A 57,671-nucleotide genomic window follows, 5' to 3' on the forward strand; every position below is an offset into this window, starting at 1 on the left:
GCTTGTAGATGATGATGTAAGAGTAGTTGCAAGCAATAAAGATAATGAACTTATGGAATATGACAGAGAAACCGTAAAAGAAAAAAGAGGCGTATATCCAAATCAAATAATAGATTTACTTGCTCTAATGGGGGATGCTTCTGATAATATACCGGGGGTTAAAGGAGTAGGAGAAAAAACTGCTTTAAAACTTCTTGAAGAATATGAAAGTTTAGACGGCATATATAAAAATATTGATTCTATAAAAGGAAAAGTTCAGGAAAAATTATTAGAATCAAAATATATGGCATATATGAGTTATAAACTTGCTACTATTGAAAGAGATATAAAAGATTTTAATTTAGATTACAATGAGATAGCAAGCAATAAAATTAATATTGATGAAGTTAATAGAATATTAGATGAACTTGAATTAAAACAAATAAGAGATAAGATTAATTCTTATATATACGGAGCTTCATCCAAAAAAGAAGAAAAAGTAAAAATATCAAATAATGCTGATAATGCTGTAGAAGATAAAAAAGATGAAAGCCCTATACTAAGTGCTAAAAACAATAATGCAAGTTATTATTTAATAGAAAATGAAACAGAACTTAAAAACCTTTTAAATGACATCAATAATAAAAAACTTGTATGCATTGACTTTGAAACTACAGGACTTGATACTTTTAAAGATACTATAATAGGAATTTCATTTGCTATAAAATCAAATGAAGCATTTTATTTGGATGTAAGCGGAAGAACAAATATAGATAAAGAAAAATGCTTAAATCTTGTATTTGATACATTGTCCAAAGAAGATATAAAGGTTATAGGTCATAATCTTAAATATGAATATAAGATGATGAGAGCTATAAATAAAAGCTTTGGAAATTTATATTTTGATACTATGGTAGCGGCATATCTGCTAAATCCCACAAGAGGAAGATATAATATGGATGATTTAGCCATAGCTTATCTTTCATACAATACTATCAAATACAGTGATATAACAGATAATGCTAAAAAAACTTTATTGGATGTTCCTTTAAAAGATGTTGTTGAATATGCATGCGAAGATGCTGATATAACTTTCAGATTTTATGAATGCTTTGCCCCTCTTTTAAAAACATATAATCTTGAAGAATTGTTTTTTAATATAGAGATGCCTCTTATAAGTGTGCTTGCTGATATGGAATTTGACGGCGTATATATAAGCAGTGAAAAAATGAAAGCATTATCTGATGAATATTCTATTTTACTAGAAAAAACTAAATCAAAAATATATTCTGAAGCTGGAGAGGAATTTAATATACAGTCTCCTAAACAGTTGGAATATATATTGTTTGATAAGATGGGAATACCTCCAACAAAAAAAACTAAAACAGGATTTTCTACTGATGAGGAAGTTTTAACTGAATTATCACAAAAGTATAAAATTGCTGAGTATATGCTTACATACAGAAAATATGCAAAACTAAAAAATACTTATCTTGATGTATTTCCGACTTTAATAAATGAAAAAACAGGAAGAATACATGCATCATTCAATCAAACTGTAACAGCTACCGGACGTTTATCTTCATCAGAGCCTAATTTACAAAATATTCCTGTAAGAGGCGAAGAAGGACGAGATATAAGAAATACATTTATAGCAGAAAAAGGAAATTTATTAATAGCTGCTGACTATTCTCAAATAGAATTAAGATTATTAGCACATTTTAGTAATGATCCTGTATTAGTGGAAGCATTTAAAAACAATGATGATATTCACAGAAAAACAGCAATGAAAATATATTCTGTGAGTAAAGAGCATGTAACTGCTTCAATGAGAAATATTGCAAAAATAATAAACTTCTCTATTATTTACGGTAAAACAGCATTCGGACTTTCAAAAGAGCTCGGAATAAAAAGAAAAGAAGCTGAGGATTTTATAAAAGGATATTTTTCAACTTATTCAAGAGTAAAGCCTTTCTGCGAGGAAGTAGTAGAGGAAGTAAGAAATAAAGGTTATGTACGTACTATGTTAGGGCGTATAAGAGATTTATCAAAAACTATAAACTCCTCCAACGCTATGGCTAGAAATGAAGCTGAGAGAATGGCTTTAAATACTCTTATTCAGGGAAGTGCAGCCGACATGATAAAAGTTGCTATGATTGCTATACATAAAGAGTTCAAGAATCATTTCAAAACTGCCAAAATAGTTATGCAAGTTCATGACGAATTAGTAGTGGAAGTTTCAGAGGCAGAAGCAGACAAAGCCATGACTATAATGAAAGAGATAATGGAGCATTCTGTTAAAGCTAATGTACCTATTACTGTTGATATACATAAAGGAAATAGTTGGGGAGAGGTTCATTAATATTTGAATTTTTTCAAGAAAAAGAGTATTTTATTTTTATATAAAAACTCTTTTTCTTAAATAAAAACTAATAAATCATTGTTATAATTTTCTTTATATGTTATTAATATGAGTTTGAATTAATTATCAGTTTTGTAAAGCGTGTTCAAGTTTATATATACCTAAACAACTATATTTTGTCAACCGCGAGCTGCGGCACCTTCCCGCACGGTACAGTTTCATCTTATCAAATGCTAACTATACGTGCGGTTGATTACTTATTAATATACAAAAGTTAATAATTTTTATTACATATAAAACAAAATTAGTATGATTTAGTATTAATTTTACACTTGCACTTTCGCGTAGCGTATCCGAGTTTATTGAGGATATAGGTTCTTTGACGCTGTCCGCCTGCGACCATATGGAGTGCCTTTTAGGTATGGCGTGCGGCGAAAAAAGAACAATAAAAAATTGACAAAGTTAAAAATTTTTAGTTTATATTATAAAAAACAAATTGACAAATAAAATAATTTCTATATAGTTCAAAAGACTTTTAAAAATTTATTAATGAAAATAGATATTATGAAAAAATAAAATTTAATTATTTTATCTGCTATGATATAAAATATTATAATGAAAAGCCCATATACGATAATGGTACAGGGCTTTTAAAGATATATTAAAAATTTAGAAAATATAAATGATCATCTGACGTATCTTCTTCTTCAATCTCAGAAGTTAATACTAATTCTATAGTAACATCTTTCTCTCTGGCAGTTTTAGCATTCAAGTCTAAATTAGCTCTTCCTATTACTTTAGCAGGAGCATCAGTTATAACTATTATCAATTTTTTATCATAAATAAAATTAAACTTTTCTAATGCCTCTTGTATAGCTTCATACATAGGTTCTGCTTTATCTCCGCCTCCAGATGCAAAAAAGTAATTAACTTCTCTGTTTATAACATTTATATTATCGCTAAAATCTATCATTTTTGTAAAATAGGTGTCTTTAACATCTCTGTAAAGCATAAACCCCATTCTAGCTTTTTTATGATTGTCGAATAATTGTCTTGCTACTCCTCTGATTTCTTTTTTTATGCTTCTTATATACGGATGCATGCTTTCTGTTGTATCTAGTACAATGACTAAATCTAAAGTATCGAAATCTTTGTATCTATTAATAATATTTTTTAAATTATCAGGGAGTTTATTCTCATCATCAGCATAATTATTAGGTGTATGAAATGCTTTGCTTGCATTGTCCAAAGCATCCATAGCTTCTCCATTATAAAAATTATTTTTTTTTATATTATTAGCATTCTCTGTAATTTTTATTTCATTTATTTCAACATCATTTGATTTTACTGTTTCTTTAATCTCTTTTTTACCATTATTTTTTACAGGGTTATGTGAAAAAATAACAGGCTCATCTTTTTTTTCATTATCTGCACTGCTTACTATAATAGTGTTTGTAGATGTTTCTATAACTTTATCTATAGGTCTTCTAGGTACAGGTCCTTCTTCTCCTCCGCTAGGCATTTGAGGAGGTATAACTTCCGGCTTCACATTAGATGTTTCTATAACATAATCTATAGGATAAGTAAAACTTTCTCCTCTTGTATTAAATACATTAAATGATAAATATCTGTCTTCTGGAAGCTGTTTAAAATATGCTTTAATATATAATTTTTTTCCTAATACTCTGTTATAAGTATTTTCTAATATTATAGCACTGTTATCAACATTTATTGTACTTCCATAAGAAGTGTTTATTAGTTTATATGCTGTATTTGTTTTTCCTTCTCTTACATAGAAAGCGTATTCTCCGTTATCACCACCGGAATAATACAAATAAAATGCATATAAATCACCTTCTTTTTCAACATTTCTTAATGTTATAGTAGGTCTTGAAGTACTGTTATTATTTACTCTGAAAACAATTTCATTATCTAATAATTTGTTTCCATTAACATCATAAGATTCTAATACTATATTAATATTATCACTTAATCTAAAAACAGAATTATTATTTCTGCTGTCTAAATATAATGTTTCAGGAATGAATACTTCAAACACTTCTCCAAGGTTGTTATGGAAATCAACATTTTTTATATTAACTATGGAATTAGAATTTCCTGTATTGTTAATATAAAGATAAGAGTTATTTCCATTTGGCAGTTTTGAATACAATTTTAATCCGGCAGTATTGCCTTTTTTCTTTATGTAAATTTGATAACCATTAGCCAATTTATCTATCAAAATATCCTCTTGATTAATACGTATAGCATAAGTATTTAGATTATTTTGACCATATAAATTTCCTAAAGTAGTTATTAATACTACCGATAAAATAACAAGCAAATATTTATATCTTATGTTTCTCATAGTTTATACCCTCTGCAAATTATTATCGGTTTTGTATGTTATAAATCTGCATTGTTATGTTAATTGAGCTGTAATATTTTTTTCACTAATTACAATATTATCTCTGACTTTATTATTTCACTAGAGTTCATAAAATTATTTACTGTTACTAAATTTATATTTGTACCGTCATTGGCTATAAAATAATAATTAATTCCCTTTACAACTTGACTTGCAACATATAGCTCTCTACTATATTTTACATCTGTGACATTTTTAGCAGCATTATCAAATATTTTTATTATATCTTCTGCCTCTTTTGACTTAGAAGTATTTATTAAAGCTTCTTCATAGCTTGTGCATTTTATACCGCCGGCTGAATTCTGACTGCTTTCTATAATTTTTTCGATTTTTGATATGGATACTTTATTTTCATCTGATACATTGCATACTATAATTTCATAATAAGGAAGTGCAGATGGAGTAAGTATTTCACTTCTGCAAATAAAAGCATAATTTGTTCCATTATCAATTTGATTTCCTAAATAAAGCATTAGTTCTCTTTTTACTCCTAATAATTCTTTTGATGCATCAAGGAAAATTTTTTTTATATTATCATCCATAGAATTAATTTGCTGAGTATTTATATTCCAAGAGCCTTCTACTGCTGATTTTTCTTCTATTTCATCTTTTTTATTATTTGATTCTGATTTGCTGCTGCATGATATTAAAGATATTATCATAATAGAAATTACTGCGATTTTTTTTACCATATTTATTTCCCAAAATTTTTTATTATCAATAAATAATTATAACAAAAAATATAAATAAATGAAATATTAAAAGATGCATATTTTTTAAATTTTAAAAAAAAAATATTTTTAGATTTTTATTTTTTTGATTAATTATTAAAATATTTTAAGTTGTTATCAAATAAATTATTGTTTTAATAAAATTATTTTAAATTTATATTTTTATGAAAATCACTTTAAAATAGTCAAAATACATACTAAAATTATTTTAATTTATGTAATGATATTCAGGCATATATCCATTATCAAAAGATATAATTCTCATTGAAAAAGACAATAAAAACTCTATTATAGGCTCAACTCCGCCATAAGGATAACTAATGGGATTAAAATATAAAAACGCTGTACCATTTTCTATTTCTTTTATTTCTTTAAAATAATATTCTCCATTACCTATACAATCAAAAATATCTTCATAATCCCATCTATCATCAGATGAAAAAATATCAATCTCTTTATCTGTATAAAAATTTAAAATATTATTATCATTATAAAGTTCTGGTATTTGCAATTCTTCATCTTTAAGAGATTTAATATATAAAAATAAATCTTTCATTCTTGAAAAAGATTCTCTGTCATTAATAAAAAATTTAATAAAACAATATCTCATAATATTTATCAATTCTTTCTATAAAATTCTAATGCTGTTTGTTCAGTATCTTTTATAAATTTATCTTTATAATCGCAATATAATTCAATATCATTATTACAATTTTTTAAAGCTTCCAATTTTATTTTAGCATATTCCTCTGCAATATCTTTATTTGCCCTTAAAAAATCTCTAAAAGCTAAATGTCTTTCAATATCAAATTTATTATTAATATCAAATATATGTATATGAGAAAATCTTTTTTGGGTACCATTATTGTCAATATAATCCTTCATAAAAAATCTTCTCTTTGCTATTCCATTTTCTCCCATAAATTTATAACCAATATTAGCAAAATCATTATTATAACAATCAACTTTATTTATATCATCAACTACAGCCAATATATCTATAATAGGTTTTGCTTTTAAATTTTCTATTGATGTGCTTCCTATATGATGAATGCTTATGAGTATATCATTAATAATATTTTTTATTTTTGATTCTTCCTCTATATATAAATTCTTCCAATTAGGATCATAATCAACAATTTCAATTATTCTCATTCACAAACTCCAAATAATAAAATTATTATATATACTGAAAATTTTTAAGTTTTCCAAAAGTTAGTTGTTTGTGGTGGCTTTACCTCCACACCCAAAGTTCTTTTACTGACGCTCTGCATGCCGTAGGCAAGGTAACTTTCGGTATTAGTATAGGTGAAGCTCACCTGCAGTAAGAAGCAAAAGAACTGTATTTGAGAAGTCCGCCTACAAAAAGTTGCTAATATTTCTATAATGTACAGAAGGTGGTTAGGTATAGACAAAAAATTTGATGTTAATTATAATGAAAATAAATAATAATATTTTAGGACTATAAATGGATAATAATATATTAACATTGGAAGAAATAAATAATTTAGTAGAAAAAAACTATAATAAAAAATTTGATAAAACTACTTCATTTATAGATGATTCTATTATATCAAATGTGTTTACAAAAGATAAAAACACAGTAGTTTCAAGCAAAGTTATAAGATATATTTTAGGAGAATATTTAGATATAAAAGAGCCTTACAGACTTAGAAATTCCGATTTAATAGGATGCTCTTTAGATAATAAAAGTTTAAGTGAGGCTATGGAAAATGTATATAATAATTGGAATGAAGATAATAAAACTAAATCAATACTCTATCCGTACTGCATATTTGCAAATAATAATCAGCTTGATAAACTATATCAAAAGGCAAAAGAAATAGGAAGCAGCAGGGCTAAACTCTCATGCTTTATGCTTGAAGCTATTGCTTTAAGTGGAACAAAGAAAGGTTTAGGATTGGTATATGAAGCATCGAGAAAATTCAAGCAAAGCAGTGTAAGAAATACATGTTCAGAGATTTTATACAATATAACTAAAAAACTAAAAATAAGTAAAGAGGCATTTGCTGACAAGATTATACCTGATTTTAATTTTAATAAAGACGGTATTAGAATTGTAGAAAGCGATGATAAAAAATTTAAGATAACATTGAATTCAGATTTCAGCATATCAATATTTGATGAGTTAAAAAATAAAGAATTCAAAACATTCCCAAAAGATTTTCCAGAAGAAGCAAAAAAAGAATTATCAAAAATTAAAAGTGAAATAAACAAAGTGTTAAAAACACAAACAGAACGTCTGCTATTAGTATTTATGGATGCTAGAAAATGGACGCTTGCAGAATGGAAAGAAATATTTTTTGAAAATCCTCTTATGAAAGCATTTGCTGTTAAACTTATTTGGGGAATATATGATGAAAACAATAATTTATTAAATACATTCAGATACATGGAAGACGGTTCATTCAATAATATAGATGATGAGGAAATAAAAATAGATGATAATTCTTTAATAAGTTTGGTAAGTCCTGTAGAAATTGATAAAGAATTAATAGAAAAATGGAAAACCCAGCTTTCAGATTATGATATAATACAGCCTTTCAATCAATTATCAGAATATACAAAAGAAGAATTAATTTCAAAAATTCCCAAAAAAGTGACTGTAGGAAATATAAAAAATACAGTACAAAAACTAGGAATGGAAAAGGAAGAAGGAGACGGAGGATATATTGAAGGATACTTTATACATGATTCATATAATAATGCTTTAATATATATTTCTGTATCAAATTTGTATTATGGTTCTGCAAACAATGAAGAAACCAACATAAAAATTAATTTTAAAAATTCTGATAATAGATTTGAGTATGGGGCTTATTTAATATTATCTAATTATTTAAAATAAAAAATCATACCAATAAAAAAAGAGGGAAAGTTAATCCCTCTTTTTATTTCATTTTATAAAAATATTTTATTCTTTATATGAATAATAGAATTTATGTACTGATAGAGGATCATACATAACATCTTTTAATTTAGGTGAAACCAATAAAGGCTCAGAATAGAAATACATAGGTATTATAGCAAAATTCTCTATCAATATAGCCTCAGCCTTATGCATAGCCTCCATTCTTACAGCTTGATCTGATGTATTTAAAGCTGTTTTTATATACCCATCATATTGTGCATTACAAAAGATGAGAAGTTATAAGGAGAATAACTAGCAAACAATTCTAAGAAGTTTATAGGGTCGTTAAAATCAGCAAACCATCCGCCTCTTGCTATTGTGAAATCTCTTGAAAATCTTCTGCTTAAAAATACTGCTAGTTCCTCTTGAACTATTTTTGTATCTATACCTAAATTCTCTTTCCACATCTGCTGAACAGCTTCAAAAATAGCAACATTTATTCCAGGGTCAGAATTGAATTCAAATACAGGAAAACCCTCGCCGTTTGGATATCCTGCCTCAGCCATTAATTTTTTAGCTTCTTCTACATTTTGTTTATAACTTTGACTGCTTGCATCAAAATATTCTCCGCCATTTTCTCTGAAATCACCGCTTGCATCTTTTACTCCATAAGGTACAAATGCACTTGCAGGTTTTTCTCCGCCTTTTGTTATTTGTTTTACTATATATTCTCTATCAATAGCCAAAGCTAAAGCCTTACGAATTCTAACATCTTTTAACACTTCATTAGTTGTACTTAAACAATAAAAGAAAGAAGCCAATGAAGGTTTTATCTGAAGTAAACCCTCATCCTGTAAAGTAGGAATATCCTGTGTAGGAAGTATTTTAGAAAAATCTATAGAACCTTCTTTAATTCCTGCAACAGATGCTGTTTCATTTTGCATTATAATAAAGTTTAATTTCTCAGCTATAATAGAATCGCTGTTCCAATAATTAGTGTTTTTTACCATTACTATTTTATCATCAGCACTTACTTCAATAGTTGTATAAGGTCCGTTTCCTATATATGTTTTTGCATCCAAACTCCACTGATCTCCATATTGTTCTATAATCTCTTTTCTTACTGGAAAGAATACTGAGAATGTTGTTAAATCCAAGAAATATGCAGTAGGACGTTCAAGCATAACTTCAAGTGTATAATCATCTATAGCCTTAACACCTAAATTATCAGGAGTTAATTCTCCAGCCATAATTTTATCAGCATTTTTTACAGGAGACATTAAATAATTATAATCGCTTACAGTTACAGGATCAACAACTCTTCTCCATGTATAAACAAAATCATTAGCTGTAACTATTTGACCATCATTCCATTTAGCATTAGTTCTTAAATGAAATACATATCTAGTACCATTATCAAACTCTTCCCAACTCTCTGCAACTCCCCCTACTATATTTCCAGACTTATCAGTTCTAGTTAATCCTTCAAATGCATGAGAAATATAATATGAGCCTATTAATGTTGAACTTAAACTAGGATCCATAGTTTTTACTTGAGGACCTAAATTTATATTTATTGTATTTTTGTCATCAGACGTTTTTGAAGATGAACATGAAATAGATAATATTAATACAAATATTAATACAAAAATAGTCTTTAACTTATTATCCATTTTATTATACTCCTTAAATATTATGAAAGCTATTATATATTTCATATATACACTGTCAAGCTAAAATTTTTAATTGAAAACTTTTTAAGTTATATACTTCTAACAAATTTATAATAAAAAATTATAAAAATAAAAATTAATTTCATAATGCAGGAACTTTTTTAAATTCAATCCGTCTAATATTATATAAATAAAGTTACTTTGAACACTTAGAGGTTTATGATAATAGTTAAGTTATCTTAAAATGTTTTGGAGGTTCATTTTAAGATACTTTATAACAATATGTTTGAAGTAACTTTATCCCATATTTATTAAGGAGGTTTATGAATATGTTTAATAAGAAAATAATATTGATTGCAGCTATTATGGTTTTATCCTCAATATCATTATTTGCTAGAGGATACGAAAAGAAATTTGATTATTGCGAAAGAGGATTTTATGGCAAAAGATTTCCTAATGTTCAATTAACCGTTGAACAAATATCTCAAATACAAGATATAGAAAATAAATATTATAGCAAAATACAAGATCTAAGATTAGATATTCATAATCAAATTCAAACTATAAGATTAGAAATGGCTAAAGAAACACCAGATCAAAACATCATAAATAAAGCCATAGATAGTAAAACACAATCATCTGCCGAATTACAAAAAATTAGAATACAACGTTTTTTAGAAATAGACAAAGTATATAAAACAAAATAATTCTACTAACTTTTCAAACCGAGCCTATATATAATTATATATAGGCTTTTTTTAACATTAAAAAATCAAGGAACATTAATATTTGCAAGTAAATTTTCTATAATCATATCACTATTAACATTTTCAGCTTGTGCTTCATAGCTTATGCTTATTCTATGTCTTAATATCTCATAAGCAACAGCTCTTATATCCTCAGGCATAACAAATCCCCTACCCTGCATCATGGCATTAGCTTTAGCTGCCTTAGTTAAATATATGCCTGCTCTAGGAGAGGCACCATATTCTATATACTCTGATTGAAGTTTATATTCTTTTGGATTTCTAGTAGCATCTATAATATTTACTATATAATCTATAAGTCTTTCTTCTATATGTATTTGATTAGCTAATTTTCTTAATTTTTCTATAGTTTCTATAGTTGTTATAGATTTTAATTCTTCTGGTTTTGAAGATGACATGTTTTTTATGATAGTTTTTTCTTCGCTTTTTGTAGGATATTGAACTATTACTTTAAGCATAAATCTATCAACCTGCGCTTCCGGAAGAGGATATGTACCTTCCTGTTCTATAGGGTTTTGTGTAGCCAATACTAAAAATACATCTGGCAATTGATATGTAGTATCTCCTATTGTAACCTGATGTTCTCCCATAGCCTCAAGTAGTGCTGACTGAACTTTAGCAGGCGAACGGTTTATCTCATCTGCAAGTATTATATTAGAAAATATAGGACCCTGCTTAGGCACAAATACAGAATTCTTTATATCATAAATCTCTGTTCCTACTATATCTGCAGGAAGTAAATCTGGTGTAAACTGTATCCTTTTGTATGTAGCATCTATTGTACTAGCTAATGATTTTACAGTTAATGTTTTAGCCAGCCCTGGTACTCCTTCCAATAATACATGCCCATCACATATAATACCTAAAAGAAGTTTATCTATCATATTTTCCTGACCGATTATAACTTTCTTTATCTCACTTTTTATAGCCTGAACAACATCGAGTGCCATTTTTGACGCTTCTGAAATAACTTGTAAATCTTTTAAATTACTGTCTACCATGTATCAATTTCCTTTTTCTCCATTATTTCTATTTTATTATATGTTTTTTAAAGATTTTTTATTTTGTTTATGCTGGTCTATTATAAATTTATAAATCAAAAAAGCAATAAGCAATATTATAACCCATTGCCCTATCATAATAAGTATAAACCAAGAACTGAAAACTCTTATATCATACTCTTTTATAATCTCTTCTTCCGGAACTAAACTATTTCCGCGTTCTATATTATAATATCTAGCTTCTAATTCCGGTATCTTAAGTTTTCCTTTAGTAATTGGTTTTAATGTATATGTTATTTTATAATTCATAGTAGAAATTTCATTGTCTTTATGTATAGTTTCGCTTTCTATTTTTTTATTGACAACCTCGAAATCACTGATAGCATTTTCATTTAAACCTCCAACTTTGAATTTACCCGCATCACCAGTAAATGAAAGAGAATATTCTATAGTCTGCCATTCATATATACTCTTTTTATTTACTTTCTCTTCAACTATTACTATAGGATATAGTACATTTGTCATCATTATTATTAAAAAAATATAACATTTAATCATCAATGTAGATTATATAAAAACTCAAAAAAAGTCAATAACAAAAACTTATCTTATAAATCTATTAAAGTCAAAAGTATATGATAAATAAGCACCTATACCAAAATAGAATCCGCTTGCTAATTGCTCTAAATAAGGAGTAAAGTTAAGAGAAAGACTAGCATCGCTGTTCAATACTAAATATGCTCCCAAACCTAAATGATTTAAATAAAGAAATGCATTATTATAAAAATCATACCCTATATGATACTCTAAATATATGCCGGCAAGAGAAAATCCAAATAAAGCACCTGGATATACACCAAATGCAGTTTTCAATCTAACAGACTCAACTACTCCGCGCGGATCATTAAAATACATTGGAACTTCAAAATTTAAAAATATGGTAAAAAAGTCACCAAATCCTACCAAATAATGAAGCTGAGGATTAAGCCCGAATTTCTGTTTGGACGATCCTGGAAAAAGAACTTCTACAGCACCTATAAAACCATTAAAAAACTGGAATCTAGGCATTATAGAAAATTGAGGCTGACCTTCCACTCCGACACCAAGTTCTGGAATATATGTTATAGGTAAAACCCTTGCAAATATATCAAAATTTCTAAGTATACCAAAATTTATCATAATAGGACTTGATAAAGTATATTTTCCTTTAACACCTATCCTATCATTATTAACGTAAAGAGTACCGCCAAGACGCAAAGCTCCTGTCATTCCTGTATACATTTTATACGGAAAAGAATAAAGAAATGCTGATAGCAGCAACATAAAAATAAATGTAAAAACAATCTTTTTCATAGTATTACATCTTCTACATGTATAATAATATAATAATATGTATACTAATATAATATATTATCTAAAAAATATCAATAAATAAATATTGATTTCAAATTATAAATAATTGAATTATTGAATAGATTTTCATAATTTAAACAATTTTAGTCCAAAATTTGACTTATAAATAGTATATGATATAATACAAGCCAAGTTCATCGGAGGACTTATTGGAAATAAAAATACCAAAGGTTGGATAAGATGTCTAATTATTAGATTTCTTATCCAGCCTTTTTTGTTTTTAAACTTTTAATATTGGAGTATTATTTATGGATATGCTTAAAACAGACGTGAAAAAGATATTTTTTAAATATTTATCCGCTAGTTTTGGAAGTGCTTTGATAGCTGCTATTTATTCTATAGTTGATGTTGCTATGGTGGGACAATACGAAGGAGATAATGGGGCTGCTGCTTTGGCTGTGTTTGCTCCTATATGGAATGTTATATATGGCATAGGACTTCTTTTTGGTATAGGAGGTTCTGTACTTTTCAGTAAGGCAAAAGGTTCCGGAGAATATGATAAATCAAATACTTTCTTTACAGCTTCATTTATCACTTTATCTATAGTTATATTTATAATTTGGATATTATCATTAATATTTGAAGATAATATACTTTATTTTTTTGGTGCTGATGAAGTTTTATTAAATTTAGCTAAAAGATATTTTCTTCCTATAAAAATTATTCTTCCTTTATTTGCTTTCAGTCAGTTTTTTGCCGCATTCCTTAGAAATGATAATGCACCTATGAAAGCCACTTTAGGAGTTATGGCAGGAGGAGTTTTCAATGTATTCGGTGACTATTTCTTTGTATTTGTATGCGACATGGGTATATTTGGTGCTGGACTTGCAACTGCTATAGGACAAATTATTACTGCTTCTATATTGATATCGCATTTATTTAGTAAAAAAAATACTTTGAAATTTCAAAAGGTTAACAAATTATTTTCATTATCAAAAAATATTGTATCTATTGGTTTTTCTACATTTTTTATAGATATAGCAATGGGAATATTAGCTTTAATGTTTAATAGACAAATAATGAAGTATTTCGGTACTTCTGCTTTAGCTGTTTATTCTGTAATAATTAATATTAATATATTAGTTCAATCATCAGCTTATGCAATAGGACAAGCTGCTCAGCCTATAATATCTACTAATCTAGGGGCAGGAAAAATGGATAGAATAAAATCGGCTGTAAAATACAGTATATTTTCAGCTTTAGTTCTTAGTATAGTATATACATTATTTACATATTTTAATACAGACTTTTTAATGAAAGCATTTATGAAGCCCTCAGAAGAGGCATTATCGATATCAAAGAATATTATGAGAGCTTACTTTATATCATTTTTAATACTGCCTTTCAATATATTTGCAACATACTATTTTCAAGCGATAATGAAGCCATCATCTTCTTTTATAATTGCTGTATTAAGAGGACTTATAATAAGCGGTATTTTAATATTTATAATGCCTTTAATATTTGTTAAAGACAGTATATGGTATGTTATGCCTATTACAGAAGTTTTAACTTTTATTATTGTTATGGTGTTTTTTATTAAATACAGAACTATATATTCAAAATAGTTATATTAATTATAGAAATAATTATTAAATTTAATATAATTAAATAAAAATATAAAGGAGATATATGATAATGAAACTTTTAGATAAAAAAATAGCATTAGTAACTTCAGCGACAAGAGGCATAGGTTTAGCATGCTCAAAGAAACTTGCAGAAAATGGTGCGAAAGTTTATTTAGCTGTTAGAAGACTTGATGCAGGAAAAGAAGTAGCAAATGAAATAATAAAAAACGGAGGCGATGCTGATGTTGTATATTTTGATGCTACTAAAGAAGAAACATTTACTTCTATGGTGGAAGATGTTGTAAAAAAAGAAAATAAAATCGATATACTTGTAAATAATTTCGGTACTACCGATACCAATAAAGATTTTGATTTAGTTAATGGCGATACTGATGCATTCTTTAAAATAGTCAATGAGAATTTAAAAAGTGTTTATCTTCCTTCAAAAGCTGCTGTTAAAAGTATGATTAAAACAGGAGGCGGAAGCATAATCAATATATCATCTGTAGGCGGAATTTATCCTGATATGTCAAGACTTGCTTATGGTATATCAAAATCATCAATAAACTTCCTTACAAAAAATATTGCTGTTCAATATGCAAGACAAAATATAAGATGCAATGCCGTACTTCCAGGATTCGTTGCAACTGATGCGGCAATGGAAAATATGTCAGAAGAATTTTTAAAATTATTTTTGAAAAATGTACCGTTAAACAGACCGGCATCTCCTGAAGATATTGCTAATGCCGTATTATTCTTTGCAAGCGATTACTCATCATTTGTAACAGGTGAAACTATGCCTGTAGCAGGAGGTTTCGGACTTCCTTCACCTATGTACAGTCAGTATATGGATATGGGCGGAAAGAAAGGTTAATTAATTTTAAATAATTATTTTTTATTTTAAGAAGTAAAAAAGGCATGCTGTTTTTAGTATGTCTTTTTTATTGACATTTTTTATAAGAGAAATATAATACAGTTATGTAATAAGCTATATTAACCAAAAATCAAAAAAGTGTTTCTCACTAAATTAATTATTTTTTAAGAGGTTAATATATGTTTATAAAATTCAATAAAGTTTCTTTTTCTTATGATAGCTCTGATAATATATTAAATGATGTTTCTTTTCATATATATAATTCATGCACTGCAATAGTAGGTGAAAATGGATGCGGTAAAACTACGCTAGCTAAACTTATAACAGGAATATTGAAGCCTAATTCAGGAAGCATAGAATATTCAAATAAAAATATTATAACTGCTTACTGCAATCAGGAATGTACCAACTTGCCTGATAATGCAGAAAATTTATTTTATGATGATGATTCATATTCAGGATATTTAACTTCTATATTTAAAATAGACTATAGTTATTTATATAGGTTTGATACTCTTAGTTTCGGAGAGAGAAAAAGACTTCAAATAGCTTCTGCATTATATTCTAATCCTGATATATTGGTATTAGATGAACCTACTAATCATATTGATATAGAATGCAAAGATATACTAATCAATGTTATAAAAAGACTTGATTGTATTGTTATAATTATCAGTCATGATATTGATTTTTTAGATGAATTAGTAAGTAAATGCATATTTATAAGAAATGGTAAATGCAAAGTAAGAGTAGGTAATTACACACAATGCAGAGAGTACGAAAAAGATGAAGAAGATTATAATTTCAGTTTATATAAAGAAAGCATAAAGAAATCCAAACTATTAGAAAATAGATATAAAAAACTGCAAAATGAATCTGATGCCAAAAAAAGCAAATGCGGAAGTAAAAGGCATATAGATAAAAAAGATTATGATGCTAAAGGAAAAATTGATGCTGCAAGACTTACAGGTAAAGATTCAAGACTTGCAACTAAAGCTAAGCAGTCTAAAAGTTTATACAATAAAAGTGTAACAGAAAGAGAATCTCTTTATATAAAGAAAAAAGAAGTTATGAATATGGAGTTTATTGGAGAGAAGTATAAAGGCAAATTCTTATTTTATTTAGAGGCAGGAGAAACAAAAATAAATAATATAGTTTTAAAGCATCCTGAACTTATAATAAAAAAAGACAGCAGAATAGGCATTGAAGGAGCAAACGGATCAGGCAAAACTACTTTATTAAATTATATTATAGAGACAATGCATAATAATTCTATAAACAAAGAAAAAATTATATATATTCCTCAGGATATAAATAGAGAAAGTTGGAATAATACCTTTAATAATATAAAATCATTGGATAATGAATCATTAGGTTTTTTAATGAGTTTCGTTAATAGGCTTGGAAGCAATGCTAAATCTGTAATTAATTCAGCTAATCATAGTCCTGGGGAAATACGTAAAATAATGCTTGGTATGGCAGTTATAAAAAAACCTTATATTATAATATTAGATGAGCCTACAAATCATCTTGATATAGATTCTATAGAGCGTTTAAAAGAGGCTTTATGTTCTTTTAATTGTGCTTTATTAGTTGTAAGCCATAACAAAAATTTTTTAAAAAATATAGTTAATGTCAAATGGAGTATAAACAGAGAATACAGAATTCTAAATATAGAAAAATAAAAAGCCTATACTTTAATAAAGAATATAGGCTTTATTTATTTTATATTAATTATTTTTTATTTTTTCTCTTCTTCATCTAAAGGAACAACAGCCAAGTCGCTCACTCTAGCACCGTCAGAAATATTAACTATTTTTACACCTTTAGCATTTCTTCCAAGTTCAGGTATAGAATCAGCTTTAATCTTTATAGTCATATCATCAGTAGTAACAACCATAATCTCATCTTTATCACCTACTGTTTTTACACTGACAACTTTACCTGTCTTATTATCAAGTTTTATATAGATTTGACCTTTTCCTCCCCTACACTTAACATTAAACTGTTTGGAAGAAAGTCTCTTACCTATTCCATTTTCTGTGATAACAATTAATGATTCGCCTTTATGTATAGCGTTACCGGATACGCAAATATCATCATCATCTAAAGAAATACCTTTTACTCCTCCGGCAGCTCTTCCCATTTTTCTAATCTTCTCTTCAGTTATTCTCAAAGCAAGACCAGTAGCTGTAGTCATTATGAAATCATCTCCAGGCTGAACAGCAGAAACAGCAACAAGCTCATCGTTATTTTCTAATGTTAAAGCAAGTATTCCTCTCTTTTTAGCATTTTCAAGATGTTTTAATTCCATCTTCTTTATAGTACCCATTTTTGTAACCATGACTATTGATTGTTTAGGATCAAAATCAGATACTGTAAAGTAGCTTGTAATCTTTTCTTCTGGAGCTAAATTAAGTATAAATTTAATACTTTTTCCCTGAGATATCTTACTTAATGCAGGTATCTCATGCACCTTCATCCAGAAAGCCTTACCTCTGTCTGTGAAAATAAATAAATAATCTTTAGTAGAAGCAACAAATAAATGTTCTATATAATGTTCGCCTTGAGACTTACCACCTTGAACACCTACGCCACCTCTTCCCTGAGTACGATAACTTGAAGCTGGTACTCTTTTAATGAATCCCTGAGTAGTAATAGATACAGCAACATCTTCATCATGTATTAAATCTTCTTCATCTATTTCAGTATCATTAGTTTTTCCTATTATTTCGCTTCTTCTATCATCGCCGTATTTTTCAGCTATCTTTTTAAGTTCATCTTTGATAACAGCAAGTATTTTTTCAGGATGAGCAAGCAAATCTTCACAATAAGCTATAAACTCTCTTAATTGCTGCAATTCCTGCTCTATTTTTAATTTTTCTAAAGCTGTTAATCTTTTTAAAGGCATATCTAATATAGCCTGAGCCTGTTTTTCAGAAAGCTTAAATCTATTCATAAGAGTGTTTCTAGCTGCATCAGTATTTTCGCTTTCTCTTATGATTCTAATAACTTCCTCGATATTAGCCTGTGCTATTAATAAGCCTTCTAATATATGTGCCTTAGCTTTAGCCTGATTCAAATCATATTCTGTTCTTTTTGTAATTACTTCAACTCTGTGATCAACAAAATATTTTATAAGTTCTTTTAAGTTTAATACCTTAGGCTCGCCATTAACCAAAGCAAGGTTTATTATACCGAAAGTTGTTTCTAAATCAGTATGCTTCCATAATTGGTTTAATACTATCTGAGTAGCAACACCTTTTTTAAGTTCTATTATAAGACGAATACCTGCTCTGTTGCTTGATTCATCTCTAATATCAGCTACGCCTTCAATTTTTCCTTGTTTAACTAATTCAGCTATCTTTTCATGCAAAGTAGTTTTTACAACACCATAAGGAAGTTCTTTAACTACTATAGCCTCTCTATCTCTTTTAGTTTCTTCTACCTCAAGTCTTGCTCTTAATTTGATTCTTCCTTTTCCGGTAGTATAAGCTTCTTTTATTCCCTCTTTACCATATATAATACCAGCTGTAGGAAAATCCGGACCTTGAACATAACGCATCAAATCTTTAATTTCTGCATCCTGATGATCTATATAATAAACTATTGCATTTACAACTTCTTTTAAGTTATGAGGCGGCATATTAGTAGCCATACCTATAGCAATACCCATACTTCCATTAACTAAAAGCTGAGGAACTGTTGCAGGAAGTACAGATGGTTCAGTTCTGGAATCATCGAAGTTAGGTACGAATTTAACAGTTTCTTTTTCTATATCATTAAGCATTTCTTCAGCAAAACGCGTCATTCTAGCTTCAGTATAACGCATTGCTGCAGGTGGGTCATCATCTATAGAACCGAAGTTTCCTTGTCCGTCTACAAGCAAATACCTCATAGAAAAATCTTGAGCCATTCTAACCATAGTACCATAAACAGCAGCATCTCCATGCGGGTGATAACGTGCTAAAACTTCCCCTACCGTAGCAGCGGATTTCTTATATGGTTTGTCATGTGTAAGATTTGCATCATACATGGCATATAGTATTCTTCTATGAACAGGTTTTAAACCGTCTCTAACATCAGGCAATGCCCTAGATACGATAACGCTCATAGCATAAGTTAAATAAGATTCTCTTAATTCATTTTCTATTGAAATATGATCTACTCTTTTCAAGATATCTTTTGTCAGTGTGGAATATTGTCTTTCTTCCGAATTATCTTCTTTATTCTTTTTTACTGCCATAACTTGTTATCCTTAAAAAAATATTATCTTATTATAACATTTTAATGTAAAATTATCAATATAAAATAATAATATATATAAGTAAGAAATTTGTAAAAAAATGATATTTAATATAAAAAAGCACATATCCATTATTAAAAATAACAGATATGTGCTGATAATTTCATAATTTATTTATTTTATATTATATTTTTGTATAATTTTATTCTTATAAACTTCAGCCTGAGTTCCATAAATTGCCTGTATTCCATTTCCAGCTCTTAATACTTTTTTAGAATTAAGAGAAGCCCATACCTCATCGCTAGCAACTTTACTAGGATCTTTTACAGTAACTCTTAATCTAGTAATACAAGCATCTATATTATCTATATTATCAACTCCTCCAAGTGCCTCAACTATTGAATCTATTATACTCTCATCATCTGCTTTATTATCATTTGCTTTAGAACCTTCTTTCTCATTATAATCAGCTCTTCTATATAATTTTACTTCGCTTCCTGCTCTTCCAGGAGTTGCAAAATTAAATTTAACTATTAAAAACTTAAATACAAAATAATAAACAACCGCATATACTGGTCCTAATATAAGTATCCATTGATAAGAAGTTTTACCTATTCCTTGTAATAATCCGAAGAATGTAAAGTCAATTAATCCTCTTGAAAAAGTTATACCTACCGCAACATTCAATACATACATTAACATATATGCTAAACCTTCTAATACAGCATGAACAACATACAAAGGAGGAGCAACAAATAAGAATGTAAACTCCAATGGTTCTGTAATTCCTGTTAAAAATGAAGTTAAAGCAGCGGACAATAATATACCTTTAGCTTTTGATTTGCTTTCTTCATCAGCTACATGATACATAGCCAAAGCAGCAGCAGGCAAACCAAACATCATAGGTAAAAATCCGCCTGTCATAGTTCTAGTTGCAGCGGCACTAAAATGTGTTACTGTAGGATCTGCTAACTGAGCAAAAAATATTCTCTGTCCTCCAGCTATCATTTTACCGCCTACTTCCAATACTCCTCCTAATTCAGTATACCAGAATAATGGATATATAGCATGATGAAGTCCAAATACATTCAATATTCTCATAGCAAAACCATAGAAGAATGTACCTATATAACCAGTAGCTGCAAATAATTCACCAGCTTTTACTATACCTCTAAATATACTAGGCCATATAAATGGAAATATAGCTGCTAATGGTATAAAAAATACCATAGTTAAAACTGCTACAAATCTATTTCCGCTGAAAAATGCCAAATAATCCGGCAATGTCTGATTAGCAAATTTATTAGTGATGAATGCTGATAATAAACCGCAAATAATACCTCCGAATACTCCTGTCTGCAATGTGAATATACCAAGCTCTCTAGCATATAAAGCGGCAGTACCAGCAGCCTCTCCAGCACTTAAACCTGCCGCCATTAAAGCATCAACTGTTGTATTATCTGGAGTATGACCTTGAAATCTTAATATAACACCTATAACTGTATGAAACAATAAAAAACCAACTACTGCAGAAAGTGCTGCTGTTTCTTTACTTTTATTTGCCATACCTATAGCTATACCAACTGCAAATAAAAGAGGCAAATTAGCAAATACAAAATTACCAGCATTAAACAATAAAACTAAAACATAATTTAAAGGTTTTCCTGACTGTAAAAAAGTTAAATTATATGTCTCTATCAAAGTAGGACTTGTGAAAGCTCCGCCTATACCTAATAATATACCCGCCATAGGAAGTATGGCTATAGGAAGCATGAAAGATCTTCCTATTTTCTGAAGCAATGCAAAAGAATTCTTCATTTCTTACTTTCTCCTGTTTTTTTAACTAAAACATTATAACACAATAAATAAAAATTGATATAAATGTATGATTTTTTATAAAGATTCTATAGCTTTTACAAATTTCTCTGCTATTTGCTTAGGTCTTGTTATAGCACCGCCTACAACTACAGCTAATGCTCCTATTTCTATAGCTTTTTTAGCTTTTTCAGGAGTATCCAAATTACCCTCTCCGATTACAGGTATTTTTACAGATTTTAAAACTTCCTCTAAAGTTTTTAAAGGTTCATTTCCTTTGGTATAATCAGTATAGCCGCATAATGTTGTTCCAACTATATCAATACCTATACTCTCAGCATAAACTGCCTCAGAAACATCAGAAATGTCTCCCATTATAATTTGATTAGGATATTTTTCTTTTATAGCTTTTACAAAATCTTTTAATTCAACTTTATCAGGTCTTTCTCTTTTAGTGGCATCAATTGCAATGATATCTACACCCTCTTTAACTAATTCATCTATCTCTTTCATAGTAGGCGTAATATACACATTGCAATCACCATAATTTCTTTTTATTATTCCAATAATAGGAAGATTGGTATTCTTTTTTATTTCTTGTATATCAGCAACAGTATTAGCTCTTATACCGCCTGCTTTAGCCTGTGTTGCAGCCAAAGCCATTCTGCCCATTATAAAAGAACTAAATAATGGCTCATCCTCTAATGCCTGGCATGATACTATAAGTTTGCCTTTAATTCTATTAAAAACTTCATTCATGAATTAACTCCTTATTAATTTATATAATAAGGATTATAATATAAAAAATAATTATTTTAAATAATCTTCTCTTCCTAAAACCTTAGCTAAATGTTCCATAACAGTCTGACGCTGAATAGGCTTTACAACATATCCATCTACTTTAAGTTTTAAAAATTCCATTAAAACGCCTTTATTAGCATAAGAAGTAACAACTATTATTTTTGAATCAACATCTAAAGCTCTTATTCTTTTTAACAAATCAATACCATTCATTTGAGGCATTTCAAAATCTATCATTATAATATCAGGCTTCTCTTCTGATTCTCTTAATTTCTTTAAAGCATCCATTGCTCCGTCAGACTCTAGCATAACCTCAAATTGTTCAGACAAAAGTATTTTCTTCTCAGCCATACGTATAGTACTTGAATCATCTATAACCATAACTTTATATGGCTTATTTGTTTTACTATTAATTCCTAATGGAAAACTACTCATTGTATTATACCCCAGAATATTTTATCATACTTATAAATCTATAAAATTTGTAAAGATTGTCAATTATTTTTTATAAAAATTAAACAAAAAAAATATTTTTTCTATATAATTTGATTTTTATACATTTTTTGTTATTATAATTGAATGAATATATCGGCTAAACTGCATAGTTTAATACAAGAAAAAAATAGCGATTTAGACTCTTCGTATCTATTAGAGAAAAATAAAGATGGCATAATAGTAGTTTCTAAAAATGGAAGAGCTGTACATAGCAAATATAATATAAATAATGAATGCAGAAAATCATTAGAAAAAATTAATAAAAACAAAAATCTGCTCATAATATACGGCTATGGACTAGGATACACCTTAAAATTTTTAATGGAAAATATTAATGATTATTTTAATCAAAAAACTATAGAAACATTAAAAATAATTATAGTAATTGAAGATATAAAATTGTTTAAATATTCATACTATAACATATATAACACCAATAATAAAAATATATTCTTTGTATATAAAAATGATACAATAGATTATGTAAACCAGTTAATAGACTATAAGAATACAAATGGTATTAATTTAGTTATACTGCCTTCTCTTACAAAAGAAGAAAAAGATAATGCAAATATATTTTATAGTGAAATATTAAACACTATGGAGAAAGAAATATCCAATATATTTACAAATATGTATTTTGAAAATATATGGACTAAAAATGTTATATTTAATAGCGAGTATATAAAAAAATCTGCTGATATTTTAGTTTTTAAAAATGCATTTAAAAATTTAAAAGCATTGTTAATATGTCCTGGTCCCACATTAAAACACAGCATAGAAATAATCAAAAAAGATAGAGAAAATTTTTTAATAATATGTGTTGATACAAGCTATAGTGTATTATGTAAACATGGTATAATTCCAGATTTTGTAGTGACTGTTGATGGAGGATTTTTTAATTCATTAGATTTTGTATACGAAAATTCTAATTTCCCATATTTAGTAATGGATATGGCATGCAATAAAATAATACCTAGAAATATTAATGATAAATCTAAAATGATAAGATTTACTTCCATTGATAATTTGGGAATAATAGAATATATAAAAGAATTTGCTCCTATATCATATCTAACTACATCTAATACTGTAGCAACAACTATGATTGATTTCGCTCATTATTTAGGTTTATCAGAAGTTCTTTTAATAGGATTTGATAATAGCTATCCTTTTTATGAAAGACATATGAAGCATGCATTATCTTATGAATATATGGTAAATAAAGCAAATAAATTAAAAACTTATGAATCATATTATTTCAATACTATCAAAAACAATACAAACATAGATAATTATCCGCCTACTGAATTTGTATTTGAAAGTCAAATAGAATATTTTAATGACTTTAAAAATAAATATTCAAACATGAAAATAAAAAGATTAACTTATGAAGCTGTAAAAATAAATGCTATGGAAGAAGGAAATATTAATGATTTTGCAATAGATAATATTAAAGAAAAAGCATTAAACATAGCAAATAATATATTTAAAGAAAATGACAATCAAAATATTAAAGAGGCATATATAACTCTCCAAAATACATTAGAAGAGTTTAGAAATATTATACTTGATACATACAATAATATAAACAATAATAGCGATGATATAGATAATATATATACAGGCACTATAAATACAATAAAAGAATATCAAAATAAAGTAAGCATATTAAAAACTATACTTTCAACAACTATTATGATGTGCGAAAGAGGCGAAAGAGAAACTAAAGAAAAACTTATATTTTTGATTATGGAAAGTTTAAGAAACATTAATTACTTTTTTACAAGAATATCTATGATAATAAAAAAACTATAAAGCATGAAAAAGATAGAAATTATTTACGAAGATGATTATATATTAGCAATCAATAAAGAGGCTGAAATTGAAGTTGATGATACTTTAATTAAAATATTAAAAGAACAATATAATCATTTAAGCAGTTTATATTTAGTGCATAGAATAGATAAATACACATCAGGAATAGTAATACTTGCTAAAGATGAAAATACTAAAATTTATCTTGAGGGTTATTTCAAAGAAAGAAAAGTTAATAAAATATATCATGCCATAGTAGAAGGCAATATAAAAAATGAAAGCGGAAAAATAGATATATCTATAGGAATTGACAAGAAAAATCCTAATAAAAGAATTCCATTATCAACTAAAGAAGGCGGAGAATCTGCTGTAACATATTATAAAATATTAAAAAAACTTAATAAACATACTTTATTGGAATTAAAGCCCATAACTGGAAGAACTCATCAAATAAGAGTGCATCTTTCATATATAGGTCATCCAATAATAGGAGATAAAATATATTCTAAAAATGCTAATATTTACAAAATGAAAGGATTTGCTTTAATAGCAAAAGAGATTAATTTTGTTCACCCTATCACAAAAAATGATATAAAAATAAGCATAAAATACAATAAAGAGTTTTTAATAAGACTTAAATTATTGCAAGAATCAAAAATAATATAATAAATTCTTTTTTTTATTGACTTTTTTTTCAATAATTATATATTTTCTTTAAAAGATAACCATTTTCTTTTTATGAAAAATAATATTGAAGGAGTAAAAAATGACAGTTACATTTCAAGGTGCCGTACAAAATTTAGAAGGTGTTCAATTATCTGTTGGCTCAAAAGCATTAGATTTCACTGTATTAAAAACAGATTTAAGTCCATGGAAACTTTCTGATGCTGGAGATACTGTTAAAATTATTTCATCTGTACCATCACTAGATACACCTGTATGCGATGTACAAAGTAAAAGATTTAATAAAGAAGCTGCTTCTCTTAAAGGAGTAACAGTTGTAACAATATCAGTAGATTTACCATTTGCTCAGTCTAGATGGTGTGCTGCTGCTAATGCTAATTCACACATTGTAGCTTCTGATTATAATCAAAAAGATTTCGGAAGAAAATTCGGTACTTTATTAAAAGAATTACAGCTTTTAACTCGTGCTGTATTTGTATTAGACAAAGATAATGTTGTTAAATATGTACAATATGTTCCTGAAATCACTAATGAACCAGATTATGAAGCTGCTTTAAATGCTGCTAAAGCTCTTTTATAATCTTATAAGTACATTATAAAACTATAATTAAAGGCATATCTTTAAATGATATGCCTTTTTTTATTTGCACTTCACATTGTTTGCATATATGATAAAACTAATTTATAATCATCATATAAAAAATAAAAACTATGGAGAATAAATATGAGCATATATGACTATACAGTAAAAGATGCTGAAGGAAAAGATGTAAAATTAAAAAAGTATGAAGGAAAGGTATTACTTATAATTAATACTGCTACTAAATGAGGATTCACAAAACAATATTCTGCGTTGCAGGATTTATACAAAAAATATAAAAAGGAAGGTTTTGAAATATTAGACTTTCCTTGTAATCAATTCGGAGGACAGGCTAAAGAACCTATTGAAGAAATTGCCGAGTTTAGAAAGGAGAAATACGGCATTACTTTCAAGCTATTTGACAAAGTTAAAGTTAATAGTAAGAATGCTGATCCTTTATTTACTTATTTAAGAACTGAAAAGCCTACTGAAGAAGGCGTTGATAAAATAAGATGGAATTTCGGTAAGTTTTTAATAGATAGGCAAGGAAATATAGTTGGACGCTATGATCCTAGAGTAAAGCCTGAAGAACTTGATGAGATAGTAGCCGAATTATTAAAAAAAGAATAAAAAATTAAGAGCTTTTATATATTGTTATATAGAAGCTCTTTTTTATTGTATTAATAAATATTCTTTTTTAAATAAGGCTTTAATTTTTCAAAAGATATTTCAAAATCATCAAGTGCTCTAACAACATGAGGAAGTTCAAACCTTATATGCAAACTAATGCCGTCAGAATATCTGTTAATTGCAACATTTTTTGACATTAAAGTTTCAGCATAATAACTATCAGATTTATTTATCACATCAATATTAAGATCATCTTCTCCAATTTCTTTATAATATTTATCAATTTCGCTTTGCAAAGTTTTTCTAAATTTATCGCTGTCATTTACAAAATCTGATAATTTTAATCTTTTTATTTCTGATTTATTAATATCTAATGTCAAATATGATATAGCAGTATCAGGATATGCTTCTCCATAATAGTATTCTCTACTGCTTGTAAAACATAAAATATTATCATTAAAAAATTTGTTATAAAAACTGAAAGAATTAACTTCATAAAAACTTTCTTCTTTTTTCCATCCTGATTTATCAATATCATCATTAATTTTTTTTATCATTTCATTGGTATTGTTTATTTTGTTTATGATTTTACCTTCATATATAGATGATTTTAAATTTTCTATATAAAGCGCTGATAAACCATAAGTATTATCTTTATATTCTTTAGAAACAGATATATCATAAACAGCATGTATTTTATCCCCTAAAGGTTTTACAGTATCTATATTACAGCTTAATTTTTTATTATTATTTTTCCAGCTTCCTTTTAAATTAATATTCTTTTTGCCGTTTCCTAAATTAATAATATTATTTAACTGACTATTATTTATTTTAAAACTGAATTCTTCTTTTTTATTAGAATTATTATAATCAAATGCAGTAAATTTAATAGTAGTTTTATCCATTTCTCCGCTTATAGGTATTGGAATATTAACATTATTGTATTTATAATATCCATCTATATCAGACTTTTTATTTCTAGTAATATCATCAGGATTTTCAATATGTATGTTTATTGTAATAGGGTATTTATCAATGCTTCCTTCAAGAGTAAAAAATATATGCTTTGTTATATTAGTAGTGTCAGCAAAAGCATATATGTACATTATATTGAGCAGTAACATTATAAATATTTTTTTCATAAACCTAGTCCTCATTCTTAAATAGATATGAAGGGTATTATATCATAACTTTTGACAATTGACAATTTTCTAGTATAATTTATATGTTTTTAATTAATTTGATAATTTATAAAGGCATTATTATGAATACAAAAATAGAAATATGCGTGGATTCTGTAGAGTCTTGCATAAATGCTGAAAAAGGCGGAGCTGATAGACTTGAGCTTTGCGGAAATATGTTTGAGGGAGGCACAACTCCTAGTTATGGTGTTTTAGAATTAGCAAGAGAAAAAGTAAATGCTCCAATATATGCAATGGTTCGTCCTAGAGGCGGAGATTTCTGCTATGATGATATTGAACTTGAAATAATGAAAAGAGAAATAAAACTGATGAAAGAATTAAAAATTGACGGCATAGTATTCGGCATACTTACAAAAGATGGAAAAGTTGATAAAGATAGATGCTCTAAATTACTAGATTTATGGGGAAGCAGTAAAGCTACTTTTCATAGGGCAATAGATGTAAGTTCTGATTTAAATAAAGCATGCGAAGATATTATATCACTTGGTTTCGAGAGAATACTCACTTCCGGAGGTGAGGCTAATGTTATGAGCGGTATAATCAAATTAAAAGAATTGGTTGAAAAATATAATGATAAAATAATAATAATGCCCGGAAGCGGAATAAATGAAAGAAATATTGAATATATAAAAGATACTGTAAAAGCTAATGAATATCATATGACAGCAAACAAAACAGTTAATAGTTTAATGGAATACAGAAATGAAAATGTATTTATGGGAGCAGCTTTAAGACCTCCGGAGTTTAGTGTAAAGTATACAGATGAAAACAAAGTTAAAAATATAAAATCTAAAATACAATAATTTTTGGGTAATTTTTATGGCTTTAAATGATAAAAAAATAGGCATCGCTTTATCAGGAGGCGGAATAAGAGCTGCAATATTTCATTTGGGAGTATTTAAATGGCTTGCAGAGGAAAATGCTTTGGAAAATATAGAGCATATATCAACTGTATCAGGAGCAAGTATAGGAATAGCTTTACTATATTCTCTTAATAATAATAAATTCCCAAGCAGTAAGGAATATAATAAAGTATTAGAAAAAGTAAAAGAAACTATAATAAAAAATGATATACAAAAAAAACTTATATATATTACATTATCAAAACAAATTCATAATTTTTTTAATAAGCCTAAAATTTTATCTGACATAATGAAAAAGTATTGGAAAATAACAGGAAAATTTTCTGATTTAGAAACAATCCCAAGATGGTCTGTAAATGCAACTACAATAGAAACTGGAAAAAGATTTGCTTTTTCACAAAAACATATAGGCGATTATAAACTAGGCTATATAAAAGATTTAAATTACGATATATCAATGGCCGTTGCTGTATCCGCTGCCTTCCCATTTTTTATAGGAAATCAATATTTTAAAATAGAATCTAAAGAATGGGTTGATCATAATGATAATCCAATTACTAATATACCTAAATCAATACATTTATGGGATGGAGGAGTTTATGATAATTTAGGGTTAGAGGCTATATATAAAATGGATAAAGGAGGTTATTGTAAAGATGATTTAGATTTTTTAATTGTAGCTAATGCCGCTCTTCCTTTTAATTTTAATTATAAAATGAAAAGATTTGACATAAAAAGAATTTTAGATATATCAATGAGTCAGGTTGGTATATTAAGAGAAAGAAGCTATATTGATTTTATAAAAAGAAATAAAAATGGTATGTACATAAAAATAGGAAATCATGCTTCAAAAATATTAAAAAATTCAAAAATGGATAAAGACGAAAAAGAAAAAATTATAAAATCATGTGATACAAAAGAAAACTGTATAAAAATACAAAACTATAAAACAACATTATTCAGCCCAACAAAAAAATATTTTGATATGATATTAAGACATGGATATGAAACTGCTAAATGCTGTTATTTAGGATATTTTATATAACATATATGTATTGACATAAACATTTTTTTATATTATTGTTGCTAATAATTTTTAAAGCTAAAACAATCAGCAATATGAATAGTAGAAAACAAGAATTAATATCATCATTAAAATATGCATTTCCTTTTACTATACCTGTTCTTGTAGGATATATATTTTTAGGTATGGCTTATGGTGTACTTATGAAAGCTAAAGGGCTTGATACTTGGCTTGCAGTTTTTTTGAGTTTATTTGGATATTGCGGAAGCATGCAGTATACAGCTATTAATTATTTATTTTTAACTCCTTTTAATCCTATATATGCTTTTATACTTACATTGATAGTTAATTCAAGAGTAGGTTTTTATGGTATATCTATGGCTTCAAAATATCAGAATACAGGAATTTTAAAACCTTATTTGATATATACTTTAAGCGATGAAACTTTTTCGATACTATGCTCTGCTGATATACCAGAAAATATTAATAAAAATGCATTTCTTTTCTTTGTATCTTTTATAAATCATATGTATTGGAATATAGGTACATTGCTAGGATGTTTGATAGGTTCTTTTATAACTTTCAATACTAAAGGACTTGATTTTGTTTTAACTGCTTTATTTGTTGTAATATTTACTGAACAATGGCTTGATTCTAAAGATCATAGAGGTGCTTTGATTGGGCTTTTATGCTCTATACCTATTTTAATATTTAAAACTAATATATTTATAATACTTGCTATGATATTAATATTTATATCAATAAGCATAGTTTATAAATATAATGAAGATGGAAAGATATATGAATAATACAGAATTATTTATAACTGCTTTGATGATTGCAGCAGGCACAGCTTTGCTTAGGTTTTTACCTTTCTTGATAATAAATAAATCATTATCTGAAAATAGATACGTACAATTTTTAGGTAAAATATTGCCGTATTCTATGATAGCACTTCTTGTAATATATTGTTTGAAAGATATTAATATTATAAAATTTCCTTATGCATTGCCTGAATTAATATCTATAGCAGTTATTGTAGTTCTTCATATAATAAAAAGAAATGTACTTATAAGCATAGGAGCAGGAACTATACTTTATATGTTTTTAGTTCAAGTTATTTTTGTATAATCATATTTTTAAGAATATAAAGGATTTGACTCTCTTATATAATTAGCATATTCTTTTTTTAGCTCATGAAATGCATTCATAACATTATCAGGTATATCAACATGAACAATAAAATCTTTTCCTTTAGGACCATATCCATTTTCATCATCATTAAGTCTCTGTATTTCTCCCATTAAAAGACTTATGTATTTATCTATATTCCACATACCTAATATTTCTTTTTCATAAATAAGTTTATTATTAGAATTTATTACTTTTGCTTTGTAAGCAGCATAATTAATAATTAAAATATCATCTGAAATATATTTTCTTAATACAGCTTCCATACGATACTGCATCGAAGCATCCTGAGATATTATTATGCTTTTAAACTGTATATTATTTTCTTTTAATAATTCAAGCATATATGTTATATTATTTCCGCAATTAGTGGATTTTAATTCCAAAAAATCAGCCTTTAATCCATATTTAATATCAATATAATTATTAAACATTTCTGCTTCAGTAATTTTATCATCTATTAAAATATTAGGTAATTCTTTTCTCATTTGTACTCTTAATGAATCGGTGGTATGCCCTGCACCGCCTACTATTATATATTTTTCAGATATATTATTTTTTATAGCATCAGCCAATACATCTCCCCCAGCTATAATACTTCCTCCGAATAAAACCATAACATCTGTTTTATTAATGTTATATTTTTTATATAGTGCTTCTTTAGTCAAAAAATCAATATCCCTTTTACCGCAAAAATCGGATACTATATTAATATAATCTGCAATATTTTTATTCATAAACTAATTATCGTGATGAAAGATATTATTGAAAAGCTGAAATCTTTTTTTAGGACTGAATATAAGTATAACCTGCCCTTTTATATCTCTTTTATTTATAAGTCCAAAATATCTACTGTCTTCACTAACCTTTATATTATCACCTAAAACAAAATATTGATTATTCCCTACTATATATAATCCGTTATCTTCATTTGAAAAAATATAATATTCATGCTCTATAAGTTTATCATTCAAATATAATCCGCCGTCTTTAATCTCTACTTTATCGCCTTCTACACCTATTACCCTTTTTACCAAATTGCTGTTATTATAATCAAATACAATAACATCAAAATTTTTTATACCATTAAATATAAAACTTCTTTTTAAAAGCAGTATTTGGTCTCCTTCCAAAAATGTAGGCTCCATAGATTTATTAGTTACAATATATGTATCGAAAAAAAATATTCTTATAAAAGCTGCAAGAAAAACAGCAAGAAATGATGCTAATAATATTTCTATAACTTGTTTTTTATTTATCATAATTAATAATGTTTAAGATAATAGGATAAAGCCTCTTTTGCAGATTCAAATGCTATTTTTTCCATATCTATATCTTCTCTTTTAATGAAACTTACACTTGCTGCATCATCATCTGCATGAACATCAGGAGTATAATCCAATACCGAATAAAAAAACAAATCTGAAGTTACATACATAATTCTATCATATATATATTCATTTCCTCCGCTTATTAGAAAATGAACATCATTAAGTTTTATTCCAGTCTCCTCTAATACCTCTCTGACGGCTGTATACTCTACCTTTTCATAAGGCTCGCAGAATCCTCCGGGCATATCTATATAGCCCTTTTTAGGCTCAAATTTTCTTTCAACAAATACTATTCCGCTAGGTGTATCTATTATAACTCCTACAGCTGAAGCAGGGTTAAAAAAATATGTTCTTTTGCAACTAGAACATTCCAAAACCTTTATACCATTAAATATTAAGGAATCCTTAGTACCGCAATAAGGACAGTATTTAAACTGATATTTAATATGCTCTTTTATTTTCAAAGCATTTTCAAAATGATCATTAATATGTTCTTGCATAACTTTTATTTATATAATATGAAGTTATATTCTTTGTATTGCATATAAAAACATCAGATTGTGCCCAAATACCAAAAGGTGCATTCTCAAATGATATATTATGCAAATCAACAACATTAACACTTTCATAATTATAATTAACAGGATCAACATTATAAAAATCATAAATGTAATAATAATCAATATCCATATCTTTCATTTTTTCATCTATTAATGTTTCCATTTCTTCTATTGTATTTGCAACTATATAGTATGTAGATATGAAAGTTCTTTTCTTACATTTACCTAATCCCTTAACTGTAACATTCCACCATTTTGCGACTTTTACTAATTTATCTGATTCATTTAAATTAATAGTAGTAAAACCATATATTTGTTTTAAGTTATTAATTATATCGTAATAATCAAATATGTATTCATCTGTTTCAGAACATCCCTCATCTGATACTATAGATGATAAAGAATAATGCCAATGTTCATAATCACCAATAAAAGAAGCATCATCATTAAATACATTATATGCATCTAATATACGGTTAATTTTATGCATATTTTTGTATGTAGTATTTATTTCTATTTCTTTGTCTAAATTTATGAATATTTCAAATTCTGTAAGTTCATCTATTACTCCAAAACCTACAAATCCGCATTCAATCCATAAATCATTATACTTTTTAAATACTTTTTTTATTTCATTTAAAGAAATATCAGGGTCGCTCATTAAAACATCAAAATCCCTATTAACATCTTCACTAATGCGTTCTATAACCATAGTTCCGTAAGATGGAAAAAGTTTTAAAAGTTTTAAATATAAATTAGTGATTCTTTCCGATGAAACAGATATTCTATATGAATATATGTCTCCATTATTAGTATTTTTTAATTCTATTTTTGTACCCTCTATAGGGTTAGCATATCTGCTTGGAACTATACCAAGCGGAATATGAAATTTATTAATAATAATCCTTCTTGATTTTATATTATTTAAGATCCTTCTTCTTCTTTGACTCTTTTCAAAATAACTAAGCACAATTGTTCCCCAAAAAAGATATTGCATTATAATAATAAAAAAATGAATTTTGTCAAGTGATAAGTTTGTAAATTAAATTGATTTTTTTTCATATTTTTTTTATTATAATTTATATAATTGCTTGACTTTTTTTAAAATATTTTTATATTTATGCATATTTATTTATGGGTGCAGCATATATTTTTTAATGTCTATATCCGATTAATATATAAATTTCTTATTGGTTTATTAATTGTGGATAATTTATTTATTGAAAAGTTAAATAATCTGCTGTCTAGGGTGTCTCTTATAGATATATTAAGGGATAAATATAAAGTAGTACCTAGAGGAGGAAATAAATATACTGTACAATGCCCTTTTCATAAAGACGGTCAGGAAACAAATCCTTCTATGTCTGTTGATGATGATAAAAGGGTATATAAATGTTTTACATGCGGTGCCAAGGGAAATGTTTTAACTTATTTAAAAGAAAAAGAAAATAAAACTTTTAAAGAAGCTGTACAATATCTTGGAAACAGGTTTTCAATTGATGTCAGTGATTTCTTCTCTGCAAAAACATCTCAAAAAGATAAAATATACTTAGAAAGCAGAAGAATTAATAGAATAGCATGTAATTTTTTTGGAAAAACCTTATTATTAAGAGATAAAGATGGAAGTTATTTTTATAAAGAAGCTGAAAAATATCTTAAAAATAGAAAAATACCATTCAATATAATAAAAGAGTTCAAAATAGGATATGCACCGCCAAGCTGGAATGCCCTTATGAATGCTTTAACTGATAATAAAATAACTTTAAACAATATGAATATATTAGGACTTATAAGCGTAAGTAAAAATAATCCTAATCATTATTATGATACATTTGTTAATAGAATAATGTTTCCTATTATAAATGAAAGGGAAGAAGTTATAGGATTCGGGGGTAGAAGTATAGATGGAAAAGAACCTAAATACCTAAATTCTAAAGAAAGCCTAATTTTCAAAAAAAAATCGGCTTTATATGGAATAAATATAGCAAAAACCCATATAATGAAGAAAGATGAGGTTATATTAGTTGAAGGGTATATGGATACTATAGCATGCCATAAAATGGGTATAAAAAATGTTGTAGGAACTTTAGGTACAGCTATAACGGATGAGCATGCATTAGAAATTAAAAAATATACTAAAAATGTAGTTTTAGCTTTGGACAGCGATGAAGCTGGTATAAAAGCGGCAAAATCAGCTATTTTAACATTATTGAAATTTGATTTAAAATTAACTATACTTTCTATAAAAGAAACTAAAGATTTAGATGAATTTTTTACAGTTTATGAAAAAGAACGGTTTGATATATTATATAATAATAGACTGAATTGGTATGATTTCGTTATAGAAACTAATTTGAAAAATGATGTATCCTCTGCTTCAATAGAAGAGAAATTATCTATTATTAATAGTTTTTATAAGTATTTGGATGTTGTTAATAGTGAGACAGAAAAGCAAATGATTATTTCCCATGTGTCTTCTAAACTTTTAGTAGATAGGAAGGCTTTTAACAGGGATTATTTATGTAACTATAAATCAAATCAGAGTGTTTCTAGCAATAAAAAAATTATAAAAAAAGTAGATAACAATAACAAGTTTTATTATGAAAATAGCTTAATATACTTGCTTGCTTTGAATCCTTCTTTAATTAAAGAGGCTGAAAGAGAAATTAGTGTTGATCTAATAAAGAAAGATATAACAAGGGAATTTTATATAAGACTCTTAACTCTTAATAAAGAAGCAACGGTTCAGGATGCTTTGGACATATTAGGTAATGAGCATGTGGCCAATCAAATTCTAAGCAAACAAAAACTATATAATGATAATATATATGAAAAACTGGAGGAGCTTATTATTAAAATTAAAAGCGGAGACATAGACTCTAAAAGGCAAGAGGTTTTACAAGGTAATACATTTAATAATACTCTTGAAAGTAATGACGGATTTGAGGCTATATGTGCGAAGGCCCGCGAAATACATTTACTTAATAAGCAAAAGGAAAAATTACATCAAGGAAGTGATTTATGATGATAGAAGAAGATTGCGATCTTTTGATTAAAAACGAAAAAATCAGAAAACTATTAGAAAAAGGAAACACAAATAAATATCTCACATATAAAGAGATTAACAGTGCTATAGACAATGTGGATGCTGATGTTATAGATATATTGTTTCAATTATTAAATGCAAGAAACATTGTTACTGTAGAGGATAAAAGAGAATTTGAAAGCCTTTCAAAAAGCCAAAATAAAATTGATGATGCCGCTAAATTTATACATGTAGAAGATAAAGTAGGAAATAATGATGATCCTATCAGACTTTATCTTAAAGAAATTGGAAAGGTTAGTCTTCTTACTCATGATGATGAGGTTGATTACTCCAAAAAAATAGAATCCGGAGAATCCGAAATAGAATCTATAGTTCTAAATACTCACCTTGTAGTTGGAGAGGTATTAAATACTATTAAAAATGTTCAGGTAGGAAAAGTATCAATACATGAAATTTTAGAGCCACCTAGAATATACAATGTTTCTACTCAGGAAAAAAGAAAATTAGAAAGAAAATATAAAAATTTTGAAAAAGAATATACTGCATTAGCTGATAAATATCTTTCTTTAGATAAGAGAATCAAAAAAATTACTACTCAGAAAACTATAAAGAGTTTAACTAAAGAACAGGAAGAAGTTAAAGAAAATATTGTAAAACTTCTAACTAAAGTAAGATTAAATAGAATGGAGATAGACAGAATAGCTGAAAAATTAAAGTTCTATCTTCATAGAATAAATCAAATAGAAGAATATTTTGAGAAATTAAAGAAAAGATATTATAAAGAAATAGAAGATTTTGAAAACTACTATAAAGAAATAGAAGCCGGCAATAAGGATATATTCATAAGATTAGTTGATGAGTTTAATATTACACAGGAAGCGATAGAAGCTGTAATAATAAGTTTCCATAAAGCACAAGTACGTATGGCTGATATTTATGATGAAGTACGTATTGATAAAGAAGTTTTAGTTGAATGGGTGCGTAAAATAGACTCTTCAAGAAGAAAAATTGCTCAGGCTAAAGATCATATTGTTAAAGCTAATTTAAGACTTGTAATAGCAATAGCAAAAAAATATGTTAATAGAGGACTTCATTTCTTTGATTTAGTACAGGAAGGAAATATTGGGCTTATAAAGGCTGTAGATAAATTTGAGTACAAAAAAGGATACAAATTTTCTACTTATGCAACTTGGTGGATACGTCAGGCAATAACACGTTCTATAAGCGATCAGGCTAGAACAATAAGAGTGCCGGTTCACATGATAGAACAAATTAACAAAGTTCAAAGAGTTTTAAGACAGTATATGCAGCAGTACGGAAGAGAACCTTCTATACAAGAGATTGCCAAAGCATTAAGCTGGCCTGAAAGCAGGGTAAAAAGTGTCAGAAACGTGGCTAAAGACCCAGTATCTTTAAATGCTCCTGTAGGAGATGAAGAGGATACTATACTTGGAGAGCTTATAGAGGATAAAGAATTTGAAAGCCCTCAGAACATTACAACTTTCAAAATTCTTAGAAAGCAGATTGATTCAATACTTGACAGTTTGCCTGAGAGAGAAAAAAATGTTATAAGAATGCGTTTCGGACTTGTGGACGGATACAGTCATACTTTGGAAGAAGTAGGATATGTATTTAAGGTTACAAGAGAGCGTATACGTCAGATAGAGGCTAAAGCTATAAGACGCTTAAGGGCTCAGTCAAAGAAAAAAGAATTAAAAGATTTTCTTGATTCATAATTGAATAATAAAAAATAAGAGGGTATTTGTTTTATATATGCCCTCTTTTTTGATTAAAAATATAAAAACAATACATTTCAATCATAATATCTAAATATTAATATTGATTTTTTATGCTTTCATAGTAAAATCTGCACAGAGAAAAAACTCAAACTTATGATACAATATGATACATGAATAATCAAGTAGAAACTTTTTCAGATATTAGTTTATCAAAACATATAAATACATCTAACAACTTTTCAAATTTAGATACAAAATTAAAATATCAAGTAGAAACAATAAAAAACAGTTTATTAATATGGCAATCTATAGATAAATATAATAGTTCATCTTCACCAAGCACATATAATATAATGGGAAGAAGTTGGTTTAAAAAACTAATAGGTGCTTTTTTAGGAATCGCTGCTGTTGCTTTAGCTTTTGTTATACCTTTTGTTATACCTATTATTATTCCGACATCTGGATTTATAGTTTCTGCAGCTGTTGGAGCAGCTATGGCTGGAACATCTGCTGCAATGGTATCTGTAGCAAATAACCTTATTTATGATTCTGATAAAAAAACTGAAGAAAAAAAAGATGAAAATACTCAATTAATAAATCAGCAGTCAATTATTAATATAGTTAATAGTGATAATAACAATTTAATTCAGTATGATGATTTTATTAAACTAGATGTTGATACTTCATATAATACATTAAATTTAAATATAAAAGCTATACAAAATTCTATATGTAATGGATTAGTATCAATGGAAGTCCATAATACAAATACTAATGATACTAATTATTATATAAATACAAGAAAATATTTTGTATTTTATCATGATGGTGCAGAACGTGTAATAAACAGCGACTATGCTATATGCAATATAAATATAAATGAAAAATCATCTAAATTATTCACTATAAGAAAAATGAACAACATAACAGACAAAAAAGATGATAAAGAAATATATCTTGTATTTACATTTAATAATAATATAAAAATAAATAATAGAACTGGAAATAAATTCATAATAAGACTAAATTAAAGGAGTTTGTATGAAAAAAATAGTGTTATCTGCTTTAATGTTCATTTCACTATTTACTAAAACAGCATTTACAGAATTTGAGGCTAGTATATATGTACCTCTAGGTATTAATTCTACATTACCTAATATAGTAGATCCTAAATGGAAGTTTGTAAGAAATATATATATAGACACAACTAAATCAGATATGAGTTTCAATATTGGGGTCACTGGAAATTTCGGGTATAGATTTAATATAAATGAAAATAACGGCATAAGCATATTAACTGAAATAGGATATTCAAGACTTGATTTTGCTTCTAGATTTATAGCTCAAACTGATAATAATTACGGCAACAATAAAATATATAATGCAAGTCAGAATTTAGTTTTTCATACACTAAATATAGGATTAATGCCTAAATATGCTGTTAATCTTACATCTTTACTAAAAAATATTAATCCAAACTATAATGGTAGAATGGAGCTTAATATAGGTATAGGTTTTGGAATGAAAATAGCATTGGCTGGTGAATATTATAATACAATGAATAATAATGCTGATGAAAATTATAAAAGCCATTTGGTAGAAAAATATTCATTCAAAGATATAAAAAGAAAATTTGATTATCCGTTTATACCATATATAAAACTTCACATTGATGATTATTTTTATTTTAATGAAAAGGTAGCATTTTTATTTGGTGTAAGTTTAATATATAACTTTGATATATTCTATGATATTGCTAATATGTCTTATGAAGATTATCAAAAAATATATGAAGGATATCCAAGTATTGGAGGCGGTGCTATTGGTTACTATGAAAATTATGATATTAAGAAATACGGTTTTTCTAGTTTTGAAATAGCTTTCAATTTAGGTATGAAATTCGGTAATTAAGATATTAAGCAGATAACACTATAAAAAAGATACTTGTCTTTAAATGGCAGGTATCTTTTTTTGATAAAGACTATAATTTTAAAAAAGATTGGGCGGGTGTGCTTTTTCTAATTAAGTAATAAAATAATTAAAAATTCTATTTCTGAATAAAATAAAAAATTTTAAAGGGCGGGGTATGTAAATAAATTTTTATCTTTATTCACCCCACCCTTTATATTTAATACTTAAATTTGAATTTTTAATTTTATTGATCTTTATTGCTTTAATATAAATTATAACACCCACCCTAGTATTATTTAAATTTGCTGTGCTGATTAACGCACGATTAATCTTTTGTAGAAAATAAATATTATAAATAAAACAATTTTTATCATACAAAAAATCAGCTTACCGTGCGTATTAAAATTTTTTGATATATATATTGTGTTATGATAACTATTAATTGAAATTTTATTATTTTGATGTAATATTAAAAAATTCATAGTTTATTTTTTATAAAAGAGGAATATATGCAAAACAATATAGATAAGGTTCTAATATTAGATTTCGGCTCACAGTTTACACAGCTTATTACAAGAAGAATAAGAGAATTGAATGTATATTCTGAAATACATCCTTTTCATGTTTCAATAGATTTTATAAAGAATTTCAATCCTAAGGCAATAATACTTTCGGGAGGACCTTCAAGCGTATATGAAGAAGATGCCCCAAAAGTAGATAAACAATTATTTGAACTTGGCGTGCCTATACTCGGAATATGCTATGGTATGCAGATAATAGTTTATTCTATGGGAGGAAAAGTTGAAGGTGCCGAAAAACGTGAATATGGAAAAGCTGAAATTGAAATAACTAATCATGAAAGCATATTTAAATCATTTAATAAAAAAAATATTGTTTGGATGAGCCATGGAGACAGTATTAAATCTATACCTGAAGGTTTTGAACTTATAGCAAAAACTCCAAATACTGAACTTGCTGCTATAGAAAATAAACAAAAAAATATCTATGCTATACAGTTTCATCCTGAAGTAGTTCATACTGAAAATGGTATAAAAATCATAGAAAATTTCTTATTTAATATTTGTAAATGTGAAAGAAATTGGAATATGGGCTCTTTTATAGAATATGAAATAAAAAGAATAAAAGAAACTGTGGGCGATAAAAATGTAATATTAGGGCTTTCAGGAGGAGTTGATTCTTCTGTAGCTGCTGTATTAATAGAAAAAGCTATAGGAAAGCAATTAAAATGTATATTCGTTAATAACGGACTTTTAAGAAAAGATGAAGATAAAAAGGTTGTTGAAGTATTTAGAGATAATTTCAATATTGATTTGATTTATGTTGATGCTTCAAAAAGATTTTTAGATAAATTAGCAGGTGTTACAGACCCTGAACAAAAAAGAAAGATAATAGGTCATGAATTTGTAAGTGTATTTAATGATGAAGCTAAAAAAATAGAGAATGTAGGATTCTTGGCACAAGGCACACTTTATCCTGATGTTATAGAGAGTGTATCATTAAGAGGAAGTTCTGTTGTTATAAAAAGCCACCACAATGTAGGCGGACTTCCTAAGGACATGAAATTTGAACTTTTAGAGCCATTTAGAGAATTATTTAAAGATGAAGTTAGAGAGATAGGTTTAGAATTAAAATTGCCTGAAGATATAGTATACAGACAGCCTTTCCCTGGTCCTGGGTTGGCAGTTAGAATACTTGGAGACATCACAGAAGAGAGAGTAAAAATATTACAAGAAGCTGATGATATAGTTGTAAGTGAGATAAAAAAAGCAGGACTTTATAGAAAATTATGGCAGTCTTTTGCAATACTTCTTCCCGTAAAAAGTGTCGGCGTTATGGGAGACGGAAGAACTTATGAACAAGTTTGTGCTATAAGAGCTGTTGAAAGTGTCGATGCTATGACAGCTGACTGGGCTAAAATCGATTATAATGTATTAGGTACAATATCAAACAGAATAATAAATGAAGTAAAAGGTATTAACCGCGTTGTTTATGATATATCTTCAAAACCGCCTGCTACTATAGAATGGGAATAATTTTTATAATTGCGGGAAATACATGAACACGAAAGTTAAATCAGTCAAAAATAAAACTATTGATTTTGATATAAATACAGAAGAAGGTAAATTATATTTAGATAATTGTATTATAGATAATGAAAATATAACAGAATATAAAAAAGAAAATATTACAAATAAAACCATAAACGGTAATACTTTTGATGTATTAAAAAAGATAGAAAAAAATATAGCTGATTTAATGATAATTGATCCGCCGTATAATATTTATAAAGATTATCATGGATTTAAATTCAGAGATAAAGATAATTTAACTTATGAAAAATATACTCATTTATGGGTAGAAAGCATTATTCCAATATTAAAAGAAAATGCTTCAATATATGTATGCTGTGATTGGAAATCAAGTCTTGTTATAGGTAATGTATTGGAAAAATATTTTAATATACAAAACAGAATCACTTGGCAAAGAGAGAAAGGACGCGGAGCAAAAAATAATTGGAAAAATGGAATGGAGGATATTTGGTTTGCTACTTTATCAAATAATTATACTTTTAATCTTGATAAAGTAAAAATAAGAAGAAAAGTGATAGCTCCTTATAAAACGGATGACGGACAGCCTAGAGATTGGCTTGAAACAAAGTATGGTAATTTTAGAGATACATGCCCTTCTAATTTCTGGGATGATATATCCATTCCGTATTGGTCTATGGCAGAAAATACAGCACATCCTACTCAAAAGCCGGAAAAACTAATGGCAAAATTAATATTGGCAAGTTCAAATGAAAACGATTTTATATTTGATCCTTTTTTAGGAAGCGGAACAACATCTGTAGTTGCCAAAAAACTAGGACGTAATTACTGCGGTATAGAACAAAATCCTACATATTGTGCTTGGACAGAAAAGAGAATAGAATTAGCCGAAACCAATAAATACATACAAGGTTATAGCGATAATATATTCTGGGAAAGAAATACAATATCTATACAAAACAAAATAAAAAATGGGATTATCTCCCACGAATAACCCCATTAATTTTAATAAATGAACAAATAACTACTTTTTTGTTAAAGTATAAAATTTAAAAACCGATAATCAATATACGATAAGGAAAAGAATACACTTTATCCCTGTACATTTAAAGCACCGCCTGTAATTTTAGGCTCTACTTCTATAGTTGCTGTATTATCAGAAAAATTACTTCTGACAGTAACATTTACCCCGCCTATTGACGTAACATAAGTATTGGTTGTGTCAGTCGTCGTAATAGCTGTAACCATATTTGTAAACTCCTTTTTAAATATAGCTTTGTTCTTAACATAATTATACATTATAATAAAAAATTCACAAATAGAAAATTATATTTTTTTGATTAATTTTTACAAAACAATTTTTACATTATCTTTATACTGCTGTAAAGACACATTAATTGTAACAGTCCAGCCATCAATATATACCATACCAGTTTCTATCATATCTTTAAATTTCTGCTTGTTCTCATCATTTTTTATAAGAATTTCAGAATTGGTAATATAATACCTTTTTATATTATCCTCTTCTATCATATAAGCACAATTTTCTATAATAGGCGTAAGTTTAGAAACAGGAGAGTTTAAACCGATATTAATAATCATATTGTATATTCTGCTTAAATCAGTTACCCCATTTAATAAAAGTATAATCTGCTTGTTTTCATCTTCTTTTTCAATATTGACATCATGCAAATCAAAAACTTTATAGCCTATATCAATTTTTTTATCATCAAACATATCATTACTTTCTTTTAAAGTTTTAAGTATTTTATCACCCGCCCTATTAACACGTTCAACAGTAATTGAAGAAATAACAGGTTCAAAGTTATTATCAATACAAAAATCATAAGCAGCCGATTTTTCTTTTTTAATTTCCTCATCAATCTGACAAAGAATAAATTTTCTGTTTCCTCCGTCTTCAGCATTAAGCTCCATCACCGCATGTGCCGTAGTGCCAGACCCAGCAAAAAAATCAAGAACTATATCATTTTTATTTATGTTTGATAAATGAATAAAGTCTTTAATTAAATATTTAGATTTACTATAATTAAATACTTTTTTATTATCAAATAAATCTTTTATATTTTTATTACTATTGGCAGTAGAATATTGAGATGAATAAAATGTTGTTTTACCTCTTTTAGTAGGCATATCTCCTAATGCTGGTCTTTGCTTTTTATAAAGAGAATAACTATCTCCAACCTTTTTTATTATTACCTCATCTTTTTCATTTATAAATTTTTCTTTACTCCAAGTCCATCTTTTATATACTCCATCACTTATAGGTAATAATTCATAAGAATGATTAATATCCTTTTCTAAACTAAATGTCAATTTTTCTTCATCTATATAAATTGGAAAAAATAAATACTTTCTATCATCTTTGTTAGATTCTTCTCCTGTTGCTTTAATTCCTCCTCCTTCTTTCCAATAACCTAAATCATCTTTTTGCCATTTTTCATTTTCGTATTCATCTATATTTAAAACTCCAATTTTAAATTTGCTTTTATGTTTAGCATAAATTAAACAATATTCTTCTGTTTCCATCATTCCACTAGAATTATCATTACCATTAAGTTTATCAACTACACTTAATTGATATACAAAATTATCTTCACCGAAAATCTCGTCGCATAAAAGTTTTAAATTAGCTTGTTCGTTATCATCTATACTTATGAAAATCGCTCCGTCATCTGTTAATAAATCTCTTGCTAATTTTAATCTAGGGTACATGAATGTAAGCCAGCCGTTATGGGATTTTTTACTTTTTTTGAATATAAACTCCATTCTGTCATATTCTTCTTTGCCTATATCCTGAAGTCCTAAAACCTCAAGCTCTTGTTCGTCAAATTTATCTGGGTATAAAAAATTATCAGTATTAGTATTGTATGGAGGATCTATATATATGCATTTTATTTTACCGCTATAGTATTTTTTTAATATTTTTAAAGAGTCTAAATTATCGCCTTTTATTATGATGTTTTCTGTTTCATCAAAATTCTTGCTTAATTTTTCATTGATACTCAATTCTTTTTTTGTTTTTTGTCTGTATTTAGCTTTCGCCAAATTTCTGCCTATGAAGTTTAAACCGTATCCGTTTTCTTTATAGCCTATTGCTGACTTACTATTTAAAACTCTTTTTAATTCTTCAATATTTATTTCACCGTCTTTATAGATAGAAGGATAATTATTTTTTAAAAACTCTAAAAGATGATTTTGTTCTTCGTCTATTATTTCTCTGCCCTCTATTACATCAAATCCTTGCTTTTCAAATTCTTCCTTTTTAGTCATTTTTTATTACCTCCTCTATCATATCATAAAGCTGTGATTTATTTATTCTTTTCTTATAGTACACTTTTACATCACTTGAATTATTTTTATTTAGTTTCTCAAAAAATCTATAAGCAAAATCTATTTTTGATTTTTCATCTGCTGGTATTTCTTCTTCTGTATTATAGCCTTTACTCTCAACTATTAAAAATATTTTTTTGCTGTCTTCTCTTTCTACTGCATAACAGAAATCAGGACTATAATTGCCTAAAGGTGTAGGTATTGAAAGTTTTGGCATTTTAGCAAATATTTTTATATTCTTTATTTTTGGATCATCAAGTATTATACTTCTTTCAAATATGCTGTCATATTCTATAACATCTTCAAATATCCATTCTTCCTTTAAACTGAAATTATCTGCTTTTTCCTGATTCTTTCCAAGACTTCCTGCTTCTAATTCATTTTTAAAATTTCCTTTTTTATCATACATTATATTAGGCTTTATTTTGCCGTCTATAAAATTATATTCAATAAGTGTTTTCATATCTCCTATTAAAGCATTTTTTATTATAGATAATATTTCAGCCTTAGCATAATTGATATTTTTTTCTATTTTTTCTTTTAATTCTTTATTTATGCCGTTTAATATTTTCACTATAAATGATATTGGCATTTTTGATTTTTCTGCTAATTCTCTGGCTAAAAATATATAATCAATATTTTCTCTGTATTCATGAGAAGATAATATTTCTTTATTTATAGAATTATCTTTTTCTAAATTGTCTATATCCCAAATTAATTTTACTGTTTTAAGAGATTTTATTTCTACATCCAATTTATTGATTTTTTCTATTATAGAATTTAATAATATTTCTTCATTCTTTTCATTTAACTCATTTATATAATAATATGCTTCTTTAGATATAAAATCCCATAACTTTTTAAAATCTTCTATTTTTTCATTTTTTATTTTTAGATTTTTTCTTTCTCTTAATTTATTGCCGTTTGTAATATAATGCTCCATATCCTCATCAAAAATTTTATAAGCATATTCAAGCATCAATTTTTCTTCTTTATCTGTAATTTTATTTTTTAATTCAGAAAGTTTATTAAAATAGTCATCTGCTTTTTTATAAATATCAAGTCCTTTATCATCAACCTTTTCTAAGTCTATTATTAAATTATAATTTAATAAAAACTTTTCAAACTTCCGTATATTAGTTTCTATATTGTTAGCCTGTAACCTGCTGTTTAAATCTGTTCTTGTAAACTCATCATACAAAACTGATGAATTATCAACTATTTCTTTTTGCAGGCTTTCAATAAAATCTGCCTCATCTCCAGAAACAACCACATCTAAATTATTAATATTCCAAAAACTATTTTTATCTTTGAATGTGTCTATAGTTAATCTTTCACCTTTCTGATTAACGCATATTCTTAAGCCTCTTCCAACCTGCTGTATTTTTGAAGTATGGCTTCCTCTGTTGCTTAACTTACAAATAGTAAATACATTAGGATTATCCCAACCTTCCTGCAATGCCCAAACAGAAAATATAAATCTGGTTTGTGTTTCAAATGATAATAATTTTTCTTTTGATTTTAATATTAAATCTACTCCCTTTCTTATTTTTTCATCATCATTTCCTTTATCACCTGAAAAATATCCTTCATGAACTTTTAATTGTCTGTCTTGATAGTCATTTTCTAAATATTTTAAATACTCTTTATATTCTTCTTTATCTTTTAATTCATTTATAGTTTTTTCTCTAATTATTTTATATTCTTCTTCAAATATTTTTTTCACATCTATATATTTTTCTGCATCTTCTAAATCTCTTCTATATTCTGCAATATACCTTATAAAAAATAATGATAAAGCCTTAATCCCCTTAAGAAATAATTTTTTTTCTTTTTCAAAATGAAGTTCTATACTTTCTTTTATCATAAATCGTATATTATCTTCTTCTAATAGATATTCAGCAAAATATTGTTCTCCATCAGATAATATTATATTAGACTCTTTACTATCTTTTTTTTCATAATTTATTTTTATTATTTCTTCACCGTTAAATTTATCTCCGACTTTTAAATCTTTATAAATAATTTCACTATTAATATTACTTTTAATTTTTACTATATCTTTTTCTATAGATAAAATTATATCTTTATTGTTGGAAGTTTCATTATAATATACTGTAATTTTTTTTACCAAGTTTTTTTTGAATGATGATACTCCATCAAGTTTGTATGCTATATTTGAAAGCTCTATTATATGATCTTTTTTATTTTTACTTTTTGGGAAAGTAGCACCGAATCTCAGAAAATAATTATTAAATCCATTAAAATATTTAGAAAACGCTTCTCCTGCGAATTTATGAGGCTCATCAATAATGATAATAGGGTTAAGTTCTTTTAAAGCATCAAGATAAGTTCCAATTCTTTTATTAGAAAAAAATCCTTCTGTTTCTATTGTTCTATTTAATTTGTTTTCTTTATTAGTAAATGAATGAGGTGTCAATACCAATACAGAGAAATTATCATCATCTAAAAACCTATTTATAACGGATATAGAACCATCGTATATATTAACATCTATTTCTCTTTCTCTGAAATTTGAATATATAGATTTAAAATAGTCTTTTGTTATCTCAAAATTTTTTTTAGTACCTTCTCTTATAGGTAAAGATGGTACTAATATAATAAATTTATTATATCCAAAATTATGATTAAGCTCAAACATAGTTTTAATGTATGTAAATGTTTTTCCTGTACCTGTTTCCATCAATATATCTATGTTTTTACTATTAGATATTTTTTCTTGCTTAATACATTGATTCAATGCATACTCAAATCCAAATCCTTCTTTCAAATCATTGAATATTGATATTATATTTTGTATGCATTCTTCTTGATATTTTTGTTCTGTAAATTGTAACTGCATTATTTACTTCTCTAAATTATTGTATACTATTGCATTAACAATATATCGGAAGTTTACATAATACCTTAAGAGTTTTTACTTCTTCTTAGGCAAATGCTTTATAATCTGACCTTCAAGCTGTATTGATTTCTGTTTCGCATCGTATCCCAAAATCTTGCCGTAAACTTCTATATAGTTTTTAGCTTCTAATGTTACAGTTACATTCACTATTAAATCAGCAACGCCTGCAATGTCTTTCTCATTTACATCATAGATTAATATTCTAGCTTTCTTTTTTGGTATGCCGTCTACATTAGTTTGAGTTACTCTGTTTACATCAGCTTTCCACTTTACATATCCGCCATTGTATAAGTCATAATTTTCAACAACTGTTAAATAGTCTGGGCTCTCTTTAAAAATGTTATAGTCTGGTGCTATTACAAATTCTTTAAGAACTCTGAATCTCTCTTTTAAATATTCGTTTATATCGCTTTTTAATGCTCCGTTTATTATCATAACTGCTTCATTTACTGAGGCACTTCTCATATTCTTTTTTGCTTTGTCGAACATCTCAGCTACTTCACGAGGCGAGTATGTAGGACTTTGAGCACTCTCCGGTATTTTACCGTCTTCAAGCCCTTCAAATAAATATACATTCTCTAGTTTTTCTCTTAATTCCTTCTGATCTTTATCAAGAAGAACATATCTTATTTTAGGATAAACTCTGTCTATTACTAAATATGAACCAAGAGTAAGTATAAACGCTATAGGTATAAGAAGTAAAAACTTAGATACAGATATCTTTTTCTTTCCAAGCAAATAAGCTCTAGGATTAATCTCATCCCCTCTAGCATTATTAGTTAAAAATCTTATTCTTTCAAGATTATCTTTAGCTACTTTATTCTCAGGCTCTAAATCTAATATTCTAAAATATTCTCTTAAAGCATTTTCTCTATGCCCATTATGCAAACTAATATATGCTTTAGCAAGCATAGCACTAATACAGAAACTATCTTCTCTAAGTGCTTTTCTTGAAACTTCTTCAGCACCATAAAAATCTTTTAAAAAAATGTCAGCAAATGCCAACATAGCATAAGCATCAGCATCATGGGTGATTCTTGATTTATTATTGAGAATAAATTCTTTTGCTTTTTTATACTTCTTCTTTTTTATTAAAGTATAAGCAGTATAAGCTATCTTGCTTTTCATATATAAATGATAATCCCGTATTTAAAATGTTAACATAATTATCGGTATTATGATAACTTGCATTAACACTTTTTTAATTTACAAAATAATAAAGGACAGCAAATATGCTGCCCTATTTTATAGAAAAAAATAATATTATTTTACTTTTTAGCAGGTTTTTTCTTGCTTAATCCAATAGCATCCGCTAATTCTTCATTAATAACAACTACAACATCATTGTGAAGTTTTAAAAAAGTAACTGGACACTTAGTTGTAACTTTGTCATGATTTAAAAGCTCTTTCATTGCTGCAGCTTTACCTTTTCCAATTGCTGCAATAACTATTTTCTTAGCCTTCAATATTCCGCCCATACCCATACTGAATGCTTCTTTAGGTACATCTTTTTCTGAATTAAAAAATCTTGCATTAGCTTTAATTGTTTTTTCATCAAGCTTCACGCATAAAGCATCAGCATGTAAAGCCTCATCAGGTTCATTAAATGCAATATGACCATTAGGACCAACACCTAAAAGCTGCAAATCTCTAGGAAGTTTTGCTATTTTATCATTAAACTCTTTTAATATTTTCTCTTTATCCCCTACTCCTTTAGGAACAAAAGTATTTTTCTTATCAATATTTACATGATCAAATAAATTTTTATTCATAAAATATCTGTAGCTTTGTTCATTTTTAGCATCTAATCCCTTATATTCATCCAAATTAACAGACTTAACATTTTTAAAATCTATTTCTTTTTTCTGATATGCCTTTATTAAATGAGGATATACCGCTTCTGCTGTACCGCCTGTAGCAAGGCCTAAAACAGCATCCTTTTTTACTTTTAATAAATTAATAATCTCTGCTGCAGTTTTTTTACCAACTCCATTGGCATCTTTTGCTATAACAACCTTTAACCCCATAATCATACTCTCCTTTATTATTTTTTATTATTTAAAATTATAACATGTATATAATTTATTATCAAATGATATAAAATTATATTGATTTTGATAAAAAAAAATATAAAATATTTTTCTATAAAATATAGTAAGGATTTAGAAATGAGCAAAATAAAAATTAAAGCTGCTATATTCGATTTTGACGGCACTTTGGTAGATAGTGAAAGTTTATATACAAAATCTTTAATATATACGGCTAATAAAATGAAGGGACTTGAAGATGTAGATTTTAAATCTATGGCAGGGTATCAAACTAATGACATAAAGAAAATTTTAATAGAAAAAAATTATTATATACCTGAAAATTTTTTTGAAGAAGCTGAAAAATACTTCCGTCAAATAATAGAAACAGATTTAGAAACTTTTGATAATGTTATTGAAACTTTAGAAAAGATGAAAAATCTTGATATAGTGATAGCTTCAAATAGTGAAATAAATTATGTTAAAAGAATGTCTGAAAAAAAAGGGATATCAAAATATATAAAAGATTATTCATGCCATAATGAACAATTAAAAGCTAAACCGGAACCTGATTTATTTTTGTATGCATTTGAACTTTTAAAAAAATATAATAATAACATAACAAAAGAAGAGACATTAATATTTGAAGATAGTTTAGCAGGAGTAGAAGGTGCTAAAAAAACTGGTATAAAAATTGCTGCTATAACAAATAGCTATGATAAAGAAACATTAAAAGAAAAAGGGGCGGATATAGTAATTAATAATATAGGAGAGATATTTGATTATATAGAATTATGTTAAAAGAAATGTTAAAAGAAAAAATACAAATTATAGAAGATGCTGAAAATTGGGAAGAGGCAATAAAAATATCAGCAAAACCGCTTTTAGATAATAATAATATAGAATACAGATATGTTGATTCTATTATAAATAATGTATATAAATACGGAGCATATATAGTTTTAGTTGATGGAGCAGCAATGGCTCATTCAAGACCTGAAGATGGTGTTATAAAAATGGGAATGAGCTTTTTAAAAATAAAAAATGGTATAGATTTCTATCAAACTGAAAATAAAGTATATCTATTTTTCACATTAGCAGCTGAAGATTCAAGCAGTCATCAAGACGCTATGTCTGAATTGGCAGATATTTTAGGAAATGATAATTTAGTAAAAAAAATTATACAAGAAGATTTAACAGAAGAGGAAATATTAAATTTATTTAATTAATTTTTATTATTAAAAAAGAGAGACTATAAAAAATAATATGCCCCTCTTTTAATTATTCAAACCTAATTATATAAATTACATATCAGCTATATATTTATACATAGGGAACTTTTTACATAAAGCATCGACTTTCTTAGCAACAGAAGCAATAAGTTTTTCATTATCACTATTACTTAAAACTTCATCTATATACTGAGTAAGCTCCATAACATCTTTTTCTTTTAATCCTCTTGTAGTAACAGCAGGAGTACCAAGTCTTATACCGCTTGTAACCATTGGAGATTCAGTATCATAAGGTATTCCGTTTTTATTTGTAGTTATATGAGCAGCATCCAATACAGTTTCTGCAACTTGTCCAGTTATACCTTTAGATTTTTTTACATCAAGCAATATTAAATGAGTATCTGTACCGCCAGAAATCAATTCATAACCTTTAGATAAAAACATATTAGCCATAGCATCAGCATTTTTCAAAACCTGCTCTTGATATTTAACAAATTTAGGATCAAGTGCTTCTTTGAAACATACAGCTTTAGCAGCTATAACATGCATTAAAGGTCCGCCTTGTATTCCCGGGAATATTGTTTTATCAACTTTTTTTGCTAATTCTTCTTTGGTAGAAATAATATATCCTCCGCGAGGTCCTCTTAAAGTTTTATGAGTAGTTCCTGTAACAAAATCGGCATATTCAACAGGGTTAGGATGAAGTCCGGCAGCAACAAGTCCTGCAATATGCGCCATATCAACAAGTAAATATGCTCCCACCTCATCAGCAATCTCTCTAAACTTTTTAAAATCTATCTGTCTAGGATAAGCACTTCCTCCAGTTACTATCATCTTAGGTCTGTGCTTCAATGCTAAATCTCTAACCTCATTATAATCTATCTGCATTGTATCTCTGTTTACATTATAATGCTCAAAATTGTATATTTTACCGGAAAAATTAACATTCTTACCATGAGTTAAATGTCCGCCTGCATCTAATGATAAACCTAAGCAAGTATCTCCCGGCTGCAATACAGACATATAAACACCCATATTAGCTTGAGAACCAGAATGAGGCTGCACATTTATAAATGGTGCTTTAAACAATTTTTTTGCTCTTTCTCTAGCTAAATTTTCAACAACATCAACAACATTGCATCCGCCGTAATATCTTTTTGATGGATAACCCTCTGCATATTTGTTTGTAAATATTGAACCCTGTGCCTCCATAACAGCACGTGAAACTATATTCTCACTAGCTATAAGTTCAAAACCGCTGACTTCTCTTTTATACTCAGCTTTCATAGCAGCAAATATTTCTTTATCAGCAGTTTTAAGCGGAGCTTCTGATACATAATATTTAGGAGCAGCTACTTTTTTTTCTGCTACTTTAACTGCCTTTTTTGAATTAGTATTTTTTTTAGAAATAGTTTTTTTGGCAACAGCAGTTTTTTTAGCAGACTTTGATGAACTTTTATCTGCTGTTTTTTTCTTAGATACAGCCATATTTCCTCCAATGAATTTTATATGTAGTAATGATATATTAATATAAGTTTTTTTTCAATTATTGAACATATTAATAAGTACTTTTTTGATAAAAAAGTATGGAGTTTATTATTTTTACTTTAAAAAATCATATTGATTTTTTAAATTTAAATGTTAGTATAGACAAATTAATTGTTATAGTATTCTAACTTTATATTAAACAATTTTTAGGAGATTTATCAAACATGATTAAAAAAATATTACTAATTGCATTATCAGCATTATCATTTAATTTATTTGCTTATGCTGAAGGATTTGAAGTATCTTTAAATGTACCATTAGGTATAGCAATAGGAACACCTAATGAATCATTAAAAGATTTGGGTTATAAAAGCGGAAAAGGTTTTGATACAGGTGTAGAAATACAAATAGGATATTATCATAAAATTTATAACAGAATAGGAGCTGGGTTATTCTTTGATTTAGGATACACTTACGATAGTTTCGCATCAAAAAAATATTTAGCAGATGGGACAGTCATTGACACTTCTATGTATATGCATAACTTTGAAATAGGACTGATGCCTAAAATTACAATTTGGGGAGTTTCATTAGGCATTGGAGGCGGTATAAAAATTCCTATGGCTGGAAAAAAAAATTTAGAATATGGATATAGTGCATCTATAATGCATTATTTTAAAATGACTTTAGATTATTCATTTTTTGTAACAGATAATTTAGCTATTGTATTGGGAGTTTATATTGCCCATGATTACGGACTTCCTTTAAGATCTTTAACTGACACACCAAGAATTGGAGGCTCAGGAGGAGGATTAATATTAGGATTCAAATTTGGATCAAAATTAGCAGACTAAATAAAAAATAATCATTAAGTATTGATTTTTTTTATTTAAATGTTAGAATATACTAACAATTTAGATGTACATATAAACTTTATATAAAACTAATAATTAAAAGAATATATTTATAAAGTGAAAATAAAAAATAATTAAGGAGGTATTCAGAATAACTAAACATCAAAAAATATAACAGTTTGATAATAAAAATGAATAATTAAAAATAGTAGTGTTTAGGTAATATACAAAGTTGTTAAAAAATTATAAACAAAAATATTTAAGGATAAAAAGATGAAACGTTTATATTATGTTTTAACAGCTTTAATAATAAGTGCTTATAGTATGTTCGGATATACAATATTAGAAGATTTTAATGATTTTTTGGTTGATGAAAATCAGCTTACTATAAGACTTGATAGGTTTGGAGTTTTAGCGGGAACTGAAAATTTTAGATTTATGATAGGTGTGGAAGGAGAATCTGCAGGTGTATTAGTTGATAATTTAACATCAGGTATTAAGGGAGGAATAAGTGTATTTTATCCTGCCCCTACTGCTGGTATAGCTTATAAAACAGAAAGTTTTGGTGTAGGATTAGGATATCAATTTAAATATGTAACTTCAACTTGGCAGGCACATACTCCAATAATAACAGCAACTGCTTTGAATGACAATTTAAGAATAAATATACCTGTTACAATAGGTATAGGTGGAAAAAATACTGTTAATGAAGGCGATATAGCAGTTTCCACAGATATAAGAATAGAATATTATACAGGAAATGATATATTCAGCAGAATAAGAGTTAATTTGCTGTACGGCATGTATTCAATGAAGGCAAATGAAAGCAGAGTTCTTAGTGTTCCAGTAATGAATACAACTTTCGGATTTCCTAATGACACTCAGGCTCATTCTATAGGAATAGATGCAAGAGGTTATTTTATAGCAGCAACAGATCCTATATTAATAGAGCCGCAAATAAGAATTGTGTATAAAGCCTCTATAAAAGATTTTGAAGGACCTTCATACTCAATTATGGGAAAAACTGGTTCTAGTGGATTTGGATATTATCAAGTAGATGCCGCTTCTCCTATAGGAGGACTTGGATCATTTGACAGCACATCTATGAATGTACCTCTTGATGGCGGAACCGCTACTGTAACTATAGGAGATGTTGACTATTATATAACTAAGCCTCAATATATGAGTTTATCTGTTCCTGTAGGTTTTACTGCTGAAAACGATATAATGACTCTTTATTTAGAACCTGCTTTATCTTTCTCTATGCTTACAGGAGGAATTAATGCTGGTATAGCTAGCTCTAAACCTGTAAGAATACCGCCTGTATTTTATTCGCTTGGATATTTAGTTTATGGAGAGTTATATATTACACCTATGCCTAATTTAGAATGGTATTTTGAGGCTCAGATTGGAGGTGCTACTACTGTTGATGGTATTGGAAATAGTGCAGATAATGGACTTGTATTCAATGGAAACACAGGTATTACTTGGAGATTTTAATTTGCTAAATTATTGATCTTGGGAATAGATTTATTGGGTATCTTAAAATTAGATGCCCAATATAAAATAAATAAGGTTATAAAGATGATTATACAAAAATATTATTGTCATAATGATAATTATAAAATAGTAAAAAAAAGAAAATATGAAAAAGATATGATGCTTTTTATGATTAAATTATATTGTATGCATAATCATAAAGATTATCAAAAAACTTATAATAAAACATTTGGAAGCAAAAACATCTGTAAAGGATGTGAAGAGTTATACAATTATGCTTGCGAAAGAACAGACAGATGCAGATTTATAAAAGAAAAAACATTCTGCAGCGCATGCAAATCCCATTGTTATAAAAAAGACATGAAAGAAAAAGTGAAAAAAATAATGTCATATTCTGGAAAAAGAATGATTCTTCATCATCCTATAGCAGCTTTTAAACATGTATTTATTATGATAAAGCATAATATGAACAAAAATAAAAAATTAGATTTTAAAGGTGTTATATGAAAATATTATTTATATGTTTAGGTTTTCTTTTTGTAGGTATTGGTGCTGTCGGAATAGTTGTGCCAATTTTACCAACTACCCCATTTCTTTTACTTGCCTCTTTCTTTTTTGCCAAAGGTTCTAAAAGATTTCATGATTGGTTTATGTCTACAAAATTATATAAAAAACATTTGGAAAGTTTTGTAAAATCAAGATCTATGACTTTAAAATCTAAACTTACAATACTGCTTCCTGTTAGCGCTATGCTTATAATTACATTTATTTTTGTTAATAATCTGCATGCTAGGATAGTTCTTGTAATACTGTTCATTGGAAAATATTTATACTTCTTTACACAGATAAAAACAATAAAAAACGAAGAATTACAAGTAAATCCTGATAAATTAGAAATTTGAAAAATTAAAGAAGATTTTTAATAAAAAATCAAATACTGTTCCCTTACCATATTTAGGAGATAATAATGAAAGTATTAAAATATATTTTTATAATAAATACTATATTTTTAATGTTATTTTGCAATGCTTATTCACAAGATGAAAATGAAAAAAATATTGAAGAGAAAAAAGGTTTTCAATCTGTACTAGATAATAGATTTTTTTCTATAGGATTATTCAGCAGTGCAGATTCTATAAAAACAACAGTTAATATAGAATTAGGATTTAAATTAATTAGATATAATAACTTTCAAATAAAAAGCTATACTGCAATAACTGGTTCTAAAATTTATGATGACAGTCCTCAAATGTATGAGTTGGGAATCATGCAAAAATTAACATTTGGCAATAATGATGAATATACAGGAACTATCAGTGTATCACGATATGGTTTTGCTTTTGCAAGTTTCGGATTTTTATCATTTGATGCTGACAAAAGCGGTAAATTTTTATTCTCTGCTCCATATTATTGGGAAATAGGCGGAGGTGCAGGTTTTAATATCAATATAAGTAAACATGTTGCTATAGTGCTAGAATTCGGAGGAGGAATGCATTTCGTACATAATGGTTCTGAACTTGGATATCCTGCAAAAATTAATAAAGCTGGTTTTGGAAGAATGAGTATAGGAGGAAGATATTATTTTTAAATAGCTTTTTTGTAACTTCTCCCAATATAATCTTTACCTAATTATAAAATATAGTTAGGTAAAGATTATAACTAAAAATATTAAATATATATATATTGACAATTATATTAAACATATTAAAATGAACATTGTTCAATTTAAAAAATATATTAGGAGTAAAATATGAAATATCTAATAATTATATCATTAACATTATACGGGATATTATATCCGTACAGTTCGCAAAACATAAATAATTTTTATAACAGCTATTATTCATCAAGTTATAATATTAAAACTATAGAAAATAATAGTTCTCAAACATATAAAAATATACTTTCTTTAGTGAAAGCTAAAAATATGACTGACGAAAAAGAAAAATATAATTATTTAAAAAATACCATAAATCAAAATAAGGATTATATAAAATCTGATGATGCTGATTATTTAATAAGTGTATCTGAGTTAATGAATTATATAGTTTATTACTGCGGAGTACCTGAAAAAATTTCTTTCGGTACAAAAAGTAAAGAAATATATAAAAAAATTTTAGAAAAGGATAATAAGAATTTCTTTGCACTTCTTGGAACAGCAGCAGGTTATATGCATGCACCAGCAATAGCAGGAGGAAGCGATAAAAAGGCTTTTGAATATTTTAATTCTGCTATGGAAAATGCTAAAGAAAAATATCAGAAATATCTATCTTATGTTTGGATGTCTCAATATTATTTTAAAATAAAAGATGAAAAAAATTATCAAAAATATATAGATATGAGTAAAAGTATATATCCGAATGGAGAATTATTAAAAGAAGCATTGAATAGAAATGATAGTAAGAAAAAACCTTTATAAATATCATTTTTTATCTTGACAAATAAATTATTTTATCTATACTGAACAATGTTCAGTATAGATAAAATAATCAAAGATTTTATTTAATTATGAACATTGTTCAATCTGAGGTTTTATTATGAGAATATTATTTATATGTTTAGGATTTATATGTATGGGCATAGGACTTATAGGAGTAGCAATTCCAATAGTTCCAACTACTCC

The 57,671-nt window shown here is 27.1% G+C and carries 51 protein-coding genes and 1 pseudogene (2 of these 52 only partly in view); 29 read left to right on the plus strand and 23 right to left on the minus strand.

Translation table 11 applies throughout. From position 1 onward, the window contains the following. Nucleotides 1-2,341 carry the 3' portion of a DNA polymerase I gene (polA, locus tag T324_RS0112350; RefSeq protein ID WP_028330536.1) on the plus strand. It extends 422 nt beyond the left edge of the window, so the window shows 2,341 of its 2,763 coding nt (coding positions 423-2,763); its start codon lies off the left edge, out of view; it ends in the stop codon at nucleotides 2,339-2,341. Between the two features lie 661 nt (nucleotides 2,342-3,002). Here polA and T324_RS0112355 read toward each other — a convergent pair. From T324_RS0112355 to T324_RS0112370, 4 genes are all read right to left on the minus strand, one after another. Further along, on the minus strand, nucleotides 3,003-4,709 hold the full coding sequence (locus tag T324_RS0112355; protein WP_028330537.1) for a vWA domain-containing protein: 1,707 nt from the start codon (nucleotides 4,707-4,709) through the stop codon (nucleotides 3,003-3,005). A gap of 89 nt (nucleotides 4,710-4,798) precedes the next feature. After that, nucleotides 4,799-5,461 (minus strand): hypothetical protein, encoded by a 663-nt coding sequence (locus T324_RS0112360; protein WP_028330538.1) that lies wholly within the window; start codon nucleotides 5,459-5,461, stop codon nucleotides 4,799-4,801. Nucleotides 5,462-5,708: 247 nt separating this feature from the next. Continuing rightward, nucleotides 5,709-6,110 carry a hypothetical protein gene (locus T324_RS17355; protein WP_038375264.1) on the minus strand — a complete coding sequence of 134 codons (402 nt, stop codon included), beginning with the start codon at nucleotides 6,108-6,110 and terminating at the stop codon, nucleotides 5,709-5,711. An 8-nt stretch (nucleotides 6,111-6,118) separates the two neighbouring features. Continuing rightward, a complete protein-coding gene (locus tag T324_RS0112370) occupies nucleotides 6,119-6,655 on the minus strand; it encodes a GrpB family protein (RefSeq protein WP_028330539.1) in 537 nt (178 codons plus the stop codon). Nucleotides 6,656-6,968: 313 nt separating this feature from the next. Here T324_RS0112370 and T324_RS0112375 point away from each other — a divergent pair, with 313 nt between their 5' ends. After that, nucleotides 6,969-8,369, plus strand: coding sequence for a DUF4132 domain-containing protein (locus tag T324_RS0112375; protein WP_084548663.1), 1,401 nt, complete (start codon nucleotides 6,969-6,971; stop codon nucleotides 8,367-8,369). Nucleotides 8,370-8,435: 66 nt separating this feature from the next. Here T324_RS0112375 and T324_RS17360 read toward each other — a convergent pair. Next, nucleotides 8,436-10,045 (minus strand): annotated as a pseudogene (locus T324_RS17360) (peptide ABC transporter substrate-binding protein). A gap of 329 nt (nucleotides 10,046-10,374) precedes the next feature. Between T324_RS17360 and T324_RS0112385 the strand changes: the two are divergent. Continuing rightward, nucleotides 10,375-10,752, plus strand: coding sequence for a Spy/CpxP family protein refolding chaperone (locus T324_RS0112385; RefSeq protein ID WP_245580710.1), 378 nt, complete (start codon nucleotides 10,375-10,377; stop codon nucleotides 10,750-10,752). A 65-nt stretch (nucleotides 10,753-10,817) separates the two neighbouring features. Here the strand turns inward: T324_RS0112385 and T324_RS0112390 are convergent, their stop codons facing one another. The 3 genes from T324_RS0112390 to T324_RS0112400 form a co-directional block, all read right to left on the minus strand. After that, on the minus strand, nucleotides 10,818-11,813 hold the full coding sequence (locus T324_RS0112390) for an AAA family ATPase (protein WP_028330542.1): 996 nt from the start codon (nucleotides 11,811-11,813) through the stop codon (nucleotides 10,818-10,820). A gap of 36 nt (nucleotides 11,814-11,849) precedes the next feature. Then, entirely contained in the window at nucleotides 11,850-12,338 is a 489-nt protein-coding gene (locus T324_RS0112395; RefSeq protein WP_425387438.1) for a BatD family protein, read from the minus strand. A gap of 78 nt (nucleotides 12,339-12,416) precedes the next feature. Then, complete coding sequence (locus T324_RS0112400) at nucleotides 12,417-13,166, minus strand: hypothetical protein (protein ID WP_028330544.1); 750 nt, start codon at nucleotides 13,164-13,166, stop codon at nucleotides 12,417-12,419. A gap of 308 nt (nucleotides 13,167-13,474) precedes the next feature. Here T324_RS0112400 and T324_RS0112405 point away from each other — a divergent pair, with 308 nt between their 5' ends. From T324_RS0112405 to tva(A), 3 genes are all read left to right on the plus strand, one after another. Continuing rightward, the gene (locus tag T324_RS0112405) at nucleotides 13,475-14,794 is read left to right on the plus strand and encodes an MATE family efflux transporter (protein WP_028330545.1); all 1,320 of its coding nucleotides are present in this window, start codon (nucleotides 13,475-13,477) and stop codon (nucleotides 14,792-14,794) included. A 70-nt stretch (nucleotides 14,795-14,864) separates the two neighbouring features. Continuing rightward, nucleotides 14,865-15,668 (plus strand): 7alpha-hydroxysteroid dehydrogenase, encoded by an 804-nt coding sequence (hdhA, locus tag T324_RS0112410; RefSeq protein ID WP_028330546.1) that lies wholly within the window; start codon nucleotides 14,865-14,867, stop codon nucleotides 15,666-15,668. A 179-nt stretch (nucleotides 15,669-15,847) separates the two neighbouring features. Next, entirely contained in the window at nucleotides 15,848-17,353 is a 1,506-nt protein-coding gene (gene tva(A) / locus T324_RS0112415; RefSeq protein WP_028330547.1) for an ABC-F type ribosomal protection protein Tva(A), read from the plus strand. Between the two features lie 56 nt (nucleotides 17,354-17,409). Here tva(A) and gyrA read toward each other — a convergent pair whose 3' ends face one another. From gyrA to T324_RS0112435, 4 genes are all read right to left on the minus strand, one after another. Then, on the minus strand, nucleotides 17,410-19,914 hold the full coding sequence (gene gyrA / locus T324_RS0112420; protein ID WP_028330548.1) for a DNA gyrase subunit A: 2,505 nt from the start codon (nucleotides 19,912-19,914) through the stop codon (nucleotides 17,410-17,412). Nucleotides 19,915-20,088: 174 nt separating this feature from the next. Continuing rightward, nucleotides 20,089-21,732: a PTS transporter subunit EIIC gene (locus tag T324_RS0112425; RefSeq protein ID WP_028330549.1), complete on the minus strand. Its 1,644-nt coding sequence runs from the start codon at nucleotides 21,730-21,732 to the stop codon at nucleotides 20,089-20,091. Nucleotides 21,733-21,807: 75 nt separating this feature from the next. Next, a complete protein-coding gene (locus tag T324_RS0112430; RefSeq protein WP_028330550.1) occupies nucleotides 21,808-22,488 on the minus strand; it encodes an N-acetylmannosamine-6-phosphate 2-epimerase in 681 nt (226 codons plus the stop codon). Between the two features lie 51 nt (nucleotides 22,489-22,539). Continuing rightward, on the minus strand, nucleotides 22,540-22,965 hold the full coding sequence (locus T324_RS0112435; RefSeq protein WP_028330551.1) for a response regulator: 426 nt from the start codon (nucleotides 22,963-22,965) through the stop codon (nucleotides 22,540-22,542). 144 nt (nucleotides 22,966-23,109) lie between these two features. Between T324_RS0112435 and T324_RS0112440 the strand changes: the two genes are divergently transcribed. From T324_RS0112440 to T324_RS0112460, 4 genes are all read left to right on the plus strand, one after another. Then, complete coding sequence (locus T324_RS0112440) at nucleotides 23,110-24,843, plus strand: motility associated factor glycosyltransferase family protein (RefSeq protein WP_028330552.1); 1,734 nt, start codon at nucleotides 23,110-23,112, stop codon at nucleotides 24,841-24,843. 12 nt (nucleotides 24,844-24,855) lie between these two features. Continuing rightward, nucleotides 24,856-25,509: an RluA family pseudouridine synthase gene (locus T324_RS0112445; protein WP_028330553.1), complete on the plus strand. Its 654-nt coding sequence runs from the start codon at nucleotides 24,856-24,858 to the stop codon at nucleotides 25,507-25,509. A gap of 100 nt (nucleotides 25,510-25,609) precedes the next feature. Next, nucleotides 25,610-26,107: a thiol peroxidase gene (gene tpx, locus T324_RS0112450; RefSeq protein ID WP_028330554.1), complete on the plus strand. Its 498-nt coding sequence runs from the start codon at nucleotides 25,610-25,612 to the stop codon at nucleotides 26,105-26,107. A gap of 144 nt (nucleotides 26,108-26,251) precedes the next feature. After that, on the plus strand, nucleotides 26,252-26,737 hold the full coding sequence (locus T324_RS0112460; protein WP_080513319.1) for a glutathione peroxidase: 486 nt from the start codon (nucleotides 26,252-26,254) through the stop codon (nucleotides 26,735-26,737). A gap of 50 nt (nucleotides 26,738-26,787) precedes the next feature. On the opposite strand, the gene T324_RS0112465 is transcribed toward T324_RS0112460, so the two are convergent. Next, nucleotides 26,788-27,879 (minus strand): hypothetical protein, encoded by a 1,092-nt coding sequence (locus tag T324_RS0112465; protein ID WP_028330555.1) that lies wholly within the window; start codon nucleotides 27,877-27,879, stop codon nucleotides 26,788-26,790. A 122-nt stretch (nucleotides 27,880-28,001) separates the two neighbouring features. Here T324_RS0112465 and T324_RS0112470 point away from each other — a divergent pair, with 122 nt between their 5' ends. The 4 genes from T324_RS0112470 (at nucleotide 28,002) to T324_RS0112485 (ending at nucleotide 30,957) form a co-directional block, all read left to right on the plus strand. Then, nucleotides 28,002-28,742, plus strand: a complete 741-nt coding sequence (locus T324_RS0112470) for a copper homeostasis protein CutC (RefSeq protein ID WP_028330556.1) — start codon at nucleotides 28,002-28,004, stop codon at nucleotides 28,740-28,742. A 16-nt stretch (nucleotides 28,743-28,758) separates the two neighbouring features. Next, the gene (locus T324_RS0112475) at nucleotides 28,759-29,847 is read left to right on the plus strand and encodes a patatin-like phospholipase family protein (protein WP_028330557.1); all 1,089 of its coding nucleotides are present in this window, start codon (nucleotides 28,759-28,761) and stop codon (nucleotides 29,845-29,847) included. Nucleotides 29,848-29,921: 74 nt separating this feature from the next. After that, nucleotides 29,922-30,635 (plus strand): AzlC family ABC transporter permease, encoded by a 714-nt coding sequence (locus T324_RS0112480; RefSeq protein WP_028330558.1) that lies wholly within the window; start codon nucleotides 29,922-29,924, stop codon nucleotides 30,633-30,635. After that, on the plus strand, nucleotides 30,628-30,957 hold the full coding sequence (locus T324_RS0112485; protein WP_028330559.1) for a branched-chain amino acid transporter permease: 330 nt from the start codon (nucleotides 30,628-30,630) through the stop codon (nucleotides 30,955-30,957). The genes T324_RS0112480 and T324_RS0112485 overlap by 8 nt, the downstream gene beginning before the upstream one ends. Nucleotides 30,958-30,965: 8 nt before the next feature. Here the strand turns inward: T324_RS0112485 and T324_RS0112490 are convergent, their stop codons facing one another. The 4 genes from T324_RS0112490 to T324_RS0112505 are packed head-to-tail and all read right to left on the minus strand — an operon-like array spanning nucleotide 30,966 to nucleotide 33,878. Next, nucleotides 30,966-31,754, minus strand: a complete 789-nt coding sequence (locus T324_RS0112490; protein WP_028330560.1) for a hypothetical protein — start codon at nucleotides 31,752-31,754, stop codon at nucleotides 30,966-30,968. 3 nt (nucleotides 31,755-31,757) lie between these two features. After that, nucleotides 31,758-32,279, minus strand: a complete 522-nt coding sequence (lepB, locus tag T324_RS0112495) for a signal peptidase I (RefSeq protein ID WP_028330561.1) — start codon at nucleotides 32,277-32,279, stop codon at nucleotides 31,758-31,760. Nucleotides 32,280-32,281: 2 nt separating this feature from the next. Next, nucleotides 32,282-32,848, minus strand: coding sequence for an NUDIX hydrolase (locus T324_RS0112500; protein WP_028330562.1), 567 nt, complete (start codon nucleotides 32,846-32,848; stop codon nucleotides 32,282-32,284). Then, complete coding sequence (locus tag T324_RS0112505) at nucleotides 32,832-33,878, minus strand: hypothetical protein (RefSeq protein ID WP_028330563.1); 1,047 nt, start codon at nucleotides 33,876-33,878, stop codon at nucleotides 32,832-32,834. Before T324_RS0112505 ends, T324_RS0112500 begins: the two co-directional genes overlap by 17 nt. A gap of 234 nt (nucleotides 33,879-34,112) precedes the next feature. Here T324_RS0112505 and dnaG point away from each other — a divergent pair, with 234 nt between their 5' ends. The 6 genes from dnaG to T324_RS0112535 all read left to right on the plus strand — a co-directional run bounded on the left by dnaG (nucleotide 34,113) and on the right by T324_RS0112535 (nucleotide 42,667). After that, complete coding sequence (dnaG, locus tag T324_RS0112510) at nucleotides 34,113-35,933, plus strand: DNA primase (protein WP_028330564.1); 1,821 nt, start codon at nucleotides 34,113-34,115, stop codon at nucleotides 35,931-35,933. Next, nucleotides 35,930-37,690, plus strand: a complete 1,761-nt coding sequence (gene rpoD, locus T324_RS0112515; protein WP_038375267.1) for an RNA polymerase sigma factor RpoD — start codon at nucleotides 35,930-35,932, stop codon at nucleotides 37,688-37,690. Before dnaG ends, rpoD begins: the two co-directional genes overlap by 4 nt. A gap of 173 nt (nucleotides 37,691-37,863) precedes the next feature. Then, nucleotides 37,864-38,724: a hypothetical protein gene (locus T324_RS17365; protein ID WP_245580711.1), complete on the plus strand. Its 861-nt coding sequence runs from the start codon at nucleotides 37,864-37,866 to the stop codon at nucleotides 38,722-38,724. 10 nt (nucleotides 38,725-38,734) lie between these two features. Further along, nucleotides 38,735-39,604 (plus strand): hypothetical protein, encoded by an 870-nt coding sequence (locus T324_RS0112525; protein WP_028330566.1) that lies wholly within the window; start codon nucleotides 38,735-38,737, stop codon nucleotides 39,602-39,604. 509 nt (nucleotides 39,605-40,113) lie between these two features. Further along, nucleotides 40,114-41,658: a glutamine-hydrolyzing GMP synthase gene (gene guaA, locus T324_RS0112530; RefSeq protein WP_028330567.1), complete on the plus strand. Its 1,545-nt coding sequence runs from the start codon at nucleotides 40,114-40,116 to the stop codon at nucleotides 41,656-41,658. A 22-nt stretch (nucleotides 41,659-41,680) separates the two neighbouring features. Next, nucleotides 41,681-42,667, plus strand: a complete 987-nt coding sequence (locus T324_RS0112535; RefSeq protein WP_028330568.1) for a DNA-methyltransferase — start codon at nucleotides 41,681-41,683, stop codon at nucleotides 42,665-42,667. Between the two features lie 98 nt (nucleotides 42,668-42,765). On the opposite strand, the gene T324_RS18150 is transcribed toward T324_RS0112535, so the two are convergent. The 5 genes from T324_RS18150 to T324_RS0112560 form a co-directional block, all read right to left on the minus strand. Continuing rightward, nucleotides 42,766-42,921: a hypothetical protein gene (locus T324_RS18150; protein WP_169730116.1), complete on the minus strand. Its 156-nt coding sequence runs from the start codon at nucleotides 42,919-42,921 to the stop codon at nucleotides 42,766-42,768. Nucleotides 42,922-43,020: 99 nt separating this feature from the next. Next, nucleotides 43,021-44,964, minus strand: a complete 1,944-nt coding sequence (locus T324_RS0112545) for a site-specific DNA-methyltransferase (protein ID WP_028330569.1) — start codon at nucleotides 44,962-44,964, stop codon at nucleotides 43,021-43,023. Beyond that, nucleotides 44,957-47,887: a restriction endonuclease gene (locus tag T324_RS0112550; RefSeq protein ID WP_038375269.1), complete on the minus strand. Its 2,931-nt coding sequence runs from the start codon at nucleotides 47,885-47,887 to the stop codon at nucleotides 44,957-44,959. The genes T324_RS0112545 and T324_RS0112550 overlap by 8 nt, the downstream gene beginning before the upstream one ends. 75 nt (nucleotides 47,888-47,962) lie before the next feature. After that, nucleotides 47,963-49,075, minus strand: coding sequence for a tetratricopeptide repeat protein (locus tag T324_RS0112555; RefSeq protein ID WP_028330571.1), 1,113 nt, complete (start codon nucleotides 49,073-49,075; stop codon nucleotides 47,963-47,965). Between the two features lie 140 nt (nucleotides 49,076-49,215). Beyond that, complete coding sequence (locus T324_RS0112560) at nucleotides 49,216-49,974, minus strand: glucosamine-6-phosphate deaminase (RefSeq protein WP_028330572.1); 759 nt, start codon at nucleotides 49,972-49,974, stop codon at nucleotides 49,216-49,218. A gap of 141 nt (nucleotides 49,975-50,115) precedes the next feature. Here T324_RS0112560 and T324_RS0112565 point away from each other — a divergent pair, with 141 nt between their 5' ends. Together T324_RS0112565 and T324_RS0112570 are read left to right on the plus strand one after the other, a co-directional pair. Continuing rightward, entirely contained in the window at nucleotides 50,116-50,775 is a 660-nt protein-coding gene (locus T324_RS0112565; RefSeq protein ID WP_028330573.1) for an HAD family hydrolase, read from the plus strand. After that, nucleotides 50,769-51,203, plus strand: a complete 435-nt coding sequence (locus T324_RS0112570) for a PTS sugar transporter subunit IIA (protein ID WP_028330574.1) — start codon at nucleotides 50,769-50,771, stop codon at nucleotides 51,201-51,203. Before T324_RS0112565 ends, T324_RS0112570 begins: the two co-directional genes overlap by 7 nt. Before the next feature lie 75 nt (nucleotides 51,204-51,278). Here the strand turns inward: T324_RS0112570 and T324_RS0112575 are convergent, their stop codons facing one another. Beyond that, on the minus strand, nucleotides 51,279-52,694 hold the full coding sequence (locus tag T324_RS0112575; protein ID WP_028330575.1) for a serine hydroxymethyltransferase: 1,416 nt from the start codon (nucleotides 52,692-52,694) through the stop codon (nucleotides 51,279-51,281). Nucleotides 52,695-52,918: 224 nt separating this feature from the next. On the opposite strand from T324_RS0112575, the gene T324_RS0112580 reads away from it, so the two are divergent. The 7 genes from T324_RS0112580 to T324_RS0112610 form a co-directional block, all read left to right on the plus strand. Beyond that, nucleotides 52,919-53,548, plus strand: coding sequence for a hypothetical protein (locus T324_RS0112580; protein WP_038375270.1), 630 nt, complete (start codon nucleotides 52,919-52,921; stop codon nucleotides 53,546-53,548). 273 nt (nucleotides 53,549-53,821) lie between these two features. Further along, a complete protein-coding gene (locus tag T324_RS0112585; RefSeq protein WP_028330577.1) occupies nucleotides 53,822-55,048 on the plus strand; it encodes a cell surface protein in 1,227 nt (408 codons plus the stop codon). Between the two features lie 84 nt (nucleotides 55,049-55,132). Beyond that, a complete protein-coding gene (locus T324_RS0112590; protein ID WP_038375285.1) occupies nucleotides 55,133-55,555 on the plus strand; it encodes a nitrous oxide-stimulated promoter family protein in 423 nt (140 codons plus the stop codon). After that, on the plus strand, nucleotides 55,552-55,950 hold the full coding sequence (locus T324_RS0112595) for a YbaN family protein (protein WP_028330579.1): 399 nt from the start codon (nucleotides 55,552-55,554) through the stop codon (nucleotides 55,948-55,950). Before T324_RS0112590 ends, T324_RS0112595 begins: the two co-directional genes overlap by 4 nt. A 65-nt stretch (nucleotides 55,951-56,015) precedes the next feature. Next, nucleotides 56,016-56,636 (plus strand): hypothetical protein, encoded by a 621-nt coding sequence (locus tag T324_RS0112600; RefSeq protein ID WP_028330580.1) that lies wholly within the window; start codon nucleotides 56,016-56,018, stop codon nucleotides 56,634-56,636. A 162-nt stretch (nucleotides 56,637-56,798) separates the two neighbouring features. Continuing rightward, nucleotides 56,799-57,467, plus strand: a complete 669-nt coding sequence (locus T324_RS0112605) for a hypothetical protein (RefSeq protein ID WP_028330581.1) — start codon at nucleotides 56,799-56,801, stop codon at nucleotides 57,465-57,467. A gap of 118 nt (nucleotides 57,468-57,585) precedes the next feature. After that, a protein-coding gene (locus T324_RS0112610; protein WP_028330582.1) for a YbaN family protein crosses the window boundary here: on the plus strand, nucleotides 57,586-57,671 show its 5' end (the start). Its footprint extends 310 nt past the window's final position; the window shows 86 of its 396 coding nt (coding positions 1-86); its start codon is at nucleotides 57,586-57,588; its stop codon lies off the right edge, out of view.

It is taken from the genome of Brachyspira alvinipulli ATCC 51933 (assembly GCF_000518245.1).
Lineage (GTDB): Bacteria > Spirochaetota > Brachyspiria > Brachyspirales > Brachyspiraceae > Brachyspira > Brachyspira alvinipulli.

What these genes read in the sequence shown, in the direction of transcription:
- T324_RS0112385 (WP_245580710.1), top strand. Translation starts at nt 10,375, where the DNA reads ATGTTTAATAAGAAAATAATATTGATTGCAGCTATTATGGTTTTATCC.
- T324_RS0112580 (WP_038375270.1), top strand. Translation starts at nt 52,919, where the DNA reads ATGATTAAAAAAATATTACTAATTGCATTATCAGCATTATCATTTAAT.
- guaA (WP_028330567.1), top strand. Translation starts at nt 40,114, where the DNA reads ATGCAAAACAATATAGATAAGGTTCTAATATTAGATTTCGGCTCACAG.
- T324_RS0112395 (WP_425387438.1), bottom strand. Translation starts at nt 12,338, where the DNA reads ATGACAAATGTACTATATCCTATAGTAATAGTTGAAGAGAAAGTAAAT.
- T324_RS0112590 (WP_038375285.1), top strand. Translation starts at nt 55,133, where the DNA reads ATGATTATACAAAAATATTATTGTCATAATGATAATTATAAAATAGTA.
- T324_RS0112525 (WP_028330566.1), top strand. Translation starts at nt 38,735, where the DNA reads ATGAAAAAAATAGTGTTATCTGCTTTAATGTTCATTTCACTATTTACT.
- hdhA (WP_028330546.1), top strand. Translation starts at nt 14,865, where the DNA reads ATGAAACTTTTAGATAAAAAAATAGCATTAGTAACTTCAGCGACAAGA.
- T324_RS0112570 (WP_028330574.1), top strand. Translation starts at nt 50,769, where the DNA reads ATGTTAAAAGAAATGTTAAAAGAAAAAATACAAATTATAGAAGATGCT.
- T324_RS0112550 (WP_038375269.1), bottom strand. Translation starts at nt 47,887, where the DNA reads ATGCAGTTACAATTTACAGAACAAAAATATCAAGAAGAATGCATACAA.
- T324_RS0112485 (WP_028330559.1), top strand. Translation starts at nt 30,628, where the DNA reads ATGAATAATACAGAATTATTTATAACTGCTTTGATGATTGCAGCAGGC.
- T324_RS0112355 (WP_028330537.1), bottom strand. Translation starts at nt 4,709, where the DNA reads ATGAGAAACATAAGATATAAATATTTGCTTGTTATTTTATCGGTAGTA.
- tpx (WP_028330554.1), top strand. Translation starts at nt 25,610, where the DNA reads ATGACAGTTACATTTCAAGGTGCCGTACAAAATTTAGAAGGTGTTCAA.
- T324_RS0112595 (WP_028330579.1), top strand. Translation starts at nt 55,552, where the DNA reads ATGAAAATATTATTTATATGTTTAGGTTTTCTTTTTGTAGGTATTGGT.
- T324_RS0112405 (WP_028330545.1), top strand. Translation starts at nt 13,475, where the DNA reads ATGGATATGCTTAAAACAGACGTGAAAAAGATATTTTTTAAATATTTA.
- T324_RS0112435 (WP_028330551.1), bottom strand. Translation starts at nt 22,965, where the DNA reads ATGAGTAGTTTTCCATTAGGAATTAATAGTAAAACAAATAAGCCATAT.
- gyrA (WP_028330548.1), bottom strand. Translation starts at nt 19,914, where the DNA reads ATGGCAGTAAAAAAGAATAAAGAAGATAATTCGGAAGAAAGACAATAT.
- T324_RS0112475 (WP_028330557.1), top strand. Translation starts at nt 28,759, where the DNA reads ATGGCTTTAAATGATAAAAAAATAGGCATCGCTTTATCAGGAGGCGGA.
- T324_RS0112370 (WP_028330539.1), bottom strand. Translation starts at nt 6,655, where the DNA reads ATGAGAATAATTGAAATTGTTGATTATGATCCTAATTGGAAGAATTTA.
- T324_RS0112430 (WP_028330550.1), bottom strand. Translation starts at nt 22,488, where the DNA reads ATGAATGAAGTTTTTAATAGAATTAAAGGCAAACTTATAGTATCATGC.
- T324_RS0112555 (WP_028330571.1), bottom strand. Translation starts at nt 49,075, where the DNA reads ATGAAAAGCAAGATAGCTTATACTGCTTATACTTTAATAAAAAAGAAG.
- T324_RS0112605 (WP_028330581.1), top strand. Translation starts at nt 56,799, where the DNA reads ATGAAATATCTAATAATTATATCATTAACATTATACGGGATATTATAT.
- T324_RS0112440 (WP_028330552.1), top strand. Translation starts at nt 23,110, where the DNA reads ATGAATATATCGGCTAAACTGCATAGTTTAATACAAGAAAAAAATAGC.
- T324_RS0112545 (WP_028330569.1), bottom strand. Translation starts at nt 44,964, where the DNA reads ATGACTAAAAAGGAAGAATTTGAAAAGCAAGGATTTGATGTAATAGAG.
- T324_RS0112375 (WP_084548663.1), top strand. Translation starts at nt 6,969, where the DNA reads ATGGATAATAATATATTAACATTGGAAGAAATAAATAATTTAGTAGAA.
- rpoD (WP_038375267.1), top strand. Translation starts at nt 35,930, where the DNA reads ATGATGATAGAAGAAGATTGCGATCTTTTGATTAAAAACGAAAAAATC.
- T324_RS0112465 (WP_028330555.1), bottom strand. Translation starts at nt 27,879, where the DNA reads ATGAAAAAAATATTTATAATGTTACTGCTCAATATAATGTACATATAT.
- T324_RS17365 (WP_245580711.1), top strand. Translation starts at nt 37,864, where the DNA reads ATGAATAATCAAGTAGAAACTTTTTCAGATATTAGTTTATCAAAACAT.
- T324_RS0112600 (WP_028330580.1), top strand. Translation starts at nt 56,016, where the DNA reads ATGAAAGTATTAAAATATATTTTTATAATAAATACTATATTTTTAATG.
- T324_RS0112565 (WP_028330573.1), top strand. Translation starts at nt 50,116, where the DNA reads ATGAGCAAAATAAAAATTAAAGCTGCTATATTCGATTTTGACGGCACT.
- T324_RS0112425 (WP_028330549.1), bottom strand. Translation starts at nt 21,732, where the DNA reads ATGAAGAATTCTTTTGCATTGCTTCAGAAAATAGGAAGATCTTTCATG.
- lepB (WP_028330561.1), bottom strand. Translation starts at nt 32,279, where the DNA reads ATGATAAATAAAAAACAAGTTATAGAAATATTATTAGCATCATTTCTT.
- T324_RS0112360 (WP_028330538.1), bottom strand. Translation starts at nt 5,461, where the DNA reads ATGGTAAAAAAAATCGCAGTAATTTCTATTATGATAATATCTTTAATA.
- T324_RS0112560 (WP_028330572.1), bottom strand. Translation starts at nt 49,974, where the DNA reads ATGGGGTTAAAGGTTGTTATAGCAAAAGATGCCAATGGAGTTGGTAAA.
- T324_RS0112535 (WP_028330568.1), top strand. Translation starts at nt 41,681, where the DNA reads ATGAACACGAAAGTTAAATCAGTCAAAAATAAAACTATTGATTTTGAT.
- T324_RS17355 (WP_038375264.1), bottom strand. Translation starts at nt 6,110, where the DNA reads ATGAGATATTGTTTTATTAAATTTTTTATTAATGACAGAGAATCTTTT.
- T324_RS0112575 (WP_028330575.1), bottom strand. Translation starts at nt 52,694, where the DNA reads ATGGCTGTATCTAAGAAAAAAACAGCAGATAAAAGTTCATCAAAGTCT.
- T324_RS0112585 (WP_028330577.1), top strand. Translation starts at nt 53,822, where the DNA reads ATGAAACGTTTATATTATGTTTTAACAGCTTTAATAATAAGTGCTTAT.
- T324_RS0112490 (WP_028330560.1), bottom strand. Translation starts at nt 31,754, where the DNA reads ATGAATAAAAATATTGCAGATTATATTAATATAGTATCCGATTTTTGC.
- T324_RS0112470 (WP_028330556.1), top strand. Translation starts at nt 28,002, where the DNA reads ATGAATACAAAAATAGAAATATGCGTGGATTCTGTAGAGTCTTGCATA.
- T324_RS18150 (WP_169730116.1), bottom strand. Translation starts at nt 42,921, where the DNA reads ATGGTTACAGCTATTACGACGACTGACACAACCAATACTTATGTTACG.
- T324_RS0112480 (WP_028330558.1), top strand. Translation starts at nt 29,922, where the DNA reads ATGAATAGTAGAAAACAAGAATTAATATCATCATTAAAATATGCATTT.
- T324_RS0112400 (WP_028330544.1), bottom strand. Translation starts at nt 13,166, where the DNA reads ATGAAAAAGATTGTTTTTACATTTATTTTTATGTTGCTGCTATCAGCA.
- T324_RS0112390 (WP_028330542.1), bottom strand. Translation starts at nt 11,813, where the DNA reads ATGGTAGACAGTAATTTAAAAGATTTACAAGTTATTTCAGAAGCGTCA.
- T324_RS0112500 (WP_028330562.1), bottom strand. Translation starts at nt 32,848, where the DNA reads ATGCAAGAACATATTAATGATCATTTTGAAAATGCTTTGAAAATAAAA.